General features: G+C 63.5%; 54 protein-coding genes, 1 tRNA gene, 1 pseudogene and 1 riboswitch (2 of these 57 only partly in view). Of the genes and pseudogenes, 25 read left to right on the top strand and 31 right to left on the bottom strand.

Features of this window, described 5'->3' with window-relative positions; translation table 11 throughout:
* The 3 genes from recO to scpC all read right to left on the bottom strand — a co-directional run.
* Positions 1–256, bottom strand: the 5' end (the start) of a protein-coding gene (gene recO, locus BRX37_RS05710; protein WP_010337726.1) for a DNA repair protein RecO. The gene continues 479 nt to the left of window position 1, outside the view; only the first 256 of its 735 coding nucleotides appear in the window; its start codon is at positions 254–256; its stop codon lies beyond the left edge, outside the window.
* 38 nt (positions 257–294) lie between these two features.
* Positions 295–1,275, bottom strand: coding sequence for a TerC family protein (locus tag BRX37_RS05705; protein WP_125985866.1), 981 nt, complete (start codon positions 1,273–1,275; stop codon positions 295–297).
* Between the two features lie 141 nt (positions 1,276–1,416).
* On the bottom strand, positions 1,417–2,934 hold the full coding sequence (scpC, locus tag BRX37_RS05700; RefSeq protein WP_125985865.1) for a succinyl-CoA:acetate CoA-transferase ScpC: 1,518 nt from the start codon (positions 2,932–2,934) through the stop codon (positions 1,417–1,419).
* 116 nt (positions 2,935–3,050) lie between these two features.
* Here scpC and BRX37_RS05695 point away from each other — a divergent pair, with 116 nt between their 5' ends.
* Positions 3,051–3,938 carry a LysR family transcriptional regulator gene (locus tag BRX37_RS05695; protein ID WP_125985864.1) on the top strand — a complete coding sequence of 296 codons (888 nt, stop codon included), beginning with the start codon at positions 3,051–3,053 and terminating at the stop codon, positions 3,936–3,938.
* On the opposite strand, the gene BRX37_RS05690 is transcribed toward BRX37_RS05695, so the two are convergent.
* The 3 genes from BRX37_RS05690 to uvrC all read right to left on the bottom strand — a co-directional run bounded on the left by BRX37_RS05690 (position 3,935) and on the right by uvrC (position 7,776).
* A complete protein-coding gene (locus tag BRX37_RS05690; RefSeq protein ID WP_125985863.1) occupies positions 3,935–5,461 on the bottom strand; it encodes a methyl-accepting chemotaxis protein in 1,527 nt (508 codons plus the stop codon). The two genes, BRX37_RS05695 and BRX37_RS05690, sit on opposite strands and share 4 nt — an antisense overlap.
* Positions 5,458–5,712 (bottom strand): hypothetical protein, encoded by a 255-nt coding sequence (locus tag BRX37_RS05685; protein WP_318276614.1) that lies wholly within the window; start codon positions 5,710–5,712, stop codon positions 5,458–5,460. The genes BRX37_RS05690 and BRX37_RS05685 overlap by 4 nt, the downstream gene beginning before the upstream one ends.
* 150 nt (positions 5,713–5,862) lie before the next feature.
* The gene (uvrC, locus tag BRX37_RS05680; RefSeq protein ID WP_125985896.1) at positions 5,863–7,776 is read right to left on the bottom strand and encodes an excinuclease ABC subunit UvrC; all 1,914 of its coding nucleotides are present in this window, start codon (positions 7,774–7,776) and stop codon (positions 5,863–5,865) included.
* A gap of 242 nt (positions 7,777–8,018) precedes the next feature.
* Between uvrC and BRX37_RS05675 the strand changes: the two genes are divergently transcribed.
* The 3 genes from BRX37_RS05675 (at position 8,019) to BRX37_RS05665 (ending at position 10,723) form a co-directional block, all read left to right on the top strand.
* On the top strand, positions 8,019–9,071 hold the full coding sequence (locus BRX37_RS05675; RefSeq protein WP_017502844.1) for an NAD(P)-dependent alcohol dehydrogenase: 1,053 nt from the start codon (positions 8,019–8,021) through the stop codon (positions 9,069–9,071).
* Between the two features lie 142 nt (positions 9,072–9,213).
* Positions 9,214–10,128, top strand: coding sequence for an HAD family hydrolase (locus BRX37_RS05670; RefSeq protein ID WP_125985862.1), 915 nt, complete (start codon positions 9,214–9,216; stop codon positions 10,126–10,128).
* 70 nt (positions 10,129–10,198) lie between these two features.
* Positions 10,199–10,723 carry a GNAT family N-acetyltransferase gene (locus BRX37_RS05665; protein ID WP_125985861.1) on the top strand — a complete coding sequence of 175 codons (525 nt, stop codon included), beginning with the start codon at positions 10,199–10,201 and terminating at the stop codon, positions 10,721–10,723.
* 63 nt (positions 10,724–10,786) lie between these two features.
* On the opposite strand, the gene BRX37_RS05660 is transcribed toward BRX37_RS05665, so the two are convergent.
* The 8 genes from BRX37_RS05660 to BRX37_RS05625 form a co-directional block, all read right to left on the bottom strand.
* Positions 10,787–11,401 carry a F0F1 ATP synthase subunit B family protein gene (locus BRX37_RS05660; RefSeq protein WP_004207390.1) on the bottom strand — a complete coding sequence of 205 codons (615 nt, stop codon included), beginning with the start codon at positions 11,399–11,401 and terminating at the stop codon, positions 10,787–10,789.
* A complete protein-coding gene (locus BRX37_RS05655; protein ID WP_004207391.1) occupies positions 11,394–11,888 on the bottom strand; it encodes a F0F1 ATP synthase subunit B family protein in 495 nt (164 codons plus the stop codon). Before BRX37_RS05655 ends, BRX37_RS05660 begins: the two co-directional genes overlap by 8 nt.
* A 67-nt stretch (positions 11,889–11,955) precedes the next feature.
* Entirely contained in the window at positions 11,956–12,183 is a 228-nt protein-coding gene (locus BRX37_RS05650; RefSeq protein ID WP_004207392.1) for a F0F1 ATP synthase subunit C, read from the bottom strand.
* Between the two features lie 52 nt (positions 12,184–12,235).
* Positions 12,236–13,021 carry a F0F1 ATP synthase subunit A gene (locus BRX37_RS05645; RefSeq protein ID WP_017503282.1) on the bottom strand — a complete coding sequence of 262 codons (786 nt, stop codon included), beginning with the start codon at positions 13,019–13,021 and terminating at the stop codon, positions 12,236–12,238.
* A gap of 46 nt (positions 13,022–13,067) precedes the next feature.
* Complete coding sequence (locus BRX37_RS05640) at positions 13,068–13,391, bottom strand: AtpZ/AtpI family protein (RefSeq protein ID WP_004207394.1); 324 nt, start codon at positions 13,389–13,391, stop codon at positions 13,068–13,070.
* Positions 13,392–13,564: 173 nt separating this feature from the next.
* A complete protein-coding gene (locus tag BRX37_RS05635) occupies positions 13,565–13,951 on the bottom strand; it encodes a YdbL family probable chaperone protein (protein ID WP_004207395.1) in 387 nt (128 codons plus the stop codon).
* The gene (locus tag BRX37_RS05630; protein WP_029547729.1) at positions 13,948–14,136 is read right to left on the bottom strand and encodes a YnbE family lipoprotein; all 189 of its coding nucleotides are present in this window, start codon (positions 14,134–14,136) and stop codon (positions 13,948–13,950) included. The genes BRX37_RS05635 and BRX37_RS05630 overlap by 4 nt, the downstream gene beginning before the upstream one ends.
* Positions 14,133–17,372 carry an intermembrane phospholipid transport protein YdbH family protein gene (locus tag BRX37_RS05625; protein WP_125985860.1) on the bottom strand — a complete coding sequence of 1,080 codons (3,240 nt, stop codon included), beginning with the start codon at positions 17,370–17,372 and terminating at the stop codon, positions 14,133–14,135. Before BRX37_RS05625 ends, BRX37_RS05630 begins: the two co-directional genes overlap by 4 nt.
* 152 nt (positions 17,373–17,524) lie before the next feature.
* Here BRX37_RS05625 and radC point away from each other — a divergent pair, with 152 nt between their 5' ends.
* Positions 17,525–18,217: a RadC family protein gene (gene radC, locus BRX37_RS05620; protein WP_125985859.1), complete on the top strand. Its 693-nt coding sequence runs from the start codon at positions 17,525–17,527 to the stop codon at positions 18,215–18,217.
* Positions 18,218–18,219: 2 nt separating this feature from the next.
* On the opposite strand, the gene BRX37_RS05615 is transcribed toward radC, so the two are convergent.
* The 3 genes from BRX37_RS05615 to BRX37_RS05605 form a co-directional block, all read right to left on the bottom strand.
* A complete protein-coding gene (locus BRX37_RS05615) occupies positions 18,220–18,600 on the bottom strand; it encodes a VOC family protein (RefSeq protein ID WP_125985858.1) in 381 nt (126 codons plus the stop codon).
* 96 nt (positions 18,601–18,696) lie between these two features.
* On the bottom strand, positions 18,697–20,088 hold the full coding sequence (locus tag BRX37_RS05610) for a DEAD/DEAH box helicase (protein WP_125985857.1): 1,392 nt from the start codon (positions 20,086–20,088) through the stop codon (positions 18,697–18,699).
* A gap of 134 nt (positions 20,089–20,222) precedes the next feature.
* A complete protein-coding gene (locus BRX37_RS05605) occupies positions 20,223–20,654 on the bottom strand; it encodes a hypothetical protein (RefSeq protein WP_004207401.1) in 432 nt (143 codons plus the stop codon).
* A 77-nt stretch (positions 20,655–20,731) separates the two neighbouring features.
* Here BRX37_RS05605 and BRX37_RS05600 point away from each other — a divergent pair, with 77 nt between their 5' ends.
* The 4 genes from BRX37_RS05600 (at position 20,732) to BRX37_RS05585 (ending at position 24,312) form a co-directional block, all read left to right on the top strand.
* The gene (locus tag BRX37_RS05600) at positions 20,732–22,186 is read left to right on the top strand and encodes an FAD-binding oxidoreductase (RefSeq protein WP_125985856.1); all 1,455 of its coding nucleotides are present in this window, start codon (positions 20,732–20,734) and stop codon (positions 22,184–22,186) included.
* A 116-nt stretch (positions 22,187–22,302) separates the two neighbouring features.
* The gene (locus BRX37_RS05595; protein ID WP_125985855.1) at positions 22,303–23,091 is read left to right on the top strand and encodes a SapC family protein; all 789 of its coding nucleotides are present in this window, start codon (positions 22,303–22,305) and stop codon (positions 23,089–23,091) included.
* A gap of 305 nt (positions 23,092–23,396) precedes the next feature.
* Positions 23,397–23,471 (top strand) — tRNA-Glu (locus BRX37_RS05590).
* A gap of 589 nt (positions 23,472–24,060) precedes the next feature.
* Positions 24,061–24,312, top strand: coding sequence for a hypothetical protein (locus tag BRX37_RS05585; protein ID WP_097383458.1), 252 nt, complete (start codon positions 24,061–24,063; stop codon positions 24,310–24,312).
* 154 nt (positions 24,313–24,466) lie between these two features.
* Here BRX37_RS05585 and BRX37_RS05580 read toward each other — a convergent pair whose 3' ends face one another.
* The 9 genes from BRX37_RS05580 to BRX37_RS05540 form a co-directional block, all read right to left on the bottom strand.
* On the bottom strand, positions 24,467–24,826 hold the full coding sequence (locus BRX37_RS05580; protein WP_037512581.1) for a hypothetical protein: 360 nt from the start codon (positions 24,824–24,826) through the stop codon (positions 24,467–24,469).
* Between the two features lie 83 nt (positions 24,827–24,909).
* Positions 24,910–25,722, bottom strand: a complete 813-nt coding sequence (locus BRX37_RS05575) for an energy transducer TonB family protein (protein ID WP_125985854.1) — start codon at positions 25,720–25,722, stop codon at positions 24,910–24,912.
* Between the two features lie 4 nt (positions 25,723–25,726).
* A complete protein-coding gene (locus BRX37_RS05570; RefSeq protein ID WP_125985853.1) occupies positions 25,727–26,089 on the bottom strand; it encodes a hypothetical protein in 363 nt (120 codons plus the stop codon).
* On the bottom strand, positions 26,086–26,913 hold the full coding sequence (locus BRX37_RS05565; protein WP_125985852.1) for a DUF3325 domain-containing protein: 828 nt from the start codon (positions 26,911–26,913) through the stop codon (positions 26,086–26,088). The genes BRX37_RS05570 and BRX37_RS05565 overlap by 4 nt, the downstream gene beginning before the upstream one ends.
* Entirely contained in the window at positions 26,910–27,212 is a 303-nt protein-coding gene (locus BRX37_RS05560) for a hypothetical protein (protein WP_037512675.1), read from the bottom strand. The genes BRX37_RS05565 and BRX37_RS05560 overlap by 4 nt, the downstream gene beginning before the upstream one ends.
* Positions 27,209–28,840, bottom strand: coding sequence for a PepSY-associated TM helix domain-containing protein (locus tag BRX37_RS05555; protein ID WP_125985851.1), 1,632 nt, complete (start codon positions 28,838–28,840; stop codon positions 27,209–27,211). Before BRX37_RS05555 ends, BRX37_RS05560 begins: the two co-directional genes overlap by 4 nt.
* A 213-nt stretch (positions 28,841–29,053) precedes the next feature.
* Positions 29,054–31,567: a TonB-dependent siderophore receptor gene (locus BRX37_RS05550; protein ID WP_125985850.1), complete on the bottom strand. Its 2,514-nt coding sequence runs from the start codon at positions 31,565–31,567 to the stop codon at positions 29,054–29,056.
* Between the two features lie 121 nt (positions 31,568–31,688).
* A complete protein-coding gene (locus tag BRX37_RS05545; protein ID WP_164522419.1) occupies positions 31,689–32,669 on the bottom strand; it encodes a FecR family protein in 981 nt (326 codons plus the stop codon).
* Between the two features lie 108 nt (positions 32,670–32,777).
* Positions 32,778–33,290 (bottom strand): RNA polymerase sigma factor, encoded by a 513-nt coding sequence (locus tag BRX37_RS05540; protein WP_125985848.1) that lies wholly within the window; start codon positions 33,288–33,290, stop codon positions 32,778–32,780.
* 208 nt (positions 33,291–33,498) lie between these two features.
* Positions 33,499–33,740, top strand: a riboswitch (cobalamin riboswitch).
* Between the two features lie 188 nt (positions 33,741–33,928).
* Between BRX37_RS05540 and BRX37_RS05535 the strand changes: the two genes are divergently transcribed.
* Genes BRX37_RS05535 through BRX37_RS05520 form a run of 4 tightly spaced genes read left to right on the top strand, consistent with a single transcriptional unit; the run spans position 33,929 to position 38,134 of the window.
* Positions 33,929–36,064: a TonB-dependent receptor gene (locus BRX37_RS05535; protein WP_125985847.1), complete on the top strand. Its 2,136-nt coding sequence runs from the start codon at positions 33,929–33,931 to the stop codon at positions 36,062–36,064.
* 2 nt (positions 36,065–36,066) lie between these two features.
* Positions 36,067–36,348: an iron transporter gene (locus tag BRX37_RS05530; protein WP_125985846.1), complete on the top strand. Its 282-nt coding sequence runs from the start codon at positions 36,067–36,069 to the stop codon at positions 36,346–36,348.
* Positions 36,345–37,862 carry a PepSY-associated TM helix domain-containing protein gene (locus BRX37_RS05525; protein ID WP_125985845.1) on the top strand — a complete coding sequence of 506 codons (1,518 nt, stop codon included), beginning with the start codon at positions 36,345–36,347 and terminating at the stop codon, positions 37,860–37,862. The genes BRX37_RS05530 and BRX37_RS05525 overlap by 4 nt, the downstream gene beginning before the upstream one ends.
* An 8-nt stretch (positions 37,863–37,870) precedes the next feature.
* Positions 37,871–38,134: a hypothetical protein gene (locus tag BRX37_RS05520; protein WP_125985844.1), complete on the top strand. Its 264-nt coding sequence runs from the start codon at positions 37,871–37,873 to the stop codon at positions 38,132–38,134.
* A gap of 397 nt (positions 38,135–38,531) precedes the next feature.
* Here BRX37_RS05520 and BRX37_RS05515 read toward each other — a convergent pair whose 3' ends face one another.
* A complete protein-coding gene (locus BRX37_RS05515; RefSeq protein ID WP_125985843.1) occupies positions 38,532–39,098 on the bottom strand; it encodes a FecR family protein in 567 nt (188 codons plus the stop codon).
* A gap of 64 nt (positions 39,099–39,162) precedes the next feature.
* Between BRX37_RS05515 and BRX37_RS05510 the strand changes: the two are divergent.
* From BRX37_RS05510 to BRX37_RS05475, 8 genes and pseudogenes are all read left to right on the top strand, one after another.
* A pseudogene (locus BRX37_RS05510) lies at positions 39,163–39,920 on the top strand (IS5 family transposase).
* A 275-nt stretch (positions 39,921–40,195) separates the two neighbouring features.
* Positions 40,196–41,206 (top strand): L,D-transpeptidase, encoded by a 1,011-nt coding sequence (locus BRX37_RS05505; RefSeq protein WP_125985842.1) that lies wholly within the window; start codon positions 40,196–40,198, stop codon positions 41,204–41,206.
* A 112-nt stretch (positions 41,207–41,318) separates the two neighbouring features.
* Positions 41,319–41,807 carry a nuclear transport factor 2 family protein gene (locus BRX37_RS05500; protein ID WP_017502601.1) on the top strand — a complete coding sequence of 163 codons (489 nt, stop codon included), beginning with the start codon at positions 41,319–41,321 and terminating at the stop codon, positions 41,805–41,807.
* Between the two features lie 140 nt (positions 41,808–41,947).
* Positions 41,948–43,183 (top strand): glycosyl transferase, encoded by a 1,236-nt coding sequence (locus BRX37_RS05495; RefSeq protein ID WP_125985841.1) that lies wholly within the window; start codon positions 41,948–41,950, stop codon positions 43,181–43,183.
* Complete coding sequence (locus tag BRX37_RS05490) at positions 43,176–44,333, top strand: glycosyltransferase family 4 protein (protein ID WP_125985840.1); 1,158 nt, start codon at positions 43,176–43,178, stop codon at positions 44,331–44,333. The genes BRX37_RS05495 and BRX37_RS05490 overlap by 8 nt, the downstream gene beginning before the upstream one ends.
* Before the next feature lies 1 nt (position 44,334).
* Complete coding sequence (locus BRX37_RS05485) at positions 44,335–45,354, top strand: sulfotransferase (protein ID WP_125985839.1); 1,020 nt, start codon at positions 44,335–44,337, stop codon at positions 45,352–45,354.
* Positions 45,306–46,046 (top strand): winged helix-turn-helix domain-containing protein, encoded by a 741-nt coding sequence (locus BRX37_RS05480; protein ID WP_125985838.1) that lies wholly within the window; start codon positions 45,306–45,308, stop codon positions 46,044–46,046. Before BRX37_RS05485 ends, BRX37_RS05480 begins: the two co-directional genes overlap by 49 nt.
* Before the next feature lie 316 nt (positions 46,047–46,362).
* Positions 46,363–49,161: a TonB-dependent receptor gene (locus tag BRX37_RS05475; RefSeq protein WP_125985837.1), complete on the top strand. Its 2,799-nt coding sequence runs from the start codon at positions 46,363–46,365 to the stop codon at positions 49,159–49,161.
* A 100-nt stretch (positions 49,162–49,261) separates the two neighbouring features.
* On the opposite strand, the gene BRX37_RS05470 is transcribed toward BRX37_RS05475, so the two are convergent.
* Both BRX37_RS05470 and BRX37_RS05465 read right to left on the bottom strand, forming a co-directional pair.
* Positions 49,262–49,879, bottom strand: coding sequence for a hypothetical protein (locus tag BRX37_RS05470; protein ID WP_125985836.1), 618 nt, complete (start codon positions 49,877–49,879; stop codon positions 49,262–49,264).
* Positions 49,876–50,637 (bottom strand): DUF2092 domain-containing protein, encoded by a 762-nt coding sequence (locus BRX37_RS05465; RefSeq protein ID WP_206434123.1) that lies wholly within the window; start codon positions 50,635–50,637, stop codon positions 49,876–49,878. Before BRX37_RS05465 ends, BRX37_RS05470 begins: the two co-directional genes overlap by 4 nt.
* 555 nt (positions 50,638–51,192) lie before the next feature.
* Between BRX37_RS05465 and BRX37_RS05460 the strand changes: the two genes are divergently transcribed.
* Both BRX37_RS05460 and BRX37_RS05455 read left to right on the top strand, forming a co-directional pair.
* Positions 51,193–51,570, top strand: coding sequence for a YidH family protein (locus BRX37_RS05460; protein WP_097383474.1), 378 nt, complete (start codon positions 51,193–51,195; stop codon positions 51,568–51,570).
* A gap of 83 nt (positions 51,571–51,653) precedes the next feature.
* Positions 51,654–52,568 (top strand): formylglycine-generating enzyme family protein, encoded by a 915-nt coding sequence (locus BRX37_RS05455; protein ID WP_069336002.1) that lies wholly within the window; start codon positions 51,654–51,656, stop codon positions 52,566–52,568.
* A gap of 47 nt (positions 52,569–52,615) precedes the next feature.
* Here the strand turns inward: BRX37_RS05455 and BRX37_RS05450 are convergent, their stop codons facing one another.
* Positions 52,616–53,443 carry an outer membrane beta-barrel protein gene (locus tag BRX37_RS05450; RefSeq protein WP_125985835.1) on the bottom strand — a complete coding sequence of 276 codons (828 nt, stop codon included), beginning with the start codon at positions 53,441–53,443 and terminating at the stop codon, positions 52,616–52,618.
* 716 nt (positions 53,444–54,159) lie between these two features.
* Here BRX37_RS05450 and BRX37_RS05445 point away from each other — a divergent pair.
* Both BRX37_RS05445 and BRX37_RS05440 read left to right on the top strand, forming a co-directional pair.
* A protein-coding gene (locus tag BRX37_RS05445) for an IS5 family transposase (RefSeq protein ID WP_125985834.1) occupies positions 54,160–54,920 on the top strand; the annotation gives its coding sequence in 2 pieces (ribosomal slippage) (positions 54,160–54,493 and positions 54,493–54,920; 762 coding nt in all).
* A 30-nt stretch (positions 54,921–54,950) separates the two neighbouring features.
* Complete coding sequence (locus tag BRX37_RS05440) at positions 54,951–56,108, top strand: sensor histidine kinase (protein ID WP_125985833.1); 1,158 nt, start codon at positions 54,951–54,953, stop codon at positions 56,106–56,108.
* A gap of 52 nt (positions 56,109–56,160) precedes the next feature.
* On the opposite strand, the gene BRX37_RS05435 is transcribed toward BRX37_RS05440, so the two are convergent.
* Positions 56,161–56,779, bottom strand: the 3' portion of a protein-coding gene (locus tag BRX37_RS05435; RefSeq protein ID WP_004207433.1) for a response regulator. The gene runs 32 nt beyond the window's last position; 619 of the gene's 651 nt are visible here — the last part of the coding sequence; its start codon lies beyond the right edge, outside the window; the stop codon is at positions 56,161–56,163.

Below are 56,779 nucleotides of genomic sequence, written 5' to 3'. Positions count from 1 at the left end.
ATGGCTCGCCCAGCAAAGGCGCGCGGCTATGCTCCAATTCGACGGTCAGGCTCGCGAGCTGATCTTCGGTACGGGCGCGGAACTCGGCCTTCACCGCATTGCCCGGCAGCAGCACCGGGCGCAGCGCCCGCGACCGCCCGCCGCGCACATAGCCCGCGACCAGCCCATGATCGGGCGTCAGCAGCCGCGCGACCGCGCCATGTTCGCCATGGGCACGCAGCGCGCAGACGATCCCGGATGTGATGAGGACGGGCATGGCGCCTTCCTATCGACGATCCGGCATCCGTGCCAAATCTAATGTTGCGGCTGCGCCTCGCCACGGGTGCGCCACAGCGACAGGCCGATACCTGCGCCCAGCACCCCGGCGGTCACCAGCAGGGAAAAGGCCGGCGGGATCTTCTCCAGCCCCAGCGCATCGGCCAGGAAGATCTTGGCGCCGATGAAGATCAGCACCACCGACAGCGCATATTTGAGATAATGGAAGCGGTGGACCGCCGCCGCCAGCGCGAAATAGAGCGCGCGCAGGCCCAGGATCGCGAAGATGTTGGAGGTATAGACCAGAAAGGGATCGGTGGTGATGGCGAAGATCGCCGGCACAGAATCCACCGCGAAGATGACGTCGGCAATCTCGATCATCACCAGCGCCAGGAACAGCGGCGTCGCATGGAGCAACGGCTTGCCACCCGGCTCGGCCGGCTGGCGCACGAAGAAATGGTCGCCCTCCACCCGGTCGGTCACGCGCATGTGACGGCGCAGGAAACCGAGCAGCCGGTTGCCCTCCATCGTCTGTTCCTTGCCGACCGTCCACAACATGCGGATGCCGGTAAAGATCAGGATCGCCGCGAAGAAATAGAGCGCCCAGGAGACATTCTGGACCAGCGCCGCGCCCAGTCCGATCATGATCGCGCGCAGGACGATGACGCCGATGATGCCCCAGAACAGCACCTCATGCTGATAGCGGCGCGGCACTTGGAAGAAGGAGAAGATCATCGCGATGACGAAGACATTGTCGAGCGCCAGCGATTTTTCGACGACGAAGCCGGTCAGATAGGCGACCGCCGCCTCCTGCCCCATCTGCCAGGCGATCCAGCCGCCAAAGGCCAGGCCGATCGCAATGTAGAAACCCGCCAGCTTCACGCTCTCCCGCACGCCGATCTCGCGCCGCTTGCGATGCAGCACGCCCAGATCCAGCGCCAGCAGCGCGACGATGATGGTCAGGAAGAGCGCCCACATCCAGATGGGCTTGTCGAGAAAGTCAGTCGTCAGGAATTCCATGATGGGTCCGTGCTGCAAAGATGCAGGTCAAGCGGACGGCATGGCTCCCGGTTCCCTCAGCGGGAATATGTCGGAAAGCGGCAATCGAACAGCAATGATCAGTGGCCCGGCGCAGGTCAGGCTGCACCAGGCCATTGATGATCAGCCCGGCATCATCGTGCCGGTATCGATGAAGCGCTGGTGCCAGGCGAAGGCCTCGGCCGGCAGCATCGGCGACTGCAGGCCATAGCTGCCCTGCATCGCCCGCCTGAAATAATCCTTCAGCATCGGACGATAATCGGGATGGGCGCAATTGTTGATGATCAGTTCGGCCCGCTGGCGCGGCGCCAACCCGCGCAGGTCGGCCAGCCCCTGTTCGGTGACGATCACCTGCACATCCTGGTTGATATGGTCGACATGGCTGGCATGCGGCACGATCGCCGAAATCTTGCCCTGCTTGGCGGTCGAGGGCGTCATGAAGATCGACAGATAGGCGTTACGAGCAAAGTCGCCCGATCCACCGATGCCGTTCTGGATGCGCGATCCCATGACATGGGTTGAGTTCACATTGCCATAAATGTCCGCCTCGATGAGGCCGTTCATGGCGATGCAGCCCAGACGACGGACCAGTTCGGGATGGTTGCTGATTTCCTGCGGGCGCAGGATCATCTTGTTGCGGAAACGGGCCATGTCGGCATTGAGCCGCGCCGCCGCCTCGGGACTGAGCGAGAAGGCGGTGGCGCTCGCCATGCGCAGCTTGCCGGATTCCAGCAGGTCGAGCATGCCGTCCTGAATGACCTCCGTATAGGAGACCATATTGTCGAACGGCGCGTCGATCAGACCCGTCAGCACGGCATTGGCGATATTGCCGACGCCCGACTGAAGCGGCAGCAGCGACGCCGGAATGCGGCCCATCTTCACTTCATGGCCGAGGAATTCGAGCAGATGGCCAGCGATCGCCCGCGCACTGTCATCGGGCGGGGTGAAGGGCGCGTTGCGATCGGGCGAGTCGGTTTCGACCACCGCCAGTACCTTGGCGGGATCGACGCGAAAATAGGGCTCGCCGATGCGATCATCCGCGCGGGTCAGCGGGATCGGCACGCGGCTGGGCGGCAACGCCGTGCCGTAATAAATGTCGTGCATCCCTTCGAGCGCAGCATTCTGCCAGCTATTGACCTCCAGGATGATGCCCTTGGCGCGATCGAGCCACGTCTTGTTGTTGCCGACCGAGGCGGACGGAATCAGCAGGCCATCGGGCGTGATGCCGGTCACTTCGACCACGGCGACATCCAGTTCGCCCAAAAAGCCCTGCCACGCCATCGGCGCGACCTGGCTCAGATGCATGTCGAAATATTGCATCTCGCCGCGGTTGATCCGCTCGCGGGCGATCGGATCGCTATTATAGGGAAGACGAAATTCGACGCCGTCGGCCTTGGCGAGCGCACCGTCCAGTTCCGGCCCGGTCGACGCGCCGGTCCACACCTTCACCCGGAACGGATCGCCGGCCGAATGGGCGGAGGTGATTCGGTCGGCGAGCGCCAGAGGAACTGCCTTGGGATAGCCCGAACCGGTGAAGCCGCTCATGCCCACGGTCATGCCGTCGGCAATCAGGGCAGCTGCGTCCTGCGCGCTGCGTCTTTTTGCCGCAAACCCTGCATGACCGATACGATCCGATGCCATCCTCTCGTCTCCATTAAATGTCTGACTGGCGTCCCTGCGCCGGCGCTTAGGTCTGGCTTTTCCGTTCTCCGCACAATAGGGATTCCCGGCACAATATCTGTGCAGGACATGTTCAAATGAGCGACCTGCTTCTTTCGATCCGCACCTTCATACGGCTATGCGAAAAGCCCAGTTTCACGCGCGTCGCCGCCGAAATGCATGCGAGCCACACCACCATAGCGCGACGGCTCGATCAGGTGGAAGCCCATTTTGGCACCGTACTGTTTCATCGCACCACGCGCCGGCTGGTCCCGACGCCCGAAGCCGACCAGTTGCTGGTCCATGCCCGTACTCTGGTCGACGCGCTGGAAGTGGCCGAACAGGAATTGCGCCCGGTCCAGGGCGATGTCAGCGGCACGGTGCGGATCGGCGTCACCACTGCGCTGGGCCTCTATTATCTCGGCCTGCTGAGCCTGCTGAGCGATCAGCATCCCGGCCTGCGGATCGACATGGCGATGACCGACTGGCAGCGCGATCTGGTCCAGGACCGGCTCGATCTGGCGCTGCGCGTCGGCCCGGTCGGGGACGATATGCTGGTCGTCCATCGGCTCGGTGCCCTGCCCCGCATGCTGGTCGCCCATCCCGACTATGTCGCGCGCCATGGCCTGCCAACCAGCGCCGACGACCTGCCCGGCCATCGCTGCATCGCCTATGGCTATGGCGACCTGCCCGCCAAATGGACCGTGGACGGCCGCGACCAGTTGATCAGCGGCCCGTTCCGCAGCGACAATAGCGAAGCGGTGCATCGCGCCGCGCTTGCCGGCCTCGGCATCGCGATGCTGCCCGCCGTGCGGGTGGCGGAGGATCTGGAGGCGGGGCGCCTTGTGCATGCCCTCCCCGCCAGCCAGATCGACCCGATCGACATTTTGGCGGTGCATCCCGCGCTGAAGCGCCTGCCCGCCCGCGCCAGGCTAGTGCTCGATTTCCTGAAGGCGAATTTTCCCGGCGACCCGCCCCAGCGCTAGGCGGCGCGCAGTTCCTCCAGCACGTTACGCACCGTTTCCTGCAATTCCTGCGAACGACTGGACAAGGCCGTCGCCGCCGCGTCGGTTTCACCCATGGCCGATTGCGCCTCCGCCAGCGCCAGGCTCAGCGCTTCGGCCTGGGACGCCGCTTCGGCGATGTGGCGGGCCATCTCCTCGGTCGCCGCGGCGATCTCGCCGGTGGCGCGTATCTGTTCCGCCACATCATCGACGATGCCGGCGGTCGACCGGTCGATGGTATCGGCCGATTGGGTCGCGACATCGATCGCGCCCGACACGCTGTCGGCCGCGCGGCGAATATCCTGCAGATAGATGTCGATCTGGCGGGTCGCCTCGGCCGTCTGCGCGGCGAGGCTCTTCATTTCCGATGCCACGACGGCGAAGCCGCGCACTTCGCTGCCGCTGCGTGCCGCCTCGATCCCGGCATTGAGCGACAGGGTCCGGCTCTGCGCCGCGATCTGCGAAATCAGCGCGACGATCGAACTGGCAGAATCGACCGTCGCCGACAGCATGTCGACCTCCGGCGTCAGCGCACGGGTCGCCATCGCGCCGCGCAGCGCATTGTCGCGGGTGTGGCTGGCGCTGCCGCCCACGCCATTGATCGAAATGGCCAGCTTTTCCGTGTCCTGCGCCACCGCGCGGACATCGCCATCGGCGCGGGCATGCGCCTTACGCAACTCGGCCGAGCGCTGGGTCGTGCGATCGAGCAGGTCGAACAGCCATTGCTTGCTGGCCGACAATTGCCCGGCCAGTTGGCCCAGATCGCCGACCACCGCGCCCAGCCGCGCCTCCAGCGCATCGGCCACCAACCGACGCCGCTCGCTTGCCTCTTCGGCCCGCCGCGCCGCTTCCTCGATCGCGCGCTGTCGGGTGGCAATCGTCTGCGCCCGCTCCAGTTCGGCCAGCGCTACCTCGGCCCGCTCCTTCGCCGCATCGGCTTCCTTGCGCAGACCTTCGCTCCGCTGCCGCTCCTCGGTCTGCAGGCGAATGGTCTGGGTCAGCAGCGACACGATCCACCACAGCATCAGGGTCTGGATCACCACGATCAGCGCATGCACCAGCACGCGAGGCAGATCGCCCTCGCTGGCGAACACCCAGGCGGGATAGCTATAGTTGAGGATCAGATGGTGGAGCGCGGTCACGCCGGCCGCGACCAGCAGCGCCCGCCGATCGAGCAGCACGGTCTGCGCCGCCAGCGCCGCGAAAAAGCCCATATGCATGTCCATCTGCCAGTCATGGCCGCGCAGCAGGAAGACATAGAGCGCCGGGATCGCCACCGATGTCACCGCCAGCGTCATGCGCGCCGGCGCCGCAATGTCGCGCCGCCGCACCATGATGGTCGGAAGCAGCGCCAGCAGCGCAGCCGCCAGCGCGCCGACTTCCGCATCGGGTGCCTTCAGCCACCATCCGATCAGCATCAGTGCCGGCACATTCAGCCAGAATAGCCACATCAGCATGCGCGCACCGGCCAAGCGGATGCTTTCCATCGGGCGTTCGACGTTCATGCCCGCCCTCCCCTGCCGGCACAGAGGAAATCGGGCGCCGCCAGCAGCAATACGCCGCGCGTCAGCATCGGCCAGGCCAGGCGGTCGCGGTCCCCCCGCACCACCAAAGCGCCATCGATCTGCCCCTTGCCGATCGGGATCGCGCCGACCGCAATCAACCCCGCCGCCAATCCATGGCTGCTGACCGTCGTCAGGGGAATGGCGAGCATGTCGCCCCGCGCCGGCGGCGCCAGAACGCCCGCCAGCATCATAAAACCGACCGTCGCCAATTGCGCAGCCGCAAGCCCCCACCTGTTCCCCACTCTTGTCTCCCCTGCCGATCGGCCGGGGAAACATCGCCAGCAATTGTTAACGCGACACTTATGAGCCAACAAAAATCATTGCGTTATCGTCACATTTTTTCAGCCGTGGAAATAATCATAGACCTGCTGGGCCACCGCCTTCGACACGCCGGGTGCGCGTTGCAGATCCTCCAGCGCCGCATCCCGCACCGCCCGCGCCGTGCCAAAATGCATCAAAAGCGCCTTTTTCCGGGCCGGGCCGATGCCCGGCACCTCGTCGAGCGACGACACGGTGATCGCCTTGCTGCGCTTCGCCCGATGCGCGCCGATGGCAAAGCGATGCGCTTCATCGCGCAGGCGCTGCATGTAGAAGAGCAGCGGATGATTGATCGGGAAACTCACCTCCCGCCCATCCATCAGGTGGAAAACCTCGCGCCCGTCGCGGCCATGATGTGGCCCCTTGGCGATGCCGATCATGCAGACATCCTCGATGCCCATATCCTCCAGCATCACCCGCGCCGCCGACAACTGCCCCTTGCCGCCGTCGATGAGCACCAGGTCCGGCCATTCGCCGCCGTCGCGATCGGGGTCTTCGCGCGCGGCCCGGCCAAAGCGCCGCTCGAACATTTCGCGCATCATCGCGAAATCGTCGTTCGATATGTCCGGGTTCTTCATGTTGAACTTGCGATAGGCGTTCTTGCGGAAGCCCTCCGGCCCGGCGACCACCATTGCCCCCAGCGCATGGGCTCCCTGGATATGGCTGTTGTCGTAAATTTCGATCCGGTCGGGCACGCCGTCCAGCCCGAAAGCCTCGACCATCTCGTCCAATATCTTGGCCTGAGTCGTGGTCTCGGCCAGACGCCGGTCGAGCGCCTCCACCGCGTTGCGCTGCGCCTGTTTGATGAGCCGCGTGCGCTCGCCGCGCTGGGGCACCTCGATCCGAACCTTGCTGCCCAGCCTTTCACTCAGCGCCAGCGCCATCAGTTCGCACTCGGCTGGCTCACGGTCGGTCAGGATCAGCTTGGGCGGCGGCACTTCCTCGTAAAATTGCGCCATGAAGCTTTCCAGCACCTCTTCGGTCGCCACATCATTGGTGTGGACCGGGAAGAAGCTGCGATGTCCCCAATTCTGGCCGCCGCGGATGAAGAAGGCCTGGATGCACATCGATCCGCCCTTCTCCGCCAATGCGAAGATGTCGGCGTCGCCCAGCCCCTCGGCATTGATCGCCTGCGATCCCTGGATGAAGGTCAGCGCCTTCAGCCGGTCGCGGATCATCGCCGCCTGTTCGAAATCCAGCGCCTCGGCCGCCGCCTCCATCGCCGCGCCCAGCTTCTGCTGCACGGCGGTCGACTTGCCGCCAAGGAAATCCTGCGCGTCCTGCACCAGTTCGGCATAGCCGGCCGTGTCGATGCGATCGACGCAGGGCGCCGAGCAGCGCTTGATCTGATACAACAGGCAGGGCCGCGAACGATTGGCGAAGAAGCTGTCGGTGCAGGACCGCAGCAGGAACAGCTTCTGCAGCGCATTGATCGTCCGCGTCACCGATCCGGCGCTGGCGAAGGGGCCATAATAGCGCCCCTTATATTTGCGCGCGCCGCGATGCTTCTGCACGCGGGGAAAGGCGTGATCCTCGCGCAACAGGATGAAGGGGAAGCTTTTGTCGTCGCGCAGCAGGACATTATAGGGCGGGCGGTAGCGCTTGATGAGTTGCGCCTCCAGTAGCAGCGCTTCGGCTTCGCTGTTGGTGGTGACGATCGTCATGCTGCGGGTCTGCGCCACCATGCGCCGCAGCCGGTTGGGCAGCCGATCGACCTGGGTATAATTGGCGACCCGGTTCTTCAGCGCCCGCGCCTTGCCGACATAGAGAACGTCGCCGCGCGCATCCTGCATCCGATAGACGCCGGGCCGGGTCGGCAAGGTCTTCAGCGTCGTGCGGATCGCCTCCACGCCCGCATCGATATCGGGCTGGCTGCCGGTGACGGTATAGGTCGCCTTGTCTTCGTTGAAACGGTCGGGGGATTGCGGCTGCGACATGGCCGCAGAGATAGCGGCACCGACGCGGATCGCAATGGCGGTGTGGAACAAAGGGCGGCCAACACCGGCATTCATGATTGCCATTCATGGCTGTTTTATCGAAAGCCGGCCTAATCAACAGCCTGTCGACTTCCTACATGAAACAGGCACAGGCCGTCCCACGGCCCGTGCCCATCCAAGAATAGCAGCGGAGGGGCGTATCTGCCCTGCATACCGCGAACCTCAAGCAAAGGGACATCCCCATGGCCACCAAAGCCTATGGCGCCAACGCCGCCGACAAGCCGCTCGAAGCCCTCGACATCGAACGCCGCGCCGTCGGTCCGCATGATGTCGCGATCGATATCGCCTATTGCGGCGTCTGCCATTCGGACCTGCACCAGGTCCGTTCCGAATGGGACGGCACCCTCTATCCCTGCGTTCCCGGCCATGAGATCGTCGGTCATGTGACCGCCGTTGGCGATCATGTCAGCGCCTTCAAGGTCGGCGACACGGTCGGCGTCGGCTGCATGGTCGACAGCTGCCAGGGCTGTCCCTCCTGCGACGAAGGGCTGGAGCAATATTGCGAGAGCGGCTTCGTCGGAACCTATAATGGCAAGACCGACGACGCGCCGGGCCACACGCTGGGCGGCTATTCGCAGAATATCGTGGTGAAGGACAAGTTCGTCCTGAAGATCAGCCACCCCGCCGATCAGCTCGCCGCCGTGGCGCCACTGCTGTGCGCGGGCATCACCACCTGGTCGCCGCTGCGCCACTGGAAGGTCGGCCCCGGCCAGAAGGTCGGCATCGTCGGCATTGGCGGCCTGGGCCATATGGGCATCAAGCTGGCCCATGCCATGGGCGCCAAGGTCGTCGCCTTCACCACTTCGGAGTCCAAGCGCCAGGACGCACTGGACCTGGGCGCCGACGAAGTCGTCGTCTCGCGCAATGCCGAAGAGATGCAGGCCCATGCCAACAGCTTCGACTTCATCCTGAACACGGTCGCGGCCAGCCATAATCTCGACGCCTTCACCACATTGCTGAAGCGCGACGGGACGATGACACTTGTCGGCGTGCCCGAACATGCCCACCCCTCGCCCAATGTCGGCGCGCTGATCTTCAAGCGCCGCAGCATCGCCGGCTCGCTGATCGGCGGCATCGCCGAGACACAGGAAATGCTCGATTTCTGCGCCGAAAAGGGCATCGTTGCGGACATTGAGATGATCCGCATCCAGGACATCGAAGACGCCTATGCCCGCATGCAGAAGAGCGACGTCAAATATCGCTTCGTGATCGACAACGCCACGCTGGCGGCCTGATCGCCAGGCAAAGGGGCGAATGGTCAGTCGCCATTCGCCCCGACTGCGGGCCATGCCCGCCCCTTTCCGGGGGAAACCCCGATTGCTCCCAGCTTCCCGTCCCGGTCCAATCACCGGACGTCCAAGCGCGAAGGAGCCAGCCATGTCCGATCTGCTGCCGTCCTGGAACGACGGACGTGCCAAGGCCGCGATCCTGGATTTCGTCGCCCGCGTGACAGGCTCGGGACCGGAGCATGTCCCCGCCCCGCAGCGCATCGCCACCTTCGACAATGACGGCACGCTCTGGGCGGAACAGCCACTTCAGACCCAGTTCCTGTTCGGCCGCATGCTGCGCGCAAAGCTGATCGAACAGGAACCGGAACTCGCGCAGCAACAGCCTTTCAAGGCCTATGTCGAACAGGACATGCCGGCCATGAAGGCGCTGGGGAAGCTAGGGCTGCTGGAGGTTGCCGCCCGTGAGCATGCGGGCGCGACCGAAGAGGAATTTGACAGGATTGCACGCGACTGGCTCGCCACCGCACATCATCCCCTGCTCGACCGGCCCTTCACCCGGTGCGTCTATCGCCCGCAGATCGAATTGCTGGATTTCCTGCGCGCCCATGATTTCAAGACCTATATCGTCTCGGGCGGCGGGCTCGACCTGATGCGCGCCTTCGCCGAAGACGTCTATGGCATTCCGCCCGAACAGGTGATCGGCTCCAGCCTTCGCACCCGGTTCGAAATCGACGGTGATGGCGTCGCGCAACTTGTCAAGCTGCCCGAACTCCACTGTTTCGACGACCGCGAGGCGAAAGCGCAGAATATCGCCCTTCATATCGGCCGTCGCCCGATCCTGGCCTTCGGCAATTCGGACGGCGACCTCGCCATGCTCCGCTATGTGAAGACCGGATCAGGGCCACGGCTGGCGCTGCTGCTGCATCATGACGATGCCGCTCGGGAATTTGCCTATGATCGGGATTTCTTCCTGAGTCCCTTGGCCGAGGCGCTGGACAAGGCCCCGGATTATGGCCTGACCCTGGTCAGCATGAAGCAGGACTGGAACAGCATCTTCGTCTGATCCGCGGACCGCGCCACCTTCAGACAACCGGCCGTGGCACTCCGCACGCTGGCGCGCCTATGACCGCCTTATGGTCCATCTCCTTCCCTTCACCCCCGATCATTTCTCCACCCTGTCGGGCTGGTTTGGCAGCGACGCGGATGTCGTTCAGTGGGGCGGGCCCTATGTCCATTTCCCGCTGTCCGACGAGCAGATGACGGCGATGCTGGACGAAGGACGCAGCGATCCGCCCGCACGGCTGTGCTGGATGGCGCAGGACGGCGATCTACTGGTCGGCCATGTCCAGATCGCCTTCGACTGGCGCAACGGCAATGCCACGCTGGGCCGGGTCGCGATCGCGCCCGATGCGCGGGGCCGGGGTCTGGCGGTGCCGATGCTGCGTGTTGCGCTCGCCAGCGCCTTTGCCTTCGACGCCGTCGAGCGGCTGGAACTCAATGTCTATGCCTGGAACCGGCCCGCCATCCGCAGCTATGAGCGGCTGGGCTTCGTGACCGAAGGCTTCCGCCTGTCCTCCGTCCGGGTCGGCGATGCGCGATGGGATACCGCGATCATGCGGATGCTGCGATCCGAATGGACGGACAGCACGCCAGCCTGAACCCAAACAAAAAGGGCCGACGCCTTTCGGTGCCGACCCTTTTCCTATTTCTGCCTGTTGCGATCAGGCGACCGGGCCAAGACCCTTGATCGCATCATCGACCAGCGCCTTGTCAGCCTTGGCATCATGGCCCTCGGCAATCAGGGCGGCGGCAGCGCCGGTAGCGGCCTTCACCGCCTTGGCACGAATATCGGCCAGTGCGCTGCGCTCAGCCGCACCGATCTTGTCTTCCGCCATCTTCTGGCGACGGGCGACCAGATCGGCAGCCTGCACCTTGGCATCGGACAGAAGCGTTTCGGCTTCATGCTCGGCCGACTTGCGCATGGCGTCGGCTTCGCCAGCCGCAGCGGCCAGCTTGGCTTCATATTCGCCCTTGAGCGCTTCGGCTTCGGCACGAAGCTTCGATGCTTCGGCCAGCTGTTCCTTGATCTGGGCGATCCGGCCGTCCAGCACGCCGCCGATCAGGCTGGGCACCTTCTTGATCAGCAGGATGACGATGAACACCGCCATCGCCAGGCTGACCCAGGCTGTCGCGTCCATGCCGACCGCCTTGGGATCGGTATGCGGCGCGACGCCTTCATGCGCCACGGTGCCAACCGGCTCCATGCCTTCGGCATGGATTGCCTGATTGAGGTGCGGGGCCTGCGCCTCGCTATGCTCTACTGCTGCCTCAGCCATGAGCCAGTGCCGCCTTTACTGCGTTGCGGGCCGCTTCGTCCGACGCTTCCACGCCGGAAATCCGGACGACCATGTCGCGCGCCGCATCGGCGGCGACGGTTTCAATCTGTGCCATGGCGGCATCCGTGGCGGTCTTGATCCGGGCTTCGGCAGCGCCGATCTTGTCCTGGATCTCCGCATCGGCGGCGGCCAGCTTCGCTTCCGAAGCCTTGGCGGCATCCGCCTTCGCCTTGGCCAGCGTCGCCTGGGCGGCGGTGCGGCTTTCGGCATCACGGACGCGATAGTCCGCTTCCGCTTCATCGGCGCGGGCGAAGGCTGCCTTGGCAGCATCGAGATCACCCGAAATCTTCGCGTCGCGCGCGTCGGCCGTCGCCTGCACCTTGGGCACCATGCCGCGGCCGATGACGAAGAAGACGAAGCCGAACGTCAGCAGCAGCCAGAAGATCTGGGAAGCATAGGTATCGGCGATTTGCGCGATTTGAGGCATTTTTATCCGTCCGAAAAGGGGGCGGTCGTCAAGGGGCAGGCAGCCAGGCTGCCCGCCCCGTCGATCTTTAGGCCACGAAGACCAGGATCATGGCGATAACGAACGCCAGCAGACCCAGAAGTTCGGCGGCGGCGAAGCCGATGAACAGGCGGCCCTGCTGGCCGTCAGCGGCACCCGGATTGCGCAGCGCGCCTTCGAGGAACGAGCTGAAGACGTTGCCCACACCGAGGGCGGCAATGCCCGCACCGATCGCGGCCAGGCCAGCACCGAGCAGCTTTGCGGCTTCTGCGTCCATGTTCTAAACTCCTTTTTCTAAACCAATTAAGCGTTGAAGAATGTACGAAAACTCAGTGCAGGTTTTCGGCGTCGTTGATGTAGACCGAGGTCAGCAGCGCAAACACATAGGCCTGGATCACGGCGACCAGCACTTCGAGTGCGCTGATACCGACCATCAGCACGAAGCTGGCGGCACCGACGGTCAGACCGAAACCGGGGCCAGCATTCGAGCTGTTGATGACGAAGCCGGCCAGCACCTTGAGCAACACGTGTCCGGCGGTCATCGCCACGAACAGTCGCAGGCCCAGGCTGAACGGACGCACCATGAACGAGATCAGCTCGATCGGAAAAATGACCGGGATCATCGGCAGGGGCGTGCCGTGCGGCACGAACAGGGAGAAGAAGTGCAGCCCATGCTTCCAGAAGCCAACGATCAGCACGATCGAGAAGCTCATGATCGCCAGCACGCCGGTGGCGGTGAAGTGGCTGGTGAAGGTGAAGGGGTGGACCCCGACCAGACCCAGCGGCAGCAAGCCCAGAAGGTTGGCCATCAGGATGAACATGAAGAGCGAGAAGACATAGGGAATGTACTTCTTGCCGCCCTCGCCCACGTTCGAGATCAGCAGGTTCTTGATGAAGCCGGTGAAATATTCGACCGCCATCTGCCAACGACCGGGCACCAGTTCGCGCTTCATGCCGCCGATCACGAAGATCCACAGCACCACCGCAGCAGCGACCATATAGAGCGCGCTGTTGGTGAAGGCGATGTTGAAGCCGCCGATGGACAGGTGATCGGTACCGAACAGCGGTTCGATCGCAAACTGATGCATCGGATCGATTTTGCCGGATTCTGCCACTTGGACCCCTGTACCGTCTAATATTCGGACTAAGACAAAAGCGCCCCTATTGATCGGAACGCTTCGTCGTCGTCAATCTGATGATGTTCCTGAACGCCGCCACGATCCCGAGACCGAGGAAGACAAGCAGGAGCCATGGGGATGTGCCGAGCAGCCGGTCGAGAACCCAGCCGATCAACGCACCACCGACAAGACCACCGATCAGCTCTGCGAGAACCCTGTTGCCCAGACGCGAACCATCGTCCGCCTGCTGCACCTTCGTCCCCTGTCTGACCTGCTCGGCATGTTCCGCCTGCGCAATTCTCGCTTCCAGTGAAGCAATCCGCGCATCTTCCCCCGCCGGGTCCTGCCCGGATTCACCCGCAACCATTGCCAATCCTTCCATCAGGCTGAAACCCAATGGCAGGCGGCATGGCGCTTGCGGCTGCACCCGTCAAGGCGCGGCCCGTTTAGAAAGGGGATGACGGATAGTCAACTATACTTGGGCAGGAGATTATCCTGCCCAGACGAACTGGCGGTCAAAGTCCGCCAGCCACGCGCGTTTTACTGGCCTGCGGTGGCGCAATAGGCCGGCAAAGAGATCGCCCCGGCGCCCTTGGTCTGCCAGGCACCACCGCCGACGCGATAGACCTGCCCCGGCTTCACCCGGCTGCTGAGCGTCTGACAGCCGGTTGCGGCCGCCACATCCTGCACCGTCACGCCGCGCTTGCCGGCCAGATCGGTATAGACGGCGCGGCGCTTGATGTTGATCGATTCGACCTCGGCCCGTACATCCGCGCCCACCGTGCCGGCGATACCCAGATAGCCATCGGCCTGCTCGCCCACCGTGCCGGCGGCGATCGCGGCGGCCGCACCACCCTGGGCCTGCGCGGCGCCGGCCAGAACTAGGCCGCCCAGCACAGCGGCGGCCAGCATGAACTTGCGTGTCATTGCGGGAACAACTCCGGGTTATTGTTGATCAGATCCTGCGCGTCCTTTTCCAGTTTTACGACGACTTCCTGCTGGATCTTAACGTTGAGGTTGATCTCGATCGGCTTTTCCGGCGCCTTGACCTGAATGCATCCGCCCAGGGCCATGACGGTCAGTCCCGCCATAATGATCTCTATCTTTTTCATTTCGGCTCCGTATTTCGCACAGTCTCGCTTGCCACAGGCTGAACCGCAAGACCTGATTGCAAATCGCGGGCGCTTTGCGCGCGCATCTTTTCCTGCGTTTCCTCAGCCACCCTGTCACGGACCGCCTGCGTCGGATCAGTATAATATTGGGCGTTGCGCATCAGCCCTCGGAAAGGCGCGGCAATGCGAACATTGAAGATGAAGGGCAAGCCCACGAAATTGCCGGCCAGCCCTCGCGGCACGCCGCCCAATTGGCCCCGGTTGACGCCGTTGAACACCACATTGGTCACCATCTCGCCATCCAGTGCGCCATCCATCAGGATGGTGAGGCATTTATATTGCAGATCCTTCAGCGCGTCGAAGGCGACCTTGCCCATAACTCCGACTTGTTCGTTCGACACTGGCCCCACATAGGACAGCACGCCGGACTGGCGCGTGGGATCACAGGGGATGCTAGGCAGCACCCCCTCGGGCATGATCAGCGGTGCCATGCCCTGCTGCCGCGCGACCAGCACGCCGCCGGCAACCCGCCCGCCCTGCGCATTGAAGATCAGCGGCATGATGCCGTCGAACGTGCCGGTCGCCGACACATTCTTGAGGTCCATCGCCTGGATGAAGGCGCCAGCGTCGAGGCCGATGACCCTGAAGGTCAGATAGCGGTCGACATCAGCACCAAAGTCCATGGTCGTGGGCAGAAGCACCAGTTCACCGCCCGAAAAGGGAAAGCCGCCGCCCTCGATATGCACCTTCTGCCCGGCACCCAGGCGATAGCGCACCGTACCATTGCGTGCCTCGACACCCGGATTGACCAGCGCGATTCGCGCCTCCTGTCCGGTCGGCGTCACCATGTTGAGCAGGTCGGAGAAGCGGATTTCGCCAGACAGTCCCTCGACCGGGCCGAATGCCGCCGCCAGATTCAGCCGATCGGTCCGGAAGACGCCATCGCTGCTGACATCGGAACCGGTCCAGCGAATATGCCCCTCGCCGGTCACGCGGCCAGCGACATTGGCGATCACGCCGAGCGTCAACGGCGTCAGTTCCTCCGGCTGCAATCCCGCCCCGAAGCCAAGGTCCGGCACGGTCAGGTCGGCATGCCCCTTCCCGCTGCCCAGGTCGTGCGCAATATCGGCGCGCGCCACCGTGGCGCCCTTGCCCGGCACCTGCAGCGTGCCGGTCGCGGTGATTCGGCTATCCTTCATCGCCAGGGCAAAGTCAGGCACGGACAGCGGGTTGAAGCGCACTGAAGGCTGCGCATCGCGCACCTGCATCGCCGCCTTGAGCGACAGCGCCCCCTTGGCAAAGGCCCAGCCGCCCGCCCCCTGTTCGACGATCAGTGGCACGGTGCCAATCCGTCCGCCCGCGCCCTTGATGTCGCCGGCAAAACCATCCTTCGTCGCCGCACCGGTGACGCTCATCGCAGACAGGCGCACCGGCGCATCCTCCGGGCCGATGGCGAAATCGGCGTTGCCCAGGGTGAAACCGGTCTGGCCCAATATCAGACGGGCATTGTCCGCCTTGAGCCGCATCGGGCTGTCACCGCCTCGCCCGTTCAGCGCGACATTGCGAAGCTCCGCACCGCCCTTCATACCGCCCGGCCCCATGGCGAAGAGCGCCGAATTGGGCAGCGGGCAGAGTGTCTGCCGGGTCTGCCCCAGCGCGAAGCTGCCATAGCGCGCTTCCAGCAGGGTCAGTGGCGCGCAATGTTCGTTGATCGCGATCGCGCCATTAGACGCCAGCCGGCCATCGATCGGCAGGCCAAGACCGCGAACAGCCCCATCGGGCAGCGGCCCATCCAGCCGCAACGCGGTCGTGAAGCGCGTGTCGCCCTTCGGCCCGGCAACGAATCGGACAGGCTCGAACGCCAGCCGGGCGCCGTCGGCCGTATAGGGATCGATGAACAGCTGCCCGCCAAAACCGCCGCCGGCGCGGCGGGCCAGTCGGAGCGCCGCCTTGGGCAAGCCGCCGCCCTGCGACGTGATCGCGCCGTCCAGCGCCCAATCGATCGCTGCGCCGCCCTTGCCCGGCCAGGCCAGCGTCACCCGACCATCGCGCGCCACGGCCACCTGCGCGCCGCTGCGCGCTGCAAATTCGGTATCGGTCAGGACCAGACTGCCGGCATCGCCCTTCTGCGCCAGCGCCACCCGCGCCCGCAGCAGATTATCCGCCCCGGCCCGCCGGGCTGCATCCGCCAACCGCAGGGCCAGCGGCGCCACCGGCGTGCCAGCCGTCGACGTGCGCAAAGCCGCCAGCGGATCACGCCCGGCCATCCGCCCGTTCCGCGCGGTCAGATCACCGCTGAAGGTCGCATCACCGCCGCGCAGCGTCCAGTCACCGGCCAGTTCGGTTGGCCCCGCCAGCACGCCGGCACCGGAAAAGGCGCGCGCGCCGATCCGCGCCCGTCCGGCCATGGCCTGGGCCGAACCGTCGAACTCAATCCGACCGACAGGGGCCGCCAGCAACATGCCCTGCGCCTTGAGCGCCTCGCCCGCCAGCTTGGCCGATCCGTTCCAGCGGTCCAGCCCCTGGCCCAGCCACAGATCGATCTCGGCCGTCGGCGCAGCCATCGCCATGTCCGCGCAGGCAAGCGCATCGCCCTTGATCGGCCCGCGCAGGTGCGGCCGGCCGTCCACCATCGCCACATCCAGCCAGGCGCTGGCCCTGGCCACGCCACAGCCGGCCATCCGTGCCCTGGGCATGGCAGCGGCCAGCTTGCCGCGGAAACCCGATTTCAGATTGCCATTGCCATCGATCTGCATGCCGACCGCACCCGCATCGGTATCCAGCCGCAACTGCGCGTCGCGCAGATGAAGCAGCAGGTCAGGCATGGCGAAGGGCGCGGCCGAATCAGGATCGCGAAACTTGTCCAGTTCGCCCAGCGTCAGCACGCCGTCGCGATAGGCGCCGCGCATCCGCACACCACCGGCGCGAACCGCCGCCACCTGCGGCGTCACGCCGGAAAAGGCGATGTCGACCTCCACCCAGCGGGCGGTCAGGTCCGGCCGTGCCGGATCGCCCAGCACGACATTCTCGATCCGCTGGGTGCGCAGGCCCACCTGCGTCAGGTCATAATTGGCCTGAACCCCGCGCCGGTTGAGTTCGCGATTGACGAAATTCTCGGCGATCGGCGCGCGCTGCGTCCACAGCGCGACCAGCACCAGGCCGAGCGAACCCGTCCCGACACCCAGCCAGCGCAGCCAGCCCCGGCGAATTTCGGCTTCGCCGTTCTCGTCTTCCATCTGCCTGGCCAACCCCGACTTTCGCTCGCACTTCAGGTCCGTAACGCATCCATAACGTCCGACCCATTGGAAATATCCACCCCTGAAATAGCCTTGCCCACGAAATCCGCAAAGCCTAGCCTTCATTTGCCGGGGAATGGGGGATCGCCAGCATGACCGAAAAGGACGAACGCGCGAGCCAGGATGGTGCCGGTCATCGCGCCCGCCTGCGCCAGCGACTGGCCGAAGGCGGCGACGGGCTGCTCGACCATGAACTGATCGAATATCTGCTCGCCCTTGCCATCCCCCGCCGCGACACCAAGCCGCTGGCTCGGCTGCTGCTGCGCGAATTTGGCGGGATCGGCGGATTGATGGCGGCCGATTGGCAGGCAATCGCACGGGTGGCCGGCATGGGCGACACCAGCGTCGCCGCGATCAAGATCGTTCAGGCCACCGCGCTGCGGATGCTGCGCAACGATGTGGCGGAACGACCGGTGCTGGGCAGTTGGCAGGCGCTGCTCGACTATCTGCGCGCCGACATGGCCTATCTCCATGTCGAACGCGTGCGGGTGCTGCATCTCAACAGCCGCAACATGCTGATCCGCGACGAGAATATGGGCGACGGATCGATCGACCAGGCGGCCATATATACGCGTGAGGTTATCAAGCGAGCCATGGAACTGGGATCGGCAGCCCTGATCCTGGTCCATAACCACCCGTCGGGCGATCCGTCGCCCAGCAAGCAGGATATCGAGATCACCCGCCAGATCGTCGAGGCCGGCAAGCGACTGGGCATCAGCGTCCATGACCATATCATCATCGGCGCACAGGGGCATAGCAGCCTGCGCGCGCAGGGACTATTATAGCGTCAGGCGCCCTCGATCAGTTCGGACGGCCAGCCGATCCGCACCAGCAGTCCATCCGGCCCGTTGATCCCGACCTCATACAGCCCCCATTCGCGATGGCGCAAAATGCCGCCCGGCCGGATGACCAGATCATCGACCAGCGCCGCGATCGCCGCCACATCGGGCGTGCGCAGATAGACGCCAAAAGGATTATGCGCCGGCACGTCCCAGGGCGGTGCGCCGGCCTGGGCCAGATGCACCTCACACCCCCACCCTTCCATGATATGATAATGATGATCGCCGCCGACCCGCGCGAAGCCCAGCCTTTCCCAGAAGGCCAGCGCAATGGCGACGTCATTGCTGGGCACGATCGCGAAGGCGCCAACACCTGGAATTGCCGTCATGGCCAATCTCTCCCCTGGCCCCGCCATGGTCACATAACAAAAAGCCCCCGCCATGCTTGCGCGTGGCGGGGGCTTTTTCAATCAGCGTGGCGCCGTTCAGCCGCCAAAACCGAAGTTCAGGAATTCGGGCACCGGACCGTTCCAGCCATCGTCCGGACCATCATCGGGTTCCTGACGGCGGCTATGCGGCGCTGGCCGTGCAGCCGGCGCGTCGCGGCGGTCGTCACGACGATCATCCCGCTTGTCGCTGCGCCGGTCATCCTTGCGCTCGGGCTTGCGGCGCGCGTCGCGGCCACCGGAACGCTCATTGTCGCGCTCCTCGCGATCGGCCTTGCGCGGCTCTTCCTTCGCGCGCGGCGCAGGCGCAGCCGCGACCGGCGTTTCGACATAATCGATCTTGGTGCCGATCAGCTTCTGGATATTGTCGATCGCCTCGGCATCCTCGGCCGCAACGAAGGTATAGGCGACACCCTTGGCGCCCGCGCGGCCGGTACGACCGATGCGGTGGACATAGTCATCGGGATGCCAGGGCGCGTCGAAATTGAAGACATGGCTGACGCCCTTGATGTCGAGGCCGCGCGCCGCGACGTCCGACGCCACCAGGATGTTGACGCTGCCATCGCGGAACCGCTCCAGTTCGGCGATGCGCGATGCCTGGTCGATATCGCCATGGATCTCGCCCGACTTGAAGCCGTGACGCTGCAGGCTCTTGTTCAATTCGCGCACCGTGGTCTTGCGGTTGCAGAAGATCACCGCGCTCTGCACGTCTTCTGCTTCCAGCATCGCCCGCAGCGCTTCACGCTTCTTGCGCGAATCGACCTTCACCAGTCGCTGGGTGATGTTGGTCGACGCCGTTGCCGGGCGCGCCACCTCGATCGACTTGGGATTGTCGAGGAAACGATCGGCCAGCTTCTTGATGACCGGCGGCATCGTGGCAGAGAAGAGAAGTGTCTGGCGCTGCGCCGGCAGCTTGGTGCAGATTTCCTCGATATCCGGGATGAAGCCCATGTCGAGCATGCGGTCGGCTTCGTCGATCACCAGCATGTTGCAGCCGTTGAGCAGGATCTTGCCACGCTGGAACAGGTCCATCAGGCGGCCCGGCGTCGCGATCAGAACGTCGACGCCCTTTTCCAGCGCCTTGATCTGGTCGCCCATCTGCACGCCGCCGATCAGCAGCGCCATGGAGAGCTTGTGATATTTGCCGTATTTCTCGAAATTCTCGGCCACCTGGGCGGCGAGTTCGCGCGTCGGCTCCAGGATCAGACTGCGTGGCATCAGCGCACGGGCGCGGCCATGCGCCAGGATGTCGATCATCGGCAGCACGAAGCTGGCGGTCTTGCCTGTGCCCGTCTGCGCGATGCCGATGATATCCTTCATCATCAGCACCGGCGGGATCGCCTGCGCCTGGATCGGCGTGGGCGTGTCGTAACCCGCCTCGGTTACGGCCTTGAGCAATTCGTCGGAGAGGCCGAGATCGGCAAAAGTCATTCAAATGTCCGGGACAGGAGGTTGGCCGTCCTGCGCGTCCGCACGACGGAAATCGCGCGCGACTTGCGAAAATATCGCCATCTTGTCAAGGAAATCGCGCAACATGCTGGGCAAACCAGCCGTTTTTCTGCCGATCAATCCTCGGCGTCCGCTTCCACCAGCCGCCTGAAGCTATCGATCCCGCAACTTGCGCCACTGCGCGCCTGCAACTCGTCCCGCCCCGAACAGAGCGATCCATCCTCGTCCGGTTCGACATAGAAGCCTGAATAGAAGCTGGCGGAATCACATCCCCGCTCCAGCCGCGCGCGATAGCGATGCTTGTCCGCCAGGATCAGGTCGACCCCGTTGGACACCACGATGCTGGCCCCGCGAATCGATCGCAGCGCCACACAGCGCGGCCCCTTCTTCTCTTCCCAGCGCTCGTCGCTCTTGGGCACGACTCGCGTCGGCGCCCGCCCCTTGGCCATCGGAACACGAATGATCACGCGCTGCTCGATCGTCAGTTGCGCCCATTGCACCGGGTCGGCAGCAGGCGCTGCAAGCAGCATCAGGATGGTATGAACCAAGCGGAACCCCTTTTGGGAGTGGCAAGCTATCGGCCAACGGTTGAACCGTCGATGAATTCCGGGGCATAGCATGTCCCATGACAGAACAAGCCATAATCGCACAGGATGCCATCGATCGCTTCGTCGCCCTGCTCGGCCCCAAGGGCGTCATTACCGATGCCGACGATATCGCCCCCTGGGTCAGCGACTGGCGCGGCCGCTATCATGGAAAGGCCCGCGCGATCCTGTCGCCGGCCACGACGCGCGAAGTGGCCGACTGCGTTGCGCTGGCGGCGGAACTGGGCATTGCCCTCGTCCCCCAGGGCGGCAACACGTCGATGGTCGGCGGCGCGACACCGCCAGCCGACGGATCGGCGCTGATCCTCTCGCTGCGCCGCATGAACCAAATCCGCAGCCTGTCGGCCGACGACAATCTGGCAGTATGTGAGGCCGGGGTCATCCTTTCCAATCTGCACGACGCCGCCGAAGCCGCCGGCCGTCGCTTTCCACTCAGCCTGGGCGCCAAGGGATCGGCCACGATCGGCGGCCTCACTTCGACCAATGCCGGCGGTACCCAGGTGCTGCGCCACGGCACGATGCGCGCGTTGGTCGAGGGGATCGAGGCAGTGCTGCCCGACGGCAGCATCTTCGACGGGCTGGACGCGCTCAAGAAGGATAATCGCGGCTATGACATCAAACAGTTGCTGATCGGTGCGGAGGGCACGCTGGGCGTCATCACCGCGGCCGCCCTGCGGCTGGTGCCCGCCATCGCCGCCCGCGCGGTTGGCTGGGTCGGCGTGCAGACACCCGCCGATGCCCTCGCCCTGCTGCGTCTGGTCGAAGGCGAACTGGGTGACAGCGTCGAGGGGTTCGAGGTGATTGCCGACGATGGCCTTGGCCATGTCCTGTCCCATATTCCCGGCACGCGCTGCCCGATCGAGACCCGCACGCCCTGGCATGTGCTGATCGAGGTCGACCATGGCGACATGCGCGAGCCCGGTCCGACCGAGCGGCTGGAAGGTGCGCTCGGCCTGGCGCTGGAACGCGGCATCGCCGTCGACGCCGCCATTGCCGCCAGCGAAGCGCAGGCAGAGGCCTTCTGGCGCATCCGCGAATCCCTGTCGGAATCCGAAAAGGCACAGGGAGCCGCGCTGCAATATGATATCAGCGTGCCAGTGCCGCGCATGCCCGCCTTCATGGTCGAGGCCGCCGCCGCCGCCGAAGCCGCCTTCCCCGGCACGACCGCCTCCTCCTTCGGCCATCTCGGCGATGGCAATGTCCATTTCCATGTCCGCGCGCCCAGGGGCACCAGCGACGGTCCGGCGTGGATCGCCGCACAGGGCCAGGCGATCAATGCCTTCGTCCATGACGCAGTGGTCGCCGCAGGCGGCTCCATCTCGGCCGAACATGGCATCGGCCAGATGAAGCGCGCCGAACTCGGACGCCTCGCCAGCCCGGCCCGCATCCATGCCCTGCGTGCGATAAAGACAGCCTTCGATCCGGGCGGTATCATGAACCCCGACAAGCTCATCCCTCGCCCCGACGAGGGTTGAATGCAGCATATCCACAAAGCGATTGCCTAGCGGGATAGCTCCGATTATCCCGTCACACCCATATTCGGATCAGCGACGCAAGCCTTGCGCGCTTTCTAACAGGACGGAACAACATCATGGCCAGCGCGCCCGCGAACAGCCTTCCCATCTTCTACAACGACCTGATCCCGCTCAGCACCGTCGATCATGCCGATTATCGCACCCAGCCGGTCGATGCTGCTCCGTTCCTGGTAACCCAGCATGCCGTGCCGCTGACCATCGACGAATTCGTCTCGGCCCAGCGCTTCGTGCCGATCATCTTCTCGGCTGGTCAGGATTCGGTGCCGCTCGCGCTGATGGGCCTCAATGAAGGCGTGAACGTCTTCGTCGATGACGAAGGCAAGCTGCGCGGCCCGGCCTATGTCCCGGCCTATGTCCGCCGTTACCCCTGGATGCTGGCCAAGCTGCGTCCCGACAGCGACGAACTCTCGCTCTGCTTCGATCCGACCAGCAAGGCGATCGGCACCGAAGGCGACGGCCCGGTCCTGTTCGAAAATGGCCAGCCAACCGACGTGACCAAGGGCATCCTGAAGTTCTGCGAGGATTTCGAGCAGGCAGCCGCCCGCACCGGCCAGTTCATGAAGGATCTGGCCGAGATGGACCTGCTGATGGACGGCGAAGTCGCGATCCAAACCCCGAACAACGAACAGCCCTTCGTCTATCGCGGCTTCCGCATGGTGAACGAGGAAAAGCTGCGCGACCTGCGCGGTGACCAGCTGCGCAAGATCAACCAGAACGGCCTGCTGCCGCTGATCCACGCCCATCTCTTCTCGCTGCAGCTGATGCGCGAGATCTTTGAAGGCCAGGTCAGCCAGGGCAAGGGCCCGATCGCTGTACCGGCCGCACCGGTGCCAGCAGACGCCTAAAGTCCGATCAACTCCGTTAATCGCAAATATATCGGGACAGGGCGGGGCTTGCTCTTGAAAGCAGCCGCGCCCTGCCCTATTTCTATTGCATGCGATGCGCCTGCCCCCCTTTCGGGCGCGTCGTATAGGGCGCCTCCCCCTTGGAGGCGTCTCCTCCCTGAACCTGGCCACCCCGTGCATCGCATGGGGTGGTTTTTTATGGGCTGCAGTCAGCGTAGGTCGCCGGAAATTTTCGCTGCTTTCGCTTGACGCCATCGCCAGCCCTGCCTAAAGGCACGCCCCTGCCTGTCGCCCATGCGACATACGGCCCCTTCGTCTAGCGGTTAGGACGCGGCCCTCTCACGGCTGAAACACGGGTTCGATTCCCGTAGGGGTCACCATTTCGGCGATTTTCCGCAGATTTGCGAGAAACTCCGGCAGGTACGCCCATATCACGAGGTCAGGCGGTCCATTTAGGCGGTCCATATGAGCACTCGATTGCTCTCCCCCTTAAGGCGCAAAAACTCCTCGCAATATCGGTTCCGCATGGTCGTACCGCCCCATTATCGGGGGTAGGTCGGCAAGGCAGAAATCAAGCAGTCACTCTGCACGGACGACCTCGGCGAAGCCCGACGACTGGGCACTGCTCGCCAACATGACTGGCTGAAAAAGTTCGAACTGATCGAGCTTGGACTCAAGGCACGGGACACGCTTGCCGGCACGGATACGATCGATGGCTATCTAACAGACTGTCCGTCGAGTTGGGCAGTATGGACAAAGCCATTTCTCACGAACGCGATGGGATCGCTCTGGCTGAAACAGACCATCTGAAATGCCCTATGACGGAGGAATTGGGTCTTCAGTCCGGTGATAGCCATCCTCTGGCGGGCAGTCCCTACCCTGCCTATCGCCACCCATAGATGCAGCCGCTCATCCATTCACGGCACAATGCGACGACCGCGATGCGGAAAGGCGCAGCTTCCGGCAAGGGTGTACGAGGACTGGGCCGCCAAGCAGCCCGCTTCGGCGCGAAAGCGTTGCGATGAATGGCGCGTTTCGATCCGTCGTTTCGCCAAACTATTCGGCGACATCGATGTCGCCGATGTCTACCGGGACATGGTCATCGATTTTCGCGAGGCGATGGCACGGCTGCCAACGCGGCCGAAGAAGCATGTGGCATGCTTGCCGCTGCTGGATCAGATCCGGCCGGGCCTACATGACGCTGGTTCGTTCGGCGCATAAATTTCTGGTCCATCGGATGCTGCAAAATCTTAAGCGGCATCTCGATGATGCGGACGCGATCCGAGAGCCCGAATCGGCCTCCCTACTCGCCACGACCGAGATGCGCTGCTGAACCGCCTCATGGCCGACGTTTGCGCCGCGCGAGGTCGGGACGTTATTCGGTCTCCTCGACCGTCGACGCATGCTGGAGGGTGAGAGGCGGCAGTTGAATACCCAGCGCGTTGAGAGTGCCAGCGCAGTGAACCACGGTGAGCGTAAGCATGGCGTCGCGATGGAATGATTTCGTATAGCTCAGTACCCGCTGCGCCTGCGCCAGCCAGGCCAACAGCGAAAGCTCATCACGGCCGAGCCAGCTAGTGCCGGGCACATTGACCCGCATGCCTGCGCGGTGCGCCAGATCACGAAGTCGACCAAATTGCGCCTCATAGAGGAACAGGGCTCGATCGTCGGTCTGGTCTCCCCGCAGCATGCGGATGACGCGCTGTTCGATAAACGAACGGCGCTTGAGCGCCATCGCCGTTCGACGCGGCGATCCTCGGGCGATTGTTGTCAATGCGACACTCTCCCAATGAGGGTTTTCAGGCCCAATGAGGGTTTTCAGGACATGAAAAACTCTACGGGGACCACCAGTTCGATGCTGTCGCCCTTCACCTCTTCAGGCGGTCTGGGCAACGGCGAGGCCCGCTTGGGCAGGCTGAGAGCCTCGTCGTCGAGGGAGCGGACGCCCGAGGACCGCTCCAGCCGGACAGACAAGACCTTGCCATCGCGGTTCATGACGAAGCGGATATAGGGCACGCCCTGCTGGCGCCGGAACACCGCCTCCCGCGGATAGCGCTTCACCTTGTTGAGCGCGCCCAGCACGAGGCCTTCCCAACTGGGTTTGGCATCGCTGGCCTTCTGCGCGGGCGGTGCCGGCTTGGTTTCCGGCGCCGTGGTCTTCTCGATCGGCGGGCCGGGATCGATGACAGGCTTGGCCGCAACCAGCGTGACCGGATTCTGGCTTGGGATCTCGATTTCGGGAACCTCGATCCTGGGGCGATCGGGCTGCAGCTGCGCCTTTTCCTTCTGGACCTGTTCGGGGCCTGGGGACACCTGCCGCTGTGGTTCGGGCGGTGCGGCGGGAGCAGCAATATCGAACACGCTGAGCGCTGGCGTTGGCTTTGCTGCGGTATAGACCTGCCAGGACAAAAACAGGCCAGCGGCTATGACCATGGCGACGCAGCAAACCCCGCCCATTCCGAACAGTCGCGTCTGAAGGCTCATGGGCTGGTCCGCATAGCGACCCGATACCCCCCATTCTGACGCTGCTGATATCGCCCCCATCTCGACGAGGCCCGTCTGGCGGGCAGGATCGTCCGACGCATCATAGGCCAGAGGAGCCACCCGCGCGCTGCTGCGATTGACCGTCATGCTCTCATTTCCTCACCCAACGGGCTCGGTCGCTTGCCCTCGGCAGGCTGATCTCATCATGTTCGACGATCGCCTGATGGCCGGGCCCTACGTCGAACAGGACATAATAGGGGCCTTTGGGCCGCACAAAGGTCAGCGTGCCATCCTTGCCCAGTTTGCCGGCCAGCAGCCTCCTGTCGGCATGATCAATCACCTCAAGGCGCTCGCCCTGTGCTGTCTCCCCTTCGGCGTAGCCTCCCCGACACCGGACAGTCGCCGGGTCCAGCAACACACATTTGAGGATCGGTTCATGCGCCAGTACGGGCGTCGACAAGCCGCCGATGATGACGGCCAGCCCACAGGCGAGTGATCTCCTTCCGGCTGTCACTTTGTGTGCTCCTGATTGGCGAACCAGGTGACGGTCGCAGGCGAGACAGCGGCCATCGGCCAAGACGTCTGATGGACCGCGCCGTCCTTGCCCACGACCGTCATCCATAATTCACTCCTGGCGGTGAGATTGGAGGGCAACTGGATCTGTGTCGAACGCTCCCAGCGCGCACCCTCGAACGCGACGCCCGAAGCGCGCATGGCGCGTGGGCGATTGACCTTGAGGGTGACGCGCAGGATCTGGTTGTCGCAGCTTTCGCAAAAGCGCAGGCGATAGGCTTTCATCGGCACATCCATGTCGACCAGTTCCGGGGCATCGCGGTCAGTCTCGGCAAAAGTGAAAGTCCAGGGGCCGACCTGACCATGTATCGCATCCTCGCGTTGCAATGGCTTGGTCTCCACCTGTGCGAAGGCAATGGCAAAGGCTGCAGCGGTCGAAGCCAGCAGAAGCCAGCCGATCCAGCGCCGGGATTGGCGGATCGGCTCTTCGGTCACCAGCGCGGTCTTCTTGCGCGGGCTACGCTCCGTGCTGGCCTTGACCGGCGGCTGCCACGGCCATTTCGGCAGGGCGAAGACGAGTGCGACCGCAGCGAGGCCAATCCATCCGGTCCATATGGCAATGCCGACTCCGGCCGTCACAAGCCCGGTGATGCCAAGCGCCAGTGCGCCTGCCAGTAGCGCCCAGCCACCAATCCGCGCGCCCAGCCGCCAATGCGGCGCGGGCACGATGCGCAGCAGATGTTTGGCATGGCGCTCCATGCCCACGGCCAGCGCCACGAAGCCAAGGAAGCTCAGCGCCAGCATGGCGAGATGCACGCCGCTCACGCTGCACCTCCCGCACCGAGCAGCCATGCCGCCGCGCTCAGCAATGCCGTGCCGCCCAGCACGACGCCCCAGATCCACCGCAGGCGACGGACATGGAAGGCCCAGATGACGAACCCCGCATAGAGCGCAAAGCTCAACATGGATGCGCTCAGCACCGCTTGCGCCTTGGGAAGCGGCCAGACGAGCGCGAGTAGCACGGTTGCGGCAGAGATCAGCGCGTAACCGCCCAGAAATGCACCTGCGACCCGCGATGCAACCGCCAGGCGGTAGCCAACGGAAACGGACTTGCTCCGGCTCATGCCTGCACCGCCCGCAGCACGGGTTGATGGGCAGTCGTCGCCGGCATGGACCGCAAACGCCGCTGCACCTTGCGAGCCGTGAAGGCGAAGGCACCGGCGAGGCCCAGCATGGTGAGATCGAACCCGGCGAACACCCAGTCGCCCTCGGCAAGCGAAATCGGCAGACCCCGCCCGGTCGTTAGCGCATTCAGCAGCGGCACGCAGGCGAAAGCGGCGCAGCTTGCCCAGAGCAGTTCAACCCACGCCCGACGCAGTGGACGGCCCAGCGCGTAGAACAACGTGCCCAGCCACAGCGCAAACAGGCTGTGATATTCCCAGGCCGCACGGTCCATCATCTCGATGGGCAGCAGGCGGTTGGCCCAGAAGAAGCCGGCTACCGCCAGCGGCAGGCCCGCAATCGTGGCGACGTTAAGGCTCTCGACCAGACGCACGCCGAACTGCTCCTGATGTCCGCGGTCTTCGTTCAGATGAAAGCGGCGCCGCTTGACCGACCACAGCACCAGTCCCGTACCGACCATCGCGCAGCCAAGCAGGCCAGACGCAAAATAGGCCCAGCGCCCCCAGATATCGGCGTAGAGGCCTTCATGCAGGTTGAATAGCACGCTCTGTGTCACGCCCGGCGCGCCGCTGGAGGCCGGCTCATCGGGCAGGCGCTGGCCGGTGTCGGCGTTGAACCGCATGGTTGCCGCATCATTGCGCCCAAGGCCCATCGGGACGTGGGTGATTTCCACTGCCGACACCTCGCCTTCCATCCGCTCGACGGTGATCCAGGCGATCTGGTCCATGCCCCACGCCTTGCCGGCCTGTGCGATCATGGGCGCGAGCGGTGCTGCCGGGCGGCCTATCGGCGCATGCCTATGCTCGCCGCCTTCGTACAGTTCATCATAATAGGCCCCGCTCGTTTCCGGGTCGGTGCCGTAGATCACGTCCTTGCCGGCGGGCATGTAGGCGAAGAGAAAGAAGACCAGCCCGCTATAGGTGATCATCAGGAAGAAGGGCAGCGCCATGACGCTGACCACATTATGCGCGTCCAGCCAGGAACGCTGGCCCTTGCCGGGGCGGAAGGTGAAGAAGTCCTTGAAGATCTTCTTGTGGGTGATGACCCCGCTGACGATCGCCAGCAGCATCAGCATCGTGGCCACGCCGACGATCCGGATCGCCCAGTCATAGGGCAGGTAATGCAGTGCGTAGTGCATGCGGTAGAGGCCGAAACCGCCCGCCGTCTCTCGCGGTTCGGGATCGGGCGGCAGGACGGCGCCGCTGGCCGGGTCAAGGCGCTCATTGCTGCTGGCGCCATAGTCATGCGTCCCGCTCGGCATTTCCTCCCAGCGGACGGAGAAATTCTGCCAGTCGCGGTCCCCCTGTTGCCGGTAGGGGAAGATGATCTGCCAACTCGCGGCGACCGGGGCGACTGTGGTCAATCGTTCGATGGCCCGGTCGGTCAGGATCGTGCGATCGACCTCGGCGGGCGCCACCGTGACCACCCGCTCGGGCTGCATCCAGCGGCTAATCTCCTGCTGGAAATAGCCCGCCGTGCCGGTCACGAAGACGAAGAACAGCAGCCAGCCTGCCACCAATCCAACCCAGGTGTGCAGCCAGGCCATCGACTGGCGGAATGCGTCTTTCATGCGATTGCTTTTCAATACCGTTTGGAGAGCGTCTGTCAGTTAGACGTTTGACCGCTGCGGATTTTCACATTTTCTCTCGCAACGTGAAACGGCCCATGCCCGCGCGTGGCTTGCCTGACCGAGCAAAGCAGCCTTTGGAGCGCGGCCTTCGCCGCTATGTCCCGCGCGAAACCTTCGACTGGGAATGTCGGAGGTTTCGCGCTGGTCATCGGCTCAGTAGGTTCCGCGCAGCGTGACCATGAAGTTGCGGGGATTGCCATAAGTCGCCGCGCTGCTGGTGGAGACGCGGTACGTCTTGTTTGCCAGATTATCGAGGTAGACACCCAGCGTCAGATGCCGGTTGATCTCGTAATCGGCACTGGCGCCGATCACGGCATAGCCCTTGCGCAAGTCCGAGTTACCGAACACGCGGACGCCGGCACCAAGGCGCAGCCCCTCCAGCGCATCAGGAAGCTGATAGGTGCTCCACACCCGCGCCGAATGCTTGGGTGCCCAGAGCAGGATCGGGCCGCCTTCGTCGTCTTCCTTGTTCTTGGTCACGTTGAACGTGTATCCGGCGGAAACCTGCCAGCTCTGCGTCAGCGCGCCTTTCAGTTCGGCGTCGAACCCCTTGCTGGTCTGAAGCTTCGCCACGCGCTGCATATAGGTGGTGCCATAGCCGGGGATGACGACCTGCCCCTGCGTTTCATCATTCACGTAGACGTTGTTCTTCTCGATGTAGAACACTGAAAAGGCCGCCTGCAATGCACCTCCGTTGAGGTCACCCTTGACGCCGCCCTCGAAGTTGCGGCCGGTGGTCGGCTTGTCCGAAAAGCTGATCTGCGTGGCATCCTCGTGCCACTGGCCGATCGGCACGATGTTCTGCATCGGCTCGAAGATTTCGGAGTAGCTGGCATAGGTCGTCCAGTCGGACGAGACGTCATAGGTGACGGCCGCGTAAGGCACGAACTTGCCGATCGTCTGGCCCCGGAAATTCTCGTTGCGGCTGTAGCGCCCACCGATAATCACCTTGACCGGATCGGCAATATGCATGCCCAGCGTGCCCCAGAAGCCGTAACGGCTCGTGACCCAGCCGTCTTCGCCATAGACGCTGCCCCATTCGCCATAGCCGCTCCAGGTCGATATTTCGGCAGCAGTCGGCTTGGCGTAGCGATAATAGGTCAGATAGTCTTCGACCGTCACGCCGGCGATACTGCCAATGGGGTTGGTCGAATTGGCGGCGCTGCGCGACCAGTTCGCGCCGACGGCAACGTCGTGCTGCCGGCCGAACAGGGTGAACTTGCCCTTCAAATTGGCGTCCGCCATCGTCTGGTTGGAATAGCCGTGCGACATCCAGCGCATGAAGAAACCGCTGGGGACTGCCGCATCGGAATTGATGCCGATGCCATAGTAGCCATAAAGCTCGTCGGAATCGACTTCGCTGCGGGTGAGGTTGACGGTCAGGTTCCAGTCGGGGCTGAAATCGTGGCTGGCCTTGGCGAAATATTGCAGGGTCTGCGCCTTGTCATAGGACCATTCGGGCATCCAGGAATCCCGCTTCGACAGGATCGGCAGATTCTCCGGCGTGCCGAGACTGCCCGAACGCCATGCCAATGTGCGTTCATATTTCTGCGTGTTCAGATCGTCATAGCTCAGGCCCGCCGACAGCGTTGTATGCGCGCCTGCGTCCCATTCAATGATGCCATAGCCGAACTTGTCCTTGGTATAGGCGCCGGTGAAATAGGAATCCGCGTCCTGCCAGCCCGCCACCACGCGCGCCCGCAATGTGCCCGAAGCATCGAGCGGCCCGCCCACGTCAAGCTCGGCGCGGTAATTGTCCCAGCTTCCCGCATAGGCGGCGAACTTGATCTGGCGCTTGGTCGTCGGGCGCTTGCGCACAAGGTTGACCGTGCCGCTGGCATCCCCGTTTCCCGAATAGAGCCCATCCGCACCGCGCATCACCTCGACATGGTCATAGGCGAGCAGATTGGGCAGGCCGACGCCGTTGATGATCGATTGCAGGCCGTCATGCATGCGCATGGGGCTGCCGCCGTCTATCGTCAGGTTCTGCATCAGAAAGCCGCGCGAATAGAATACGGGGGTACGGGCATTATAGGAGGCCACGTAGACGCCGGTCACCTGGTCGAGCGCGGCGGTCACGGTGGTGATGTCCTTGTCCTCGATCTCCTGCGCGGTCAGCACCGTGACGCTGCGGGGGATGTCGCGCAGGCGCTGCGCCGACTTGCCGCCGACCTGTGCATATTGTCCGGCAAGGGACTTCGTACCCTCGGTCATCGTCAGGGAAAGATCCGCGCCATCGGTGCCGTTGGCCGTCATGGTTGCAGTTGCGCCCTCGACCCTCACCGGCCCCAGCTGGACCGCCCCCTCAGCCGACCTGGGCGCTCTTTCGAGCGTATAGGAGCGCGCGCCACTCTGCCGGAAGGTGAGGCCTGTTCCGACCAGCAGGCGCGATAGCGCCTCGGCCGGGCCATAGCTGCCCTGAAGGCCCGGACTGGCGATGCCATTCGTCAGGTCTGCATCATAGATGATTTCGATATCGGCTGCCTCGCCAAGGCGGTTGAGCGCAACGGCCAGCGGCCCGGCAGGCACATTATAGCTGCGCCCCTGGGCATAGGCGCTCGTTGGCATGACGATCCCGGCGCCCAGCACGGTCGTCGCGAGCAACGTCGCCGGAATGACAGTGCGAAATCCCGCCACAGCAGCCTTGCCGGCCTCTACAATCTTCACGTGTTAACCCCCAAAATTCAGGCATCTGATATGAATGGCAATTCGCTAATGCGAAGCGCCTTCAAGAACATGACGTCTCAAATCTCGAAGTGAGAACCGGGGATCCGAATTTTTTTCAGGTTCAGCCGTGAATGAAAATCACCCGGTCGGTGAGACGGATGGACGCCAGCTTCAAGGATGCCTGGAGTGTGTCGAGCGCGGCGACGGGATTGTCGGTGCGGAAAATCCCGCTGACGCGCCGGTTGCCCAGATCGGTGCCGATGATGCCGATATATCCCGGATGATAGCGATTGAGTTCCGCCACCACGGCTCGCAGCGGCTGGTCCACGAAGACAAGCCGTTTGCGGGTCCAGGCGGAGACCGCATTTGCATCGACGATGCGAACGGAACCAACGCCGGTCCTGTCATATCTGACGGACTGCCCTTCTTTCACGATCGCGATGGAGGCCGCGGCGCCCGGCGCTGCCACGCGAACGCTATGCAGGGTAACGGTAACCTGCGTCCTGTCGGCATGACGATCGACGATGAACCGCGTGCCCAGCGCCGTGGTCGATCCGCCTTTCGCTTCGACCGAGAATGGGCGCCGGGGATCGCGCGCCACCGAAAAGGCGGCTTCGCCTTTCAGCACATGCACGATCCGGCGATCCGGCTGGTAATCGATGGATATGGCGCTGTCGGTATTGAGCTGGACCTGCGATCCATCGGCTAGGGTCATGGTGCGCTGTTCGCCCGTCGCCGTCATCGCATCGGACCGCAGCGCTGTCGGCCAGTCCCCGATCGCGCCCGCGACAAGGAGGGCGACGCTGGCCGCGACGGCGGGCGCAATCCATTTTCTTTTGCCTTCCGGTCGGCCGACCGGCGGATAGCCCGGCAATGGCGGCTCGCTGAGCCTGCGCTGCGTCACTTCCGAACGAATGGCCGGATGCCCCATGAAGCGCCACGCCGCACGGGCCTTTTCAAAGGCCGGCGGGTGACGGGGATCGCTGCCCAGCCATTGTTCCAGGGCCGCAATGCCATCATCGCTCAGGCCGGCATCCTGTTCGATCGCCCAGCGCATCGCGGCATCCTCGATCGGATCCGGAGCATCGTCGTCAGCGCCCATAGTGCATTCCGATCGCTTCTCCCGCCTCAACCATGGAAATTTCACACTCTCCATAATCATTGACGTTCGAAAGCGGCATCCGGACACTCCGCAAGCCAACAAATCGCCTCATTCACTTTCCCCTAGACGGGTCATGCAATGTCGCAAGGCCTGCTGGAGATGTCGGACGACCATGCTGCGGGAAATCCCTATCCGATGCGCAATGTCGTCCAGAGTAAGTTCGTCAAATTTGCGCAGGATGAAGATTTCTCTGGTTCGCGCGGGGAGTTCGTCGATCGCGGCCATCGTCACGGCCAGACGCTGGCGATCGGACAGTTCGGTATCGGCTCCAACCATGTCGGCCGGGATTTCCTCGGGGAGTGTATCGGCGGCGTGGAACAGGGCAGCATATCTGCCGTCCGCCCTGATGCGATCCTTCGCAAGATTGGCTGCCAGCCTGAACAGATAGGCCCGCTTGTTCAGGATTGGCGGATCATCCTCGATACGCTGCACCTTGAACCAGAGGCTTTGCGTGACGTCTTCCGCTGCCGGCCGATCGCGCAATATGCTTTCGACAAGTCGCAGGAGCGACGTGCGCTCTTGCAGGAGCAGGCGCGTAAGGGCGGCGGCGTTGTTGAGCATCGCTATCTGCCGACGCATTACGTGCATTGATAATCGTTCGCAACAACTCATGTGCCGCTTGTTCATGACTGCTAACGGGGCGGTGTGTTCAGCACCTGAGCGTCAGGGACAGCCGCATACCGGCCATCGAGGCATGACCAAATTCCACATTCCACGAATTTCTTGCTATCCTATTCGATAGCCCATAGTTCCCAGCTCGTCCCCTAACGGGGGGCAAGATCGCGTTGGTGCTTCGAAAGAGGCTTAAAAGGGAACGCGGTGGAGGGGCACTGCCCCTGAAGCCGAGGCTGTCCCTGCAACTGTAAGCGGATAGCGCGATGCATATCGCGGCAGGCCAAGGATGCCTGTCGCAGCCACTGGGCCGGACGCTAACTCCTGCGAGGCCTGGGAAGGCCGTGCATCGTGCGATGACCCGTGAGCCAGGAGACCTACCAGCGTCCGGTCGCTCTTGCCTTGGTCCAGGGGATGGCCGCGGCACGGTGTACTCCGTCTGAGCGACGAACTTGCGGCCAGGCCGCAACGGTGGGTTCCGCCGGTCGCTCGTTTGCGCCCGGTCTCCACCGCTGCGCCCGTGCGAGGGGACGTCCTCCTGCGCGGGAACCTGTCCGTTCGACTGGAAAACGCAACGGGGGTTACACATGAATACACGATCGCTTCTTTCCGGCCTGATCCGTTCCGGCGCATCATGTTGCGCACTGGCGGCAAGTGTCACCGCAACGCATGCTCAGGAGACCGCCGGCGCCGCGCCCGATGGCACGGAGAACATCGTCGTCACGGCGCGCAAGGCCGGCGTCCTGCAGCTTGGCCAGCAGGCCGATGCCTCCAGCCGCCTTGGCCTGACGCCTATGCAGACGCCCGCAAGCGTCGATGTCATCACCAAGGAGATGATCCGCAGCCTTGGCGATCGCACCGTCGTGGCCGCCGCTGCGCGCGCGCCGGGCCTGATCAACAATTCCTCGGCATTCGGCTATTCGCTGAGTTCACGCGGGTTCACCGGCTACACTTCGGTGATGCAGCTCTATGACGGCATGCGGGTCTATACGACGACCACGCAGACCTTCCCCGCCGATCCCTGGATGGCCGAGCGCATCGAGGTGCTGCGCGGCGCTGCGTCCGTGCTCTATGGCGAAGGCGGCATCGGCGGCGCCATCAACGTTGTGCGCAAAAAGCCCAACACCGAAGAGTTCGAAGGCGAACTACGCCTCAGCGGCGGCTCTTTCGATACATATGCAGCGGCCGGCGGGATCGGCGGGCCGATCGGGGACAAGCTGTCCTACCGCGTAGATCTCAGCTACAACCGGTCGGACGGCTGGATGGAGCGCGGACGCTCCCGTAGTCTCGCCCTGTCGGCCGCGCTGCGCTACCAGGCCAGTGACGATCTGGTGCTGACCCTGACGCATGATCGCGCCGATCTAGATCCGACGATCTGGTACGGCACGCCGCTGCGTGATGGCAAGCTGGTGCGCGAAATCCGCAAGAAGAACTACAATATCGCCGACCGCTCGCTGCGCTTCGACGATGCCTGGACCCAGGCCAAGGCGGAATGGACGCCTTCAGACGGGGTGACGATCACCAACGTCGCCTATTACCTCACCGGCTTCAAGCACTGGCGCAATGCAGAAGGCTATGCCTGGTCCGGCGATCAGATCCGCCGGTCGAGCTATCTGGAAATCTTCTACAAGACCAAGCAGTGGGGCGACCGCTTCAACGCGGTTTTCGACCACACATTGCTGGGCATGGACCACCGCCTGAGCCTGGGCGGAGAGTATAACAGCGGATCGCTGCTGCGCACCGACAGTTCGCCCAATTCCCGATCCGACCTGGTGGATCCCTACGACTACGCGCCCGGCACGTTTCTGGATGGCGCCTTCGGCACCCGGTACAAGTATAAGACAGATGTGCAGCAATGGGCGCTGTTCGGCGAAAGCCGCCTCTCGCTGTCGGATCGACTGTCGCTGGTGACGGGCCTGCGCTACGATCGCCCGAAGACCGAGCGCCACGATGCGCTCGATCCGACCGCCGACTACACCGCGCGCTATCCCAGTACCAGTTGGCGTGCGGGGCTGGTCTACAATCCCACGGACACGATCTCGCTTTACGCGCAATATTCCGCGGCCGCCGATCCGGTGACGGCGTTCCTCACCGCGACGCTGGCACAAACCAGCTTCGATGTATCCACCGGGCGGCAATGGGAAGCGGGTGCCAAGGCAACCTTCCTCGACGGGCGCGGCGAATTCACGCTGTCGGGCTATCGCATCGTCAAGAAGAAGATCCTGACCCGCTCCGCCAATGATCCCACGGTGTCTGTGCAGGTCGGCCAGCAATCGTCGTACGGCGTCGAGGCATCGTTCGGACTGGCCGTGACCAAGTCCTTCAGCATCCTGGCCAACGGCACGATCCTGAACGCGCGGTATGACGACTTCGACGAACTTGTCGGCACGGCGCTTGTCAGCCGCAACGGCAACATGCCGATCGGCGTAGCGGAAAAGGCAGCCAATCTGTGGCTTTCTTGGCGGCCGGTGCAACCGCTGCACCTCGACACGGGCCTGCGCCATGTCGGCAAGCGCTATTCGGATGCCGCCAATGTCCGTCGCATTCCGGCCTATACGCTCGTCGATGCTTCGGCCCGCTACGACCTGGGAAAGAAGACGGGCGTGACGCTCAACCTGCGCAATGTCTTCGACCGAATCTACGTCCAGAACAGCTATTCCACCTCACAGTGGGTGCTGGGTGAGCCGCGCAGCGTCGCGGTGACGTTCGAGCAGCGGTTCTGATCGTGCCGGCGAGGCAGGAGCCGGGCTGGCGCACCATCGCGCCGCGCGTGCTGGCATCGACGGTCGGCGCCTATGGTCTGTGCTATGCGTGGATCTGCGCGGCGGTACGCCTGCTGCCGATGGATGCGGTTGACGCCAACATCCTTGCGACCTGCCTCGCCTTCATACTGTTCGTTGCGGTGATCCTTCGCGCCTTCGCGGTGCGCAGCGTCACGCGGATATGGAGCGAACTGCTGGTGGGCACGGCCCTCCCCTTCGCTCTGATGCTGGGGGTCGCCAGATGAAGGATAGCCTGCGCCAGTCCATGGGCTGGTTCCATACATGGTGTGGGCTGCTGTTCGGCTGGGTTCTGTTCGGTGTCCTGCTGACCGGATCGCTGGCGGTATTCTATACGGAGATCAACCTCTGGACGACGCCCGAACTGGGCTCTCCGGTGGCCATCGACCGGGGACGAGCCGTAGCGATGGGACGGGATTATCTCACTCGCATCGCTCCGGATGCCCGGCAATGGCGTATCGTCATCCCCACTGCACGCGAACCAGTGCTGCGGCTGGTGTGGATAGACAAAGCGGGGAAGGCCACCACCCATCGCCTGAACCCGCAGACCGGCGCCCGCATCCCGCGCGACATGGACGCCGGGTTCTTCTTCATGCGCTATCACTACACGCTGGGGATCGATCGCAAGTCCAGTCCCATCGGCTTCCTGATCGTGGGCGCGGCGGGCCTTGCGATGCTGGCCGCATCGATCAGCGGCGTCATCATTCACAAGCGCATATTCCGCGATTTCTTCACCTTCCGCCCCTGGGCCTCGCGCCAGCGGGCGTGGATGGATGCGCACAACCTTCTCTCGGTGCTGCCGCTACCGTTCCATATGATGATGGCCTATACCGGCCTAGTCCTGATCTATTACGCCTATATCCCCGCGGGCGTCGCGACGCTGAGCGGCGGCGACGTCAAAGCCTATCAGGCCGCGGCTGCGCAATCGCGCTACATCGACGTGGATACACCCGCCGGATCGCCGCGGGCCACGGTTGCGCTGATGCCGCTGGTGGCGCGCGCCGAGCGCGCATGGGGTGGCGGAGCGGCCGTCAACATCTATGTGAGCCATCCCGATCGTGCCAATGCCGCAGTGGAGATCTGGCGACAGCGCGACGATCGCATCGCCAATTTCCCCGATCGCGTCGACTTTGCAGGCACCGACGGCAGCTTGCTGCGCGTTCTGGTGAAGCGCTCCCCGGCCCGCGAGACCCAGGCCTTCCTTGCCGGACTGCACTTCATCGAATGGGGCGGAATCGCTGCCCGCTGGCTCTATTTCCTGACCGGGCTCGCCAGCACCGCGATGGTCGGGGCTGGCCTTGTCCTCTTTACCGAAAAGCGGGCGCGCCGGGGCGGATCGGCATTTCACGCCATGGCAGGCCGGATCACCATCGCCGCTGTGGCTGGAAACATCATCGCCTGTGCGGCGTACCTGCACGGTGAGCAGTTGCTGCCTTCCGGCATCGAAGACCGGCGCAGTATGGCCGCATCTATCTACTTCCTGGCCTGGCTGCTGAGCCTCATCCATGCCGGTGCGCGGCCTTGGTCCAGCGCGTGGCCAGAGCAGTTGCGTGCGGCGGCGTTGCTCTGCCTGACTATTCCCGTGAGCACGGCTCTGGCGGGAATGCCGCTGACGTCAACGCTGGCTCATGGCGATGGGATACGCTCAGGCGCAGACCTGACGGCGCTGGCGATGGGCATCATCTTGTGGATCGCAGCAGGCAGCATCGCTCGCAGGTCGTCCGGCGGCGCTGCGCAGTGATCATGAGCATGGCCCTATCCCTGATCCTTGCGGTGGCCGGCTTCGACGCCATCCGGCGCGGCACATCCCGAAGGCACATGGTCTATCGAGCCGCCTGGCGCGCGGGCGGAGCCGCATCGCTGGTTCTGGCGATCCTTCCCGTCGCGCAACTGGCCACGACCAACCTGATCGCTTCGCTGCTCTGGTTCTTCTGTATCCTGCCGTTGGCCGGGCTCATTGTCGTTTTTGGAAAACCCATTCGCCAGTCATCTGGGCGTCCCGATATTGACTGAACGCGATTGCCCTCTCGATGTCATGACCTGCATATCGATCCTGAAGCAAAGGCTGACTATCACTGCCTCGGTCGTGACGCACAATTGGTTCAACCGTCTCTAGATGATACGGGTCGGTCCGGCGCATAAATTGATTGTCCATCGGATGCGGCAAACCGTTTCCTGCGCCATTGCAGGCGTCGAGATTATTGCTGGCCCACTCACCACACTCGCCGTGGCGAGCGACACGGAGATCGACCGCACGGAAACCTTGCCTTGTTCGAGGCCCTTTGAATTCAGCACTTCTAACTCCCTCCATTCGACATTCGGGATGGAGGCAAACCTGCTATTGAGAATACCTTGCAATTCATACGTTCGCATGCGGTCAAACGAGAGGTCGAATTTCAGAAAAATAATTTCAGGCGAAAATCACGATCAGACTACGGGACAATTGCACGGATCGCAGGCCGAGAGATTTCTGAAGCCGGGATATGGCTGCAACCGGATCGTCGATGCGAAATACGCCACAGACGTGCAGGGATGATGCGTCGCCCACTATAGTCATGTAGCCGGGATGATAGCGGCCGATCTCGGCCACGACCTGACATAGCGGCGCATCCTTGAATACGAGCACGCCGTCCGTCCAGGCGGTGGCCGCTTCCGTATTGATGGAACGAGGAGCATCGATACGGCCATCGGCGCCATAGCGGATGGACTGGCCTTCCCGCAGAATGAGGCTGGCCCCCTTGCCCTCTCCGCTGACGAGCATCACGCTGTGCTCTGTCACGGTAACCTCAGTGTCGGCGCCCGTCCGGCGGACCGAGAATTGCGTGCCCAGCGCCATCGTTTCACCGATTGCTGCCTGGACGGTGAAGGGGCGGGAACGATCGGGCGCAACCGTGAACAGCGCCTCGCCTTTCAACAACCGGATTCGGCGATCCGTCGAGCGGATCTCGATCGTGACCGCACTAGGGCGGATCGACATTCGGGATTCCCAAAGCGGATGATCGCTGATTCATAGGACGCCGTGTTGATGCGCGGAGTGGATGATGGCGGCGAAGCGGTACGAGTTGAACGAGGTGCAATGGGAGAGGATTGCGCCGTTGCTACTGGGCAAAGCGACCGATCCGGGGCGGTCGGGAACGGATAACCGCCTGTTCGTGAACGGATGTTTGTGGGTGCTGCGGTCAGGAGCGCATTGGTGCGATCTGCCGGAGCGCTATGGCAAGCGGAAGACGGTGCATCGCCGCTTCAGCCGTTGGTGCCATGCGGGTGCCTGGTAACGGGTGTTCGACGCACTGACGGCCGACCGGGACAACCAGTATTTGATGATCGACAGCGCCATCGTTCGCACGCACCAGCAGGCGGCGACCGGAAAAGGGGGGCGTGCGATCAGGCGCTGGGGCGTTCCCGAGGCGAACTGACCACCAAGATACACATGCTTGCGGACGCGCTCGGCCGGCCGCTGCGCTTCATCATCACGCCCGGCCAGACTGGCGACGTTACTCAGGCGCCGGCCCTGCTGCACGGACAGGAAGCCGTCGTCGTGCTCGCCGACAAAGCTTATGACAGTAATGCTTTACGGACAATCATCGCGAAAATGGGCGCCGAAGCGCTCATACCTTCAAACCGCTGCCGTAAGGTCGCCATCCCGCATGACGCGCTGATCTACAAACACCGCAATCGTATCGAACGATGTCTCGGCAGGCTCAAACACTTCCGCCGCTTCGCAACACGCTACGATCGCCGCACCATCCACTTCGCCAGCTTCACAAACCTCGCCGCCGCCATGATCTGGTTACGCTGAATGTCGATCCGCGCTAGCCGAAAAACAAACTGCGGTCCGGGACCGGATTGCACATCGGTCGAAAAACTGATGGTCCATGACCATCCAAAATCGCCCATCAGGAATCAATTATACTGTTGTCAAATTTCAACTATCCTAAACTTTCAGCGTCCACGGGGTCACCAGAAAATCTCTCGACATCCCTATTTATAACGCCGCTCATCGGGTGCTTCCCCTATGGCGTGCCATCTTGATCCTAGATAGGCTTAATCCCGGACAATCGGGGGGATCGGATCATGGGCGCCTTGCGCGATTACGCTGTTCGCTTTGCCACCATTCTGCCATTGACGCTGCTGCTCCCCTACCCCGCGCTGGCCCAGGGCGATCGCGCTACATCACCGCCGGAATTTGCCCGCCGCGCCGACAATCTGAAGCCCGGCCAATGGGTCTGGGCGCCGCAGGTATCGCCGACCGGGCCGCTGCTCGTCTATGTCGATCTCTCGCGCCAGATCGCGACCGTCTATCGCAACGGCGTGCGCATCGCCGTGTCCACCATCTCCTCGGGCAAGGAAGGCCATGCAACGCCCACCGGCGTCTTCACCATCCTGCAGAAGGACAAGGACCATCGGTCCAGCACCTATAATAACGCGCCCATGCCCTATCAGCAGCGCCTGACCTGGGACGGCGTCGCGCTCCATGCCGGCGGCCTGCCGGGCTATCCCGAAAGCCATGGCTGCATCCACCTGCCCTATAAATTCTCGCAGGAACTCTTCGCCATCACCAGCCTGGGCGCGACCGTGGTGGTCCAGGGCAATGCCGCCACCCATATGCGCACCAGCCAGGCAAGCCTCTTGTCGCCGATCAACGACAAGGGCGAGCAGGTCGAATATCGCCCGCTCAAGGATGAGGAATATCGCTGGCAGCCTGAACTGGCGACCAGCGGCCCCCTGACCATCATCGTCTCGAAGAAGGAGCAGCGGATCGTCGTGCTGCGCAACGGCACCGAAATCGGCCGCAGCGTCGCCGAGATCAAGGATGGCGATCCCGGCTCCCATGTCATCACCCTTACCACGGGCAAGGATGGAAAGACCCACTGGCTCTATGTCGGCCTGCCGGGCCATGAAAATGATGTCGAGAATGTCGTGGACGAAGCGGTGCTGAACCGGGTGCGCCTGCCGCGCGGCTTCTACGACAAGATCCGCAGCCAGTTGAAGCCGGGCACCACCATCCTCGTCACCGATTCCAGCGTAGGCGCCTCCACCGGCGAGAAGCTCACGATCATGGACGCGGTCGCGCCCCAGCCCTGACCGTTCGATCACCAAGCATCGCCACGGCGGAGCCCTCTATGCTTGCGGGCACCCACCCCCATGCGCACAAGCTGTCGGAAAGAGCAGCATGCCACAGGAAAGGATGAGGATAATGCCCCGCTTCACAGCCGAAACCGCCATTGCCGCGCTGGAAATCGAGCAACTGGTGATCGACTGGGGCTATGATCTGGACCTCAACGGCGGCATGAATGTCGCGCCGCTCTGCACCGACGATTGCCATTATCTGGTCGGCGGCACGCTGCATCAGGGCCATGGCCCCATCACCGCCTTCTACACCGCCCGCAACGAACGGGTCGCCACCCAGCAAAAGGATGGCGTCCGCACTCAGCGGCACACCATCACCAATATGCGCATTCAATTCCCGGCCGCCGACCATGGCAGCGCGCAGTTCATGCTGGTCAATTATTCGGGTGAGGGCAAGGCGCCGATCCTGAACCTGGTCGGCCCGACCATCGTCGCCGATTGCCGCATGGAATTCCGCCGGGATGCGGACGGCGAATGGCGCATCTCGCTGTTCGACAGCACGCCGATGTTCATCGGCAATGATCCGTTCCTCAACGCCGCCGTCGTCCGGAAATAGGGAAGTTCGCCTCCCGGCAAGGCTGACATGAAAATGTCGAACCCGGCGCACAATGTTACAGACATCGCCGCAATCTGAAATCGCCGGGCAAAATCACACGCAGACACTCCGCCTGACCAGCGTCAGACCCGGAGTGCAGCGTGATACAACAGCCGATCAATTTCCCGGCCCGGATCGACCAGACAGACAGGAAGACGCAGTCGATCTGTTTCTTCTTCAACGCGCAGATCCATCATCTTCTGCACGCCATGCCGCTGGCACTGGAATTGTCGCATGATCCGCGCTTTCGCGTCGATATCATCGCCGCCGGCGCCGATCATATTGCGCTGGCCCGCGACCTGGCCGCTCGTCATGGCGGCGGCCGGCTGAACTTCATCCATCTCGACAATATCTGGCTGCGCACCCTGTCCCATCTGTCGGGCCATGCCAGCCCGCCCAAGCTCGCCACCCTGCTCGCTGCGCGCCATCGCCTCGCCCGCTATGACGCGATCGTCGTGCCCGAACGCACCTCTCTGCTGCTGCGCCGGCTCGGGCTGGCGGACAGCCGCTTCATCCATACCTGTCATGGCGCGGGCGACCGCGCGGTCGGCTATGATCCGCGCATCGCCCTGTTCGACTTCGTCCTGCTGGCGGGCGAGAAGCAGCGCCGACGGATGCTGGCGCAGGGCCTGATCCGCGAGGATCATTACGCCATTGCCGGCTATGGCAAGTTCGACCTGACCCAGGGCCAGCGCCCGGCCAGCCCCTTCACCGACAATCGCCCGATCATCCTCTACAACCCGCATTTCTCGCCGCGCCTCTCCTCCTGGCAGGCGATGGGCATGGATGTACTGCGCCAGTTCGCGGCCGATGACCGGTTCAACCTGATCGTCGCGCCCCATGTCCGCCTGTTCGACAATCGCCGCAAGCGCGCCGCGGCCGAGCGCATGCTGGCCGAATTTGCCGGCCTGCCGCATATCCATGTCGATCTGGGCAGCCGGGCAAGCGTCGACATGAGCTATGTCCAGCTCGCCGCCGCCTATATCGGCGACGTGTCGAGCCAGATCTATGAATTCATCGCCACGCCGCGCCCCTGCCTGTTCCTCAACGGCCATGCCGCACAGTGGCGCGACGATCCCAACTATGCCCATTGGCATTATGGCCCGGTCCATGAATCCGCCGATCGCATCCCGGACAAGGTCGCCGCCGCCATGGCCGCCCATGGCATGTATGACGCCGCCCAGCGACGCGGCCTGTCCGACACCTTCGCCAGCGGCGGCGCGCCTGCCTCGGCGCGCGCGGCCAGGGCGGTCGCGGATTATCTGACACGCGGCGCGCCAGCAGCGCGGCCCGTTCCGACACCCTATAAGCTGCGGGAGGCACTGCGCCATGGCTGATGCCGATCGCCGCCTCTGGCTGGTCGCCCGCGTCCATGCGCCCGATGAAGGCGGGGTCCAGACCTATGTGACCGAAACCGCCCGCGCCTATGCTGCGCTGGGCTGGCGCGTCACCCTGTTCGCCAAATCCTCGGCCGGTCCGCGCCGGGTCAGCAGCGACGGCGTCGAACTGATCGATGTCGGCCCGACTTCGCGCATGCGTGTCTATGGCCGGCTGTTCCGCGCCATGGCCGGCGCCTGGCTGCGCGGCGAGCGCCCACAGGCGATCCATGCCTGCACCTGGCGCGCAGCCCTGCCTGCCCTCCTCTTTCCCCGCCCCCTCATCGTGACGATCCATGGCCGGGAAGTCGGTCGCCCGGCCGGCGGTGCCTTCGCCCTGCTGCGGCTGGTGCTGCGCCGCGCCCGGCGCATCGTCGCGGTCAGCGCCGTCACCCGCGACCTGCTGGTGCAGCGCCTGCCCGATCTCGCCGCGCGCACCATCGTCGCCTGGAACGGGGTGCGCATGCCGGCCGATCGTCCCGCCACCGCGTTCCAGAATGGCGATGCAACGGCCCAGATACTGACCGTCTGTCGCCTGGTCGCTCGCAAGAATATTCCGGCCGCGATCGACGCTGCAGCCGCCTGCCTGCGCGAGGAAGCCTCACTCCACTACACCATCGTCGGCCGCGGGGTGGACGGCATCCGCATCCAGCAGACCGTGCGCCGCCACCAGCTGGAGGATCATGTCCGGCTGGCCGGTTATGTCTCCGACGCGGAACTGGCCGCGCAATATCGCGATGCCGACATCTTCCTCCACCCCCAGATCGCGCTGGAGGATGGCGCCGAGGTGGAGGGCTTCGGCCTCAGCGTCGCCGATGCCATGGCACAGGGGCTGGCCTGCATCGTCGGCGCGGATGGCGGCCCGGCCGAACTGGTCCGCGACGGCGTCACCGGCCTGGTCGTCGATGGCAATTCCCCCAACGCATTGCGCGCCGCGCTCGCGCTGCTGGCGCGCGATCCCGCGCTCTGCCGCCGGCTGGGCGATCAGGCCCGGATCTGGGCCGCGAACAACCTGTCGTGGGAACGGCATTGTCGCCTCGTGCTGCACGAACTGCCGAGCCGCCGCCCCGCCCCGTCTCGCAGCACGCCCGCACTGACCGAAGGAGGATAGGATGCGCAACTACAGGGGCCCCATCATCCATATCGGCTATCACAAGACCGGAACCACCTGGTTCCAGGATATTTTCTACCCCGCCGTCCGCAATCGTCGCTACCTGCCCCGCGCCGTTGCGCGGGCCGCCTTCCTGGAGGCCGGCGCGCTGCATTTCGAGCCTGACGAGGCCCGCCACAGACTGGGCCAGGACCGCGACGACATCATCCTGTGCGAGGAAAATCTGAGCGGCGGGCTGCATAATGGCGGGCTGGCCGGCAATCTTTCCAAGGATGTCGCCGGCCGCATCCACGATACGCTGCCCGGCGCGCAGATCGTCATCTTCGTGCGCGATCCCTGCTCGGCCATCGCGTCCGCCTATCTCCAATATGTGAAGGGCGGCGGCACCTTCGGCATTCACCGCTACCTGTTCGGCCGCGACCGGCTCGGCCCGGTGGCGCCCGAGCGGGACGAGGCGCCGGGCTTCCGCCGCGAGCATTTCGACTATGCCCGGCTGATCGCTCATTATGATCGGCTGTTCGGCGCGGACAATGTCCATGTCTTCCGCTATGAGGATTTTCGCGCCGATCCGCGCGGTTTCGCCGCCGCCTATGCCGCCCGTTTCGGGCTGGACGTCGCGCTCGACCGGCTGGACTGGGGCACACGCAACCCTTCCCCCGGCCGGCTGCTGCTCTGGGCCTTTCGCGCGGCCAATCTCTTCACCCGGCGCGCCGTCGCGGACAAGGACTGCCTGCTCCATCTGCCCGGCTGGTATGGGCTCAGCCGCAAGCTGCTCCGTCGCGCCAATGCCTCGGGCCGCTTCGGCCGCCCGCTGCGCATGCGCGACATATTGGACGAGGGCGCGATCGCCCATTTCAACGACTATTATCGGCATGGCGAGGCCGCCATTGCCGACCGACTGGAACAACAGACATGCCGCGACGCGAAATCACGCGACGGGATGGCCGCAACGGCGCCGTCCTATGCTCGATCATGCAGAACAGCCACATCCTCCTTGCCGACGATGACGCAGCACTGCTGACGTCGCTGTCGGACTATTTCGGCCGCTATGGCTTCGACGTCGACACCGCCGCCAATCTCGCCGACATGCGCCGCCTTTCGGAAGAGGGTCATTATGACCTGTTGATCGCCGAACCGATGATGCCGGGCCAGCACACCGCCGGCCTGCTGCGCGAATTCGCGTTCGAGCGGCGCATTCCGGTCATCATCCACAGCCGCGCCAGCAGCGACATCGATCGCATCCTGGGCCTGGAAATGGGCGCGGAAGATTATCTGACAAAGCCCTGCAACGCCCGCGAACTGCTCGCCCGCGCCAATGCGGCCCTGCGCGCCCGTCGCCGCCAGGCCGGTGCCGGCACCATGACTACGGCACCGCGCGACAATAGCTGGGTCGCCTTCCAGGGCTGGCGCTTCGACCTTACCACCCGCCAGTTGTTCGATCCGAGCGGCGGCACCATCTCGCTGTCCGAGGGCGAATATCAGTTGCTGCGCGTCTTCGTGGCCAATGCGCGCCAGGTGCTCAACCGCCACCAGTTGCTCGATCAGGTCTATGGCGCGTCGAGCGACCATTATGACCGCGCCATCGATGTCCAGCTGTGCCGTCTGCGTCGAAAATTGTCGGCTGGCGGCCTCAAGGGACAGACGATCCGCACCGTGCGCAACGAAGGCTATATCTTCGTCCACCCCGTCACGGCTGGCAACGCCGCCAACTGATCACAATAAAAATCAAATCCATTACCCCGCATATGAAAATATGCGGGGATTTTTTCGTCATAAATCAAATATAATTACGACATTTCATAAATCATGAAATTCCGTGAAACATACGCAACATTTCACAACATAATAAAAACTATCATCATATCTGTTTTTTATTGGCAACAGATTTGTTAAACCTTTGTGAAACACGGCAAATCGCGTTGACGCACTTCGTCGTACGCATACAAATCTCTCCATCGGCTCGCGTCATCCCAAGGACAAACCAACAGGGCGCGGACCGGGATAAAATATCCCAAGGGAGATTATTTTCATGCCGTCTCACATCATGCGGCGCCTTTCGGCGTCGACCATCCTGCTCGGCCTGGCGACCCCGGCCTTCGCGCAGACCAGCGCGGCGGATGATGGCGCGACCAGCGACACCATCGTCGTCACCGGTTCGCGCATCGCCCGCCCCGACCTGCAGCAGGCATCGCCGATCGCGATCGTCAGCGCGCAGGAATTGAAGCTCAGCGGCAAGGTCAACGTCGAATCGATCATCAATGATCTGCCCCAGCTGATCCCCAGCACGACGGCGGCATCCAATAATCCGGGCGGCGGCGTGTCGACGGCCGACCTGCGCGGCCTGGGTGCCAACCGCACCCTGGTGCTGGTCGATGGCCGTCGCTACGTCTCCTATGACTCCAACCAGATCGTCGATCTCAACACCGTTCCGGCGGGCCTGATCGACCATGTCGAAGTCGTGTCGGGCGGCCGTTCCGCCGTCTATGGTTCGGACGCGATCGCCGGCGTCATCAACTTCGTGACCAAACGCGACTTTTCCGGCGTGGAAGCAAACGCCAATTATCGCATCAACCAGGCAGGCGACGGTGGCACTTTCAACACCAACCTGCTGATGGGCGGCAATTTCGCCGACGGTCGCGGCAACGCCACCTTCTATATCGATTACACAAAGCGCGACGCCGTCCAGCAGTCGGCCCGCAGCTATACCAAGCAGGCCTATACCGATGACGGCGATGGCGGCCTGGCCGCCGGCGGCTCGGGCTCGATCCCCGGCACCCGCTTCGCCCTGTCCGGCACCCAGTATAAGTTCAATCAGGACGGCAGCTATTCGGCCTATGACGCGACGACCGACGCCTACAACTATGCGCCGGACAATTATCTGCAGGTGCCCCAGAAGCGCATCCTGCTGAGCGCCCAGACCCATTATGACGTCAACGATCACCTGACCGTCTATGCCGAGGGTCAGTTCATCAACAACCGGGTGAAGAACCGCCTCGCGTCCACGCCGTTCACCGGCTCGGTCTCGCTCGACGTCGACTCCTCCTTCCTTTCGCCGGAATCCCAGGCGCTGCTGTCCGCAGCCGACACCGATGGCGATGGCTATGCCACCGCCGCCATCTATCGCCGCCTCAACGAGGTCGGCGCCCGCATCTCCAATGTCGACAACACCGCCTATCGCACCCTGATCGGTGCCAAGGGCCAGATTGCCGGCGACTGGAACTATGACGGCTATTACAGCTATTCGCGCACCAAGCAGGTCGAGACCCAGACCGGCAACGTATCGCGCAGCCGCGTGGAGCAGGCGCTCAAGACCACCTATGACAGCGACGGCAATCTCGTCTGTTCGGACACCAGCAATGGCTGCGTCCCGCTGAACATCTTCGGCGAAGGCAATATCAGCAGCGAAGCCGCCGCCTTCATCTCGATCCCGGTCAAGAATGTCAGCACCGTGACCGAACAGGTCGCCAGCTTCGCCGTCACCAACGGCAATCTGTTCGACCTGGGTGCCGGCCCGGCCGGTATCGCCTTCGGTGCGGAATATCGCTCCGAACATGGCAGCTATGATCCGGACTATGCCCTGTCCTCGGGCGACGTCGTCGGCTTCAACGCCGGCGAAGGCCTGTCGGGCGGCTATAATGTGAAGGAGCTGTTCGCCGAAATCGACGTGCCGCTGCTCGCCGACCTGCCGCTGGTCCACAAGCTCGACTTCAACGGTGCCTATCGCTTCTCGCATTACTCGACCGCAGCCAAGAATGTCGGCACCTTCTCGGCCGGCCTCATCTATGCGCCAATCAAGGACGTCACCTTCCGCGGCCAGTATAGCCGGGCGGTGCGTGCGCCGACCGTCGCGGATCTCTATTCGGGCCAGTCGCAGGACTTCCCGACCGCGAACGATCCCTGCTCGACCGAGGACGCGACCACCAATGCCAGCCTGGCGGCCAGTTGCGTCGCAACCGGCGTTCCGTCGAGCGCGCTCGGCACCGACATCAACGGTGGCAGCTCGCAGATCGACTCGATCACCGGCGGCAACCCGAACCTGCGTGAGGAAAAGTCGGACACCTGGACCGCGGGCGTCGTGCTCCAGCCCAGCTTTCTGCCGCGCTTCAGCCTGACGGTCGATTATTACCATATCAAGATCGACAATTACATCTCGACGCCGGGCACCGCGAACATCATCAAGGCCTGCTATGGCGATCAGTCCAATGGCTGGACGCCCTATGACAGCAGCTATTGCTCGCTGCTGCCGCGCAACGAGAACAGCTATGCGATCGAGGGCGCGGAAAATCTCCTGTCCAACACCGGTGGTCTCAAGACCGAGGGCGTGGACTTCGAGATGAACTACAGCTTGCCGCTCAACTTCGGCGTGTTCGGCGCCAAGACCGGCAAGCTCAGCTTCCGCGTCGCGGGCACCCGTCTGATCCGTTACGACCTGAACCCGGTCGCGGCGATCCCGGAACTGAACCAGAGCTGTGCCGGTCGCTTCGGCGTCTATTGCGGCGATCCCTATTCCAAGCTGCGGCTCAACAACCGCATCACCTGGAGCAGCGGTCCGATCACCCTGGGCCTGACCCATCGCTATCTGTCGAGCGTCCGCGACGACGACGATACCACCACCTATACCGTCGAGAAGATCAAGGCCTACAACCTGTTCGACCTCGGCCTCCAGGTGCAGGCGACGGAAACCTTCGGCTGGTCGCTGGGCATGAACAACATGTTCAACAAGAAGCCGCCGATCATGGGCGACAACCAGCAGCAGTCGAACACCTATCCGTCGACCTACGACGTCTATGGCCGCGCCTTCTTCGTGAACGCCTCGGTCAAGTTCTGATCATACCGCTGGACGGGCACTCCTCGCCCGTCCGGCACCTGCCCCACAAAAAAGCGGCCGCCCTTTCGGACGGCCGCTTTTTCCCTGATCGATCGGCGTCTCAGCGTGGCGGATTGACCACCACATATTGCACCGACGATCCGACATATTGCGGCTGATACCAGTTATTGCCGCACTGCGAATAGCTGATGCCATTGACCACCACGGTCGAACAATCTGGCGGCACGCTGCGCACGATCGACCCGATCGCCGCCGCCGTCAGCGTCACCGCGGCCGCGGTCGCTACCGGATGCCAGTGATCGTCCCAATCATCATCCCACCGGTCATGGCGATGATGATCATAATGGTCGTAGCGGCCCGGACCGCCCCCATGATGCCCACCGCCATGATTTACATTCACATGGACATTATTGACCGTGTTGTGATGCCGGTTGTGATTGACATTGTTGACAGATCCGCCGCGCACGCCCGGCCGCCCGCCCGGATGGGACTTGCCCGGCCGCGCCGCATGGCCGCCACCTGATGGTCGTGCCGGTCGCGCACGCCCGCCACCGCCGCGATTGCCACGCTTCCGGGGCGGTGCCGCCTCCGCCGTCGAAGCGGTCATGCCCAGCACCAGCACCGCCGATGACAGCATGACCCGACCGATGACGACCGGTTCAGCCATCAGGGCAAGCGATGCGATGATGGCCAGGCCGCGTTTTGCCTCCATGCTCATTTCGCCTCTCCCTTGCTCAGGTCGACCATGCGGATCGGATTGGCGCCGGCCGGCGCGGTGAAGGCGAGGTCAGCTGCCGACGGTCGCGCGCTGCCGTCCCAGCGCATCAGCGCGCTATATTGCGGCATCGACGGATCATTCGTGTCGGTGATCACCATCTTGCAAGGCAACTGGCTGCTATCCTCGATCCATATCTGCCAGTCGACCTTTTCCTGGCGGAAGGCATAATGGGTACAGGTACGGCCGTCGATCGTCTCTGGGCGGATGACATAGCCCGACTTTATGCGGCTGCGCAGCGTCTGGTCCGTGCCCCAGGTGAACAGGTCGGCCAGCGGCAGTTCGACACCATATGTGGTGCGCAGGCTGTCGAGCGACTGGCCGATCGAACCGGTCACCGGCACGCTGGCATAATAGTTCAGGCGCGGCGCCAACACCGTGAACTTGCCGCCGCCGAAATAATATTCCCGGTTCAGGATGTCGGATGTGGCGACGATCTTGAACGCGTCGGGCTTATGGACCTGAATGTCCAGCGCACCGGTGAACTGCAGCTTCTGCCCGGTATCCAGCACCACTTCGGTCGTGACATCGGCCTTCAGCGCGAAGCCGGGCAGCGAGATCAGCTTGGCGCTCATCTTGTCCATCGCGTCCATTGCCGCCGGCTCGACCACGCCCGCCGCCGGCGCAGCAGTCTGCGCGTGGGCGGTCGATGCGGCCAGCAGCGCCAGCGGCACACAGAGACATTTTATCCTAGACCTCATCACAAGCTCCTTCTGCCCGGATCGGACGCGCGGCGAGATGCGCGATGCGGCCATTGGACGCCATCTCCCTTGCTGCGGCCGACTATCGCCGTTCCCACGACGCGGCCCATCGGGATAATTGCCGATTTGGCCGCATTTCTTTCCGAGCAGGGCCTGAGCCTGACGGAGCATCAGGCGGAAAGTGCAGTCCTTCTTCCCGCCTGATGCATGACCACACCCGGGGGGATGGGTGGCAGTCATTTCATAGGCCGGTAGTCCCGGCCGATCCCTGCTGCCGGGTGGTCATTTCCGCACCATCCCGGCCTTGTCCTGTCGCTATCAAGCTAGAACGCCGCCGGGGCCGGCCAAGTCGGGATTTGCCCTGATCGGCCTTTTGCGCCGACGCCCGTCATCCCGCGCGACCCTAACATGCTGCTATCCAACGCTCCGCGCCCCTTTGCGACCGCGCACCGGGGACAGATCCTCACTGTGCCGTCCCAGGGTTTATCATGATCGCCAATCCCCGACGGCATGCCTAGGATCACCGCAAGATTTCTCGCTGACGGAGCGGCGATCATGACGGAAGACATTCCCAAACTCCCGACCGACATGGGTGCAAAACGCACCGTCATGGCCGCCGATCGCACCTTGATGGCCTGGATCCGCACCTCGCTCTCGATGCTCAGCTTCGGCTTCACCATCTACAAATTTCTCGACGCCGCGACGGAGAAGACGGGCCACGGCGATTCCCAGAGCCCGCAGCATATCGGCCTGTTCCTCGCCGGCATGGGCACGCTGGCCATCCTGCTTGGCACATGGGGCTACTGGATGACGCTGTCCGACCTCAAGCAGACCAACCAGTTTCATCTGGGCCGCCCGGTGCTGGTCATGGCGCTGATCATGTGCGTGGCCGGCATTGCTCTGTTCGCGGCCATTGCGACGCGCGCCGTATAGGCGCATCAACAGGATCGACAGACAAGGAGTATCGGTTGACCGTGCCATCCCCCCTCGCCCCTGCGGCCACTGCGCCGGACAACATGATCCATATTCCCGGCGGCCGCTTCATCATGGGGTCGGACCATCATTATCCCGAGGAAGCGCCGGCCCATCCGGTCGAGGTCGACGCCTTCTGGATCGATGCCACCCCCGTCACCAATCGCGACTTTCGCCGCTTCGTCGAGGCGACCGGCCACCGCACCACGGCGGAGATCGCCCCCAATCCGGACGATTATCCCGGCGCCCAGCCGGACATGCTGCGCCCCGCCTCGCTGGTCTTCACGCCAACCGAACGCCCGGTGCCGCTGCATGACTGGAGCCAGTGGTGGCGCTATGTCTTCGACGCCGACTGGCGCCATCCGCTCGGGCCAGCCTCCTCGATCGATGACCTCGACGACCATCCGGTGGTCCATGTCACCTATGACGACGCCGCTGCCTATGCCGCCTGGGCGGGCAAGGCGCTGCCCACGGAAGCGGAATGGGAATTTGCCGCGCGCGGCGGCGTCGATGGCCAGGAATTTGCCTGGGGCGACGAACTGTTGCCCGACGGCAAGGCGATGGCGAATTTCTGGCAGGGCAATTTCCCGTCCGAAAATCTGCTGATCGACGGCTATGAACGCACCTCGCCGGTCGGCAGCTTCCCCGCCAATGGCTATGGCCTGTCCGACATGATCGGCAATGTCTGGGAATGGACCGAGGATTTCTACGCCGCCCGGCACCAGGCCGATCCCTCGCGCCCCTGCTGCGCCCCGCGCAACCCGCTCAACCAGGCGCGCGAAGCCAGCTATGACCCGCAGCAGCCGCACATCCTCATCCCGCGCCGTGTCCTTAAAGGGGGCTCGCACCTCTGTGCGCCCAGCTATTGCCGGCGCTATCGCCCCGCTGCGCGCCATGCCCAGGCGATCGACTCCTCGACCAGCCATATCGGCTTTCGCTGCGTGATCCGCGCGGCCTGACAGACAGAAAGGGGCGTCATGCCGATCCGCACGACGCCCCTTTCCTGTCAGAACCCGACCTGCATGAAGACCGCCGGGCCGCTGAACCGATATTTCATCCGCCCGGCCCAATTGTCCTTGTCGACATCGACCCGATAATTGACGTAGCGCCACATCGCACCGATCCCGACATTCCTGGCAAAGCGCCAGGTCACCGCCGCTTCGGCATTGAGCAGCCGCCCCTTATAATCGTCGACCTTGAGCGACAGATAATCCGCCCGCGCGCCCAGGGTCAGGTCATTGGCGATCCGCTGCGTCGCGAACAGCCCCACCGTCGGCAGCGGGGCCAGCGCCTTGCGGCGACGCTGCGTCCCACTCACCTGCGTCTCGCCCAATCGGGCATCCCCCTTGAGCGTCAGGGTGAAATCGGTCGCATGCAGCCCCAGCGCCGCGCCGACGCGGGTATCGGGCGTGCTCACGAACGCATAGCCGAAGGTCAGTCGGTAGACGTCGCTATCGAAGCCGCTTTCCACCCGGACACCGGCCGGATAGGTGACATCGTCAAAGACAATATCGCGCGCTACCGTCTTGGAGCCGTTGCGGCTCAGCGAATAATATTCGCCCATCATCGACCAGTTGCCGCCCAATCTTATCCCCGCCGCGACCTGCGGCAGCACCTTGCGCTTGTCGAGATCGAGGTCGGATTCCAGGTCGATATTCGTGCCACCATCCGGGTTGGAGGCTGGCGCGACCCGAACATGGGAACTGACCGATGGCCAATAGGCCCCCACTTCGACCCAATATTTGTCGTCGAGCGCCTGCGCATGCGCAGGCGCTGTAACCGTGCCCATCATCACGACACAAATGCCGCCAAGCCTGATGCTGTGACGCGCCATTTCGTCCTCCCTGTGGCCAGCGGCCGCTCATTTGATATGGTGACCATGCCGCCTGCGCCCTTGTGCGCCCTCGCGTAGAGCTTGGGCATCGGGGTCATTGCCTAGGAGCGCGGAGAATATTGCCGGGGGTAAACCCGATGTCGCCATCACAATTGGCCTGTAAAGCGGCCGGAAAATATCGTGCAGGCCGATCCCCCCTCTCCGGGTAAATACCCGGTCGTCAAATCGGGCCTCTCAACCATCCATCCGACATGCGCGACTCAGGAGGGTCGAGCAGGCCGATGACCACATCCGCGCGTTACAGTAGGTATATTTCCTTAGACCTAAAATTATACATAAAACCCACATTTCTTCAAAGTATACAATGTCATACTTTGGTCCATTAACGCTGTTAAACGCCCATTTCACATAGGTTTCGTGGCAACAACCCGCCAAACATCCATCAATGCAGAAAGCGTCGAAAGGCCAGGAAAAACTCTGCTTTTTACACAGGCTTGACCATTGCTACATAGAATCACCACCGGTATACTTACCGATAACAGGGTCGCTCGTTAGTTAGTCCATTTTCACGCGGCATTTGCCGCGCAGATAATCTTTACGCGCCGGAACTTTCGCCCCGGTCGAATGATACAGGGCATTTTTAGGCTCAGGACCTATTAAATCGCTTGCGGTGATAGCGAAGGATTGATTCAATGACGGCGTGAGGAGACGTCGTCATGAGTGACCTGCTCTGGTTGTCGGAGGCGCAGATGCGCCGGATCGAGCCATATTTTCCGCTATCGCACGGGGTGCCACGGGTGGACGACCGTCGGATCATCAGCGGGATCATCTTCGTGATCAGGAACGGCCTGCGGTGGCGCGATGCGCCTGCCGATTATGGCCCGCCGAAGACGATCTACAACCGCTTCATCCGGTGGAGCCGGCTCGGCGTGTTCAACAAGATCTTCGCGGCCCTCGCGGCGAAGGGCGGCAAGCCCGACCAGTTGATGATAGATGCGACCCACCTGAAAGCACACCGGACGGCGGCAAGCCTGCTCAAAAAGGGGATGTTCCCAGACGTATCGGACGCACCAAGGGCGGCCTGAACTCGAAGCTCCACACCGTCTGCGACGGCAAGGGCCGGCCGCTGGTCATGCTGCTGAGCGAGGGCCAGATGAGCGACTACAAGGGCGCTGCCCTGATGCTCGACGCCTTGCCTCCCGCCAAAGCCTTGCTCGGCGATCGAGGCTATGACGCCGACTGGTTCCGCAAAGCGCTTGCGGAGCGCAACATCACCGCCTGTATTCCCTCAAAGAAGAACCGGAAGGTGCCAATCCCGCACGACGCCGCGCTCTATCGTCAGCGCCACAAGATCGAAAACATGTTCGGCAAGCTCAAGGACTGGCGGCGCATCCACACCCGATACGACCGTTGCGCCCACACCTTCATGTCCGCCATCTGTATCGCCGCCGCCGTCATCTTCTGGCTCAATCAATGAGTCCTGAGCCTAGCTGGTGAGGGAGACGTCATGCTCGAACTACATCAAGCGGGGGCACCCTATTATCCGGACTTTTTCGGTGACGAACGTGGCAGTGCCACAGTTCCCGTGCCGATCTATCTGGTTCCGCCGAGTCCGTCCCATACAACATCCCGTGCAGAGCTGCAGCGCCTGATCAACAGCATTCCGGTCAAGATCGTGGTGGTGGATCGCGATGCCTGCATCGTGGCCATCAATGGCGCCTGCCAGCCCTATCTCCGCGCCGTTGGCCTCGACCTGCATCTCGTGGCAGGCCAGAGCTACTATGCCGTCAAGGCGCGTTTCGCCGCGCCGCCGCAGGATGCCCGCAGCGTAAGCGAACATGTCGCCGCCCTCTGTCAGCACAACACGCCCTTCAGCCAGACCCTCAGCTTCCCGCTCGCCGGGCAGGACATCCGCATGGTCGTCCATGGCGAACGCCTGCCGGGCACCGAGGATCTGTTCATCCTCAGCCATCTCGACGATGAAGATCCGGAAAGCGAAACCGCCAATCCCCGTCGCTACCACCTCTCGATGCTGCAGGCGGAGGAAGAGGAGCGCAAGCGGATCGCCCGTGAACTGCATGACGAAACGGCCCAGCAACTGGCCCTGATGCAATTCAACCTCATGACGCTGCGCAACAGCGACATGAGCCCCCAGGCCAACGACGCCTATCAGGCCATGGAAATCTCGCTCAAGGCGATCCAGGACCAGGTGCGGACGCTCAGCTATCTGCTCCATCCGCCCGAACTGGCGGAGGATGGTATCGAGGCGGCCCTCGCCCATTTCACCCGCGGCTTCGCCCGCCGGTCCGGGCTCCAGGTCGAATTTCGCTGCCTTTCGGGACCGATCAAGCGCGACCCGGACATGGAGATCGCCTTCTATCGCGTCGCGCAGGAAGCGCTGGCCAATGTCTACAAACATGCCGATGCCCGCCACGCCGTCGTCCGCCTGCGACGGACCCAGACCAGCTTCACCCTGGAAATAGAGGATGATGGCCGGGGCGTGCCCGAACATATCCTCAACGGTCAGGGCCGCGACATCGTCGGCGTCGGCCTGTCGGGCATGCGGGAGCGGGTCGCGGCCCTCGCCGGCCAGTTGGAAGTCCGCCGCACCGGCGCCGGCACGCTCGTCACCGCGACCATACCGCGCCGACGTCAATGTGACTGAACCAGCCTGATCGGCGGCGCAGGATCAGGCCCGCCCGCAGATCGCCCGCCGATCAGGGTTCGACGATATTGTTGCGCACCGCATAGCGCACCAGCTCCGCCGTCGTTCCCAGCTTCAGCTTGTGCATCGCCGCCGCGCGATGGGTCTCGACCGTCTTCACGCTAATATCCAGCAGATGGGCGATCTGCTTGTTGATCTTGCCCTCGGCGATCAGTTGAACGATCTCGCGCTCGCGCGGGGTCAGCGTGGCGACATTGCTGCCGGCCACGCTGCTCTTCACATAATGGTCGAGCAATGTTTCCGAGATCGCTGCCGAGAAATAGGGCTTACGCAGCGACAGCGCCTCGACCGCCGACTGCAGATGCTGGCCGCTGTCGGATTTGAGCACATAGCCACGCGCGCCCGCGCGCAGCACCTCGACCAGCAGATCCTCTCGATCATGCATGGTGTAGATCAATATCTCGATCCGCGGGAATTCCTGCTTGAGCGCGCGGGTCAGTTCCAGCCCGTTCATCAGCGGCAGCGAATAATCCAGGATCGCGATGTCCGGCTGGGTATCGCGCGCCGCCTTCAGCGCGTCATGCCCGTCCGATGCCTCGGCGACGATCTGCCAGCGATCCTGGGTTTCGAGGAAAGTCCGAACCCCCTGGCGCAAGGCCTGATGATCGTCG

Source organism: Sphingomonas sp. S-NIH.Pt3_0716, assembly GCF_003950715.1.
Lineage (GTDB): Bacteria > Pseudomonadota > Alphaproteobacteria > Sphingomonadales > Sphingomonadaceae > Sphingobium > Sphingobium yanoikuyae_A.
This window is presented reverse-complemented; position numbering and strand designations above follow the sequence as displayed.

What these genes read in the sequence shown, in the direction of transcription:
- BRX37_RS05705 (WP_125985866.1), bottom strand. Translation starts at nt 1,275, where the DNA reads ATGGAATTCCTGACGACTGACTTTCTCGACAAGCCCATCTGGATGTGG.
- scpC (WP_125985865.1), bottom strand. Translation starts at nt 2,934, where the DNA reads ATGGCATCGGATCGTATCGGTCATGCAGGGTTTGCGGCAAAAAGACGC.
- BRX37_RS05695 (WP_125985864.1), top strand. Translation starts at nt 3,051, where the DNA reads ATGAGCGACCTGCTTCTTTCGATCCGCACCTTCATACGGCTATGCGAA.
- BRX37_RS05690 (WP_125985863.1), bottom strand. Translation starts at nt 5,461, where the DNA reads ATGAACGTCGAACGCCCGATGGAAAGCATCCGCTTGGCCGGTGCGCGC.
- BRX37_RS05685 (WP_318276614.1), bottom strand. Translation starts at nt 5,712, where the DNA reads ATGATGCTGGCGGGCGTTCTGGCGCCGCCGGCGCGGGGCGACATGCTC.
- uvrC (WP_125985896.1), bottom strand. Translation starts at nt 7,776, where the DNA reads ATGTCGCAGCCGCAATCCCCCGACCGTTTCAACGAAGACAAGGCGACC.
- BRX37_RS05675 (WP_017502844.1), top strand. Translation starts at nt 8,019, where the DNA reads ATGGCCACCAAAGCCTATGGCGCCAACGCCGCCGACAAGCCGCTCGAA.
- BRX37_RS05670 (WP_125985862.1), top strand. Translation starts at nt 9,214, where the DNA reads ATGTCCGATCTGCTGCCGTCCTGGAACGACGGACGTGCCAAGGCCGCG.
- BRX37_RS05665 (WP_125985861.1), top strand. Translation starts at nt 10,199, where the DNA reads ATGGTCCATCTCCTTCCCTTCACCCCCGATCATTTCTCCACCCTGTCG.
- BRX37_RS05660 (WP_004207390.1), bottom strand. Translation starts at nt 11,401, where the DNA reads ATGGCTGAGGCAGCAGTAGAGCATAGCGAGGCGCAGGCCCCGCACCTC.
- BRX37_RS05655 (WP_004207391.1), bottom strand. Translation starts at nt 11,888, where the DNA reads ATGCCTCAAATCGCGCAAATCGCCGATACCTATGCTTCCCAGATCTTC.
- BRX37_RS05650 (WP_004207392.1), bottom strand. Translation starts at nt 12,183, where the DNA reads ATGGACGCAGAAGCCGCAAAGCTGCTCGGTGCTGGCCTGGCCGCGATC.
- BRX37_RS05640 (WP_004207394.1), bottom strand. Translation starts at nt 13,391, where the DNA reads ATGGTTGCGGGTGAATCCGGGCAGGACCCGGCGGGGGAAGATGCGCGG.
- BRX37_RS05635 (WP_004207395.1), bottom strand. Translation starts at nt 13,951, where the DNA reads ATGACACGCAAGTTCATGCTGGCCGCCGCTGTGCTGGGCGGCCTAGTT.
- BRX37_RS05630 (WP_029547729.1), bottom strand. Translation starts at nt 14,136, where the DNA reads ATGAAAAAGATAGAGATCATTATGGCGGGACTGACCGTCATGGCCCTG.
- BRX37_RS05625 (WP_125985860.1), bottom strand. Translation starts at nt 17,372, where the DNA reads ATGGAAGACGAGAACGGCGAAGCCGAAATTCGCCGGGGCTGGCTGCGC.
- radC (WP_125985859.1), top strand. Translation starts at nt 17,525, where the DNA reads ATGACCGAAAAGGACGAACGCGCGAGCCAGGATGGTGCCGGTCATCGC.
- BRX37_RS05615 (WP_125985858.1), bottom strand. Translation starts at nt 18,600, where the DNA reads ATGACGGCAATTCCAGGTGTTGGCGCCTTCGCGATCGTGCCCAGCAAT.
- BRX37_RS05610 (WP_125985857.1), bottom strand. Translation starts at nt 20,088, where the DNA reads ATGACTTTTGCCGATCTCGGCCTCTCCGACGAATTGCTCAAGGCCGTA.
- BRX37_RS05600 (WP_125985856.1), top strand. Translation starts at nt 20,732, where the DNA reads ATGACAGAACAAGCCATAATCGCACAGGATGCCATCGATCGCTTCGTC.
- BRX37_RS05595 (WP_125985855.1), top strand. Translation starts at nt 22,303, where the DNA reads ATGGCCAGCGCGCCCGCGAACAGCCTTCCCATCTTCTACAACGACCTG.
- BRX37_RS05580 (WP_037512581.1), bottom strand. Translation starts at nt 24,826, where the DNA reads ATGGCGCTCAAGCGCCGTTCGTTTATCGAACAGCGCGTCATCCGCATG.
- BRX37_RS05575 (WP_125985854.1), bottom strand. Translation starts at nt 25,722, where the DNA reads ATGACGGTCAATCGCAGCAGCGCGCGGGTGGCTCCTCTGGCCTATGAT.
- BRX37_RS05560 (WP_037512675.1), bottom strand. Translation starts at nt 27,212, where the DNA reads ATGAGCCGGAGCAAGTCCGTTTCCGTTGGCTACCGCCTGGCGGTTGCA.
- BRX37_RS05555 (WP_125985851.1), bottom strand. Translation starts at nt 28,840, where the DNA reads ATGAAAGACGCATTCCGCCAGTCGATGGCCTGGCTGCACACCTGGGTT.
- BRX37_RS05545 (WP_164522419.1), bottom strand. Translation starts at nt 32,669, where the DNA reads ATGGGCGCTGACGACGATGCTCCGGATCCGATCGAGGATGCCGCGATG.
- BRX37_RS05540 (WP_125985848.1), bottom strand. Translation starts at nt 33,290, where the DNA reads ATGCTCAACAACGCCGCCGCCCTTACGCGCCTGCTCCTGCAAGAGCGC.
- BRX37_RS05535 (WP_125985847.1), top strand. Translation starts at nt 33,929, where the DNA reads ATGAATACACGATCGCTTCTTTCCGGCCTGATCCGTTCCGGCGCATCA.
- BRX37_RS05525 (WP_125985845.1), top strand. Translation starts at nt 36,345, where the DNA reads ATGAAGGATAGCCTGCGCCAGTCCATGGGCTGGTTCCATACATGGTGT.
- BRX37_RS05520 (WP_125985844.1), top strand. Translation starts at nt 37,871, where the DNA reads ATGGCCCTATCCCTGATCCTTGCGGTGGCCGGCTTCGACGCCATCCGG.
- BRX37_RS05515 (WP_125985843.1), bottom strand. Translation starts at nt 39,098, where the DNA reads ATGTCGATCCGCCCTAGTGCGGTCACGATCGAGATCCGCTCGACGGAT.
- BRX37_RS05505 (WP_125985842.1), top strand. Translation starts at nt 40,196, where the DNA reads ATGGGCGCCTTGCGCGATTACGCTGTTCGCTTTGCCACCATTCTGCCA.
- BRX37_RS05500 (WP_017502601.1), top strand. Translation starts at nt 41,319, where the DNA reads ATGCCCCGCTTCACAGCCGAAACCGCCATTGCCGCGCTGGAAATCGAG.
- BRX37_RS05490 (WP_125985840.1), top strand. Translation starts at nt 43,176, where the DNA reads ATGGCTGATGCCGATCGCCGCCTCTGGCTGGTCGCCCGCGTCCATGCG.
- BRX37_RS05485 (WP_125985839.1), top strand. Translation starts at nt 44,335, where the DNA reads ATGCGCAACTACAGGGGCCCCATCATCCATATCGGCTATCACAAGACC.
- BRX37_RS05480 (WP_125985838.1), top strand. Translation starts at nt 45,306, where the DNA reads ATGCAGAACAGCCACATCCTCCTTGCCGACGATGACGCAGCACTGCTG.
- BRX37_RS05475 (WP_125985837.1), top strand. Translation starts at nt 46,363, where the DNA reads ATGCCGTCTCACATCATGCGGCGCCTTTCGGCGTCGACCATCCTGCTC.
- BRX37_RS05470 (WP_125985836.1), bottom strand. Translation starts at nt 49,879, where the DNA reads ATGAGCATGGAGGCAAAACGCGGCCTGGCCATCATCGCATCGCTTGCC.
- BRX37_RS05465 (WP_206434123.1), bottom strand. Translation starts at nt 50,637, where the DNA reads ATGAGGTCTAGGATAAAATGTCTCTGTGTGCCGCTGGCGCTGCTGGCC.
- BRX37_RS05460 (WP_097383474.1), top strand. Translation starts at nt 51,193, where the DNA reads ATGACGGAAGACATTCCCAAACTCCCGACCGACATGGGTGCAAAACGC.
- BRX37_RS05455 (WP_069336002.1), top strand. Translation starts at nt 51,654, where the DNA reads ATGATCCATATTCCCGGCGGCCGCTTCATCATGGGGTCGGACCATCAT.
- BRX37_RS05450 (WP_125985835.1), bottom strand. Translation starts at nt 53,443, where the DNA reads ATGGCGCGTCACAGCATCAGGCTTGGCGGCATTTGTGTCGTGATGATG.
- BRX37_RS05440 (WP_125985833.1), top strand. Translation starts at nt 54,951, where the DNA reads ATGCTCGAACTACATCAAGCGGGGGCACCCTATTATCCGGACTTTTTC.